Raw genomic sequence first — 57,671 nt, forward strand, 5'->3', positions numbered from 1 at the left:
GTCGGCTATCATTGCCTCCGGAGTTGGCATACCGGGCCGGGTGCCTACGGTATGGTCAGCCGATAGTGCCATGACCATTAAATTCGGCAACTGGTCACCGGGCATTTTTTCATAATCATCCAATTCATTAATAAAGGCCGATGCGCGCAGCTGCTCACTGATCCGGTGTTCATCAGAGGCCGGAAAGTTCTGCGACAGCAGCGGCCTTACCCGTGATATGGTACTGGTGTTTTTAAATTTCAGAGGCTTTCCGGCAAGATAATTATCATAAATGCCTGTCCAGGTTAAATTAGCGGCGATGTTGGGCTGGCTGGCTTCGCCGTAGATCCTTACGGTTTTGCCATGATCGGCCGCATTGTTCCAGATAAAGCCGTTGCCATCATATACCAGTGCATCTTCCTGCACGTGCGGATAGCTTCTGAACCACGACCTGACACTTTTTTCTACATAGTCGGTAACCATAGCCGCGTCTGTCCACTGGTGGCCCTCGGCCGAACATTTACCTGAAGCGTAATAATTATCCAGCAATAAAAAATTGCGGGCAAGGCTATGTTGATTTGGTGTGATTTTATCACCATAAATACAGATCGACGGCATTCCGTCCCCCCCGGTTAAATCACCCAAAACCTGGTCGTAAGTACGGTTCTCTTTAATAACATATAATACATGGGTAAATACAGATGGCTCGCCAATCCGTTCAGGCATAGGGCGCGGGACCACATTTTTTCGGGGCAGTAACTGTGCTATCTGTTGCCTGAAACTCAGATTAAGGGCCTTTACCTTGCCGGTATATTGTTGCAGAACTGCCGCATTGGGTAACGGAATAATAGATATCGTAGCTTTTGAGTGATGTGAATTGTAAACTGCAACAGCCGTGTTTTTAGCTTCGGCCTCTAAACTTCCTTTTTCAATTTCTTTATTGCTCACTCTTGAGCCTTCGCCTTCCAGGTTAGTTACAAAAAGGGTATGCGCATTAACCGCTAACCCACCGGGATAGGCCTCGGTAGGAATGAACCCTTTTACTTCACTTCTCCCAATTCCCGAGACGGCAGCATTTTTACCCAGTTTTACAACGGCTACTGCATTATCAAGGCCGTTAGCTACATATAGCGAAGTCCCCGCCTGGTCAATAGCCAGCGCATTAGGTGTATCGCCAATATAACTTTTCTTGCCGGGGTTCAATTTTACATCAATCGACTCAATATTTTGAAGCGATCCGACAGAAATAACCGAAACCATGTCACTATTACCGTTGGCAACATACACAAAATGTTCATCAACACTGCCAACAATAGCATTGGGATGCAGCCCGACGGCAATTTCTTTTACGATATTGCCTGTTGCCAAATCCAGCACCGTTACGGTACCCTGATTGGTGGCCCCGGTCCTGGGATCAATATAAGCTTTACCATAGGGGATACCCGCAGTTTCGCGTTTGATGGTATCAATAGCTTCAGGGCCTGCCCAGTTGGTAACGAATGCTTTGTTTTGGGCTATGACCAGCCCATAGGGTGCGACGCCGGTAGTGCGGGTCCAGATGATTTTATTGGTTTTAAGCCCGATTTTAACCAACTGGTTATTGCCGTTTAGCACCACATATAAATAATCCGTACCACCCTCTCTGTTGATGGCCAGGTCATTTGGCAGCGCCAAAGGAGATTCACCTTCGGCCTTAAAGCTGAAAACATTTTTTATCAGGATCTTCCCGTTGGTTAATACGGCCTGAAAGACATAAGATTTTGAATTCTTTCCCTTACCGGCTGCCGCACTCCAAAAAACATGATCTTCCTGATCAATCTTGACCACCTTTAAACCAGAATAGGTACTGGTAAGCCCGCTGTACTGCCCGCTTTGCTTATAGGTCCAACGGATAACCACTTTATCAGTAACGGTATCAATGACAGCTATACCATGGCGGTCCTCAACAACTATCCGCGGGCTTCCGGGAACAAGCCGCACGTCCATGCTATGGTTCTCTTCCTCCGGGTCACCAAAATAAATCACCTTACCTGCCGGATCAATGATCCGGTTATAGGGCATTAAAACCGGTAAAACTTTCCGGGTAAGCGTGCTGTCGTCATAAGCATCATGCATAATAGTCTGGCCGGTTCCACCCGATCTGGTATCCGACGGTAGCGGATGGCAGGCAGTAACTATAGCTGCCAAACAAAACAGGCAGGCGTATCTTAAGAATGTTTTTTTATTTAGGATGGGTATCATACAACAATAATATAACAATGGTAACAGCAACTATTTTTTGGTGTCGGATGCGGCGCGAGCCTTCTCTTTTATCACGATATAAATCGTAAAAGGGCAACATTACTCAAAAGTACAATTAAACACTTTACCCTTCATTACGTTATTGTTATATTTAAAAAATGTCGAAACACCTTAATCCATTCAACTGATGCACTGGTATATTATCAGCGCGCTGTATCTCTTATTAGTTCTTTTCGTTTGCGGAAAAGTTCTTTATGATATCCGCTCTACGAGTAAAACTTTTGCCTACCTGCTGGTCATCATCCTGATGCCGGGTATCGGCATTATTATTTATTTTGCCGTAGGGGCCAATTATCGCAAAAACAAACTTTATAGTAAAAAGATCATCAGTGATAAAAAATTGCTGGCCGAGGTGCGCGAAAAAATCGTCCGGGAATCTGAAAAAGCACTAAATACAGGCGAGGCGGAGGTCAAAAATCATAAAAAACTGGCGCGGTTACTGTTAAATGATCACAGCCCGCTCACCGGCAACAACGAGGTTAAACTACTGCTGAATGGTGAACAAAAATTCCCCGAGGTGATCAAAGCTTTAAAGGCCGCAAAGCATCATATCCATATTGAGTATTATATTTTCGAAAACGATAATATCGGCAATCAAATTAAAGATCTACTTATCCAGAAAGCAGGCGAAGGTGTCCACGTCCGGTTTATTTATGATGATTTCGGAAGCCGCTCTATACGTAAAGATTTTGTCCGGGATTTAAAAGAAGGTGGTGTAGAGGCCTATCCATTTTACCAGATATGGTTTATTGCGTTGTCTAACCGCACCAATTACCGCGATCACCGCAAAATCATAATCGTTGACAGTTGCACAGCTTTTGTAGGCGGTATTAACATAAGCGACCGCTATATCAATAACGACCCCAAACAACTGTACTGGCGCGATACCCATGTAATGATCAAGGGGCCCGGCGCCTATTACCTGCAGTATTTATTTATTTGCGACTGGAACTTTTGCGCCGGCAAAAAGCTTCCGGTAGTACCGGAATATTTTTGTTCTGAAAAGACCGGTGGCAAATCCATTGTTCAGATTGCCGCCAGCGGGCCGGATTCTGATACGCCAACCATCATGTATTCGCTGCTGGAAACCATCGGCATGGCGCAAACGGAGTTGCTCATTACTTCACCCTATTTTATTCCCGGCGAGCCGATCCTGGACGCGCTCTGCGTTGCCGCAATGAGTGGGGTCAAGGTTAAATTATTGGTACCATATAAGTCGGATTCATGGCTGGTTAACGCCGCCGCCCGCTCTTATTATGGCGTATTACTTGATGCCGGGGCTGAGATCTATTTATACCAGAAGGGCTTCATTCATTCCAAGACACTGGTGGCAGACGGCCAGCTTTCTGTTGTCGGAACGGCCAACATGGATCACCGCAGTTTTGAATTGAATTTCGAAGTGAACAGCATGATCTATGATCAGAAAATTGCCGGGGAACTGAGCGATGCGTTTAATGAAGATTTAAAAAGTTCAATAAAAATCAATCCGCAACGTTGGTCAAAACGCACCTTATTCAGGCAACTGCCTGAAAAGCTTTGCCGGCTATTGTCGCCATTACTATAAGTTTAATGAGTATTTTAATGTTAAACTGTTAATTTACTTAAATACAGCATTTACCTGATTATAAATAAAATAAGATTATAAACGTCGCGTTATTGCGAAATTTTAAAAGAATTTTAGGACTGTAAATCATTTCTGTATTTAATACAGAAATAAATTTTTGACTATACTTGCCGGCGTTATTACTGCTAATTTCTACATGTCTGTTACTTCATCCAATCTTGTGAATCTTGCCGCCAAATATATGATCCTTAAAGAAAGCCGCCGGAGTTTACGGGGGCAATGTCCTTTCCACGAAGATGCCGGAGAATCGCTGATGATCTCGCCGGATAAAAACATATTTAAGTGTTTTGGCTGCGGCAAAGAAGGCGGTCCGGCTGAATTTAAATTTGCTATCGAGCAGCTGAACAAAGCATGAATTATTTCAAAAATCTTTTAAGTTTATTAGCTGCCGAACGTTCTGCTGATGAGGCTGCTTTTATCAGCCTGACCGCCGGAACAGGCGCGGCGCAACGCAGATCTTTAGGCTTGTGCTGGTACCCCATTGCTATCCGGAACACCGAGCCGGTGCGCGGGGATTATCTAAGCATTGAAGTTGAACGGACCAGCCATAAAGACCTGTCCCACCAGTTGCGTTTCGGTAGTTCGGTAGCTTTGTTTTCTAATCATGACAATGCAGACCGGGTTAACGGGACCGTTACTTTTATTGGCGGCGACCGCCTGAAGGTAACATTGCTTACAGAGGAATTGCCCGACTGGGCCAGCGATGGTAAACTGGGGATAGACCTTTTATTTGACAGCTATAGTTATGACGAAATGCGGGCAGCGCTAAAACTGGCAGAAAAAACTGATTCTCATTTAATTAGGGTACTCACCGGAAGTGAAGGTTCAAATTTCATTACAGCTACCTATAGCAATCCCAACTTAAACGCAGGGCAGGAAACAGCCGTGCGCAATATCCTGGGCGCACAGGACCTGGCAATAGTACACGGGCCACCCGGCACCGGCAAAACAACCACACTGGTTGCCGCCATTAACGCGCTGATTGCACAGGGTGAACCGCAAATATTAGTAGTGGCCCCCAGCAACACCGCAGTTGACCTTCTTAGCGAAAAACTAGCTGAAACCGGGCTTAATGTATTGCGGATCGGCAACCCGGTGCGGGTAACCGAAAGGCTGCAAAAGCTGACGCTGGACAGCCGGATGGCAGAACATGGCCAGATGAAAGAGGTAAAAAAGCTTAAAAAAATGGCCTCCGGATTCAAGAATATGGCGCATAAATACAAGCGGAGTTTTGGCAAGGCCGAACGGGACCAGCGCAAAGCGCTGTTTGATGAGGCACACCGTATTATGCGCGACGCTGCTAAAATTGAGGAATTTGTGAGCGAAGATGTCATCAGCAAAGCACAGGTAATTACGGCCACGCTGGTTGGCGCCAATCATTATACCATCAAAAAACTGGCCTTTAACACCGTAGTTATGGACGAAGCCGGACAGGCGCTGGAGCCAGCCGCCTGGATACCTGTTTTAAAGGCACAGCGCATCGTTCTCGCCGGCGACCACCTCCAGCTCCCCCCGACCGTCAAGGCGCCGCAAAACGGACTGACCACTACCTTGCTGGAAAAATGCGTGGCACTGCATCCCGCGGCGGTAACCCTGCTGGAAGAACAATACCGGATGAATGCCCGGATCATGGGTTTTTCGTCCTTAAAGTTTTACCAAAGCCGTCTTATTGCACACCCGCTGGTAGCCAACCGCTTATTGAATCCCGAGGATAAACCTTTTACCTTTATAGACACTGCCGGAGCAGGCTATGAAGAACAAGCGGAAGGTACAAGTACAGCTAACCCGGAAGAAGCCGCATTTATTGTGCGCCACCTCGCTGCTATGAACTATACTAATGCTGTAAGTGTAGCGGTTATTGCCCCTTATAAAGAGCAGGTTAATCTATTAAAACAATTATTGGCCGGCACCAACGTTGAAGTTAATACGGTTGATGGTTTTCAGGGCCAGGAACGCGACGTTATTTACATCTCGCTTACCCGCAGCAACAGCGATGGCGCTATTGGCTTCCTGTCTGATTATCGCCGCATGAACGTGGCTTTGACCCGCGCCAAATTAAAACTGGTGTTGGTGGGCGACAGCGCAACGATAGCGCAAACACCATTTTATGCCGAACTCATTGCCTATGCCGAGAGTTTAGACGGCTATGAAAGCATTTGGGAATATCAATAGCCAAACAAAAAGCCTACCTTTAAGTTATTAAGTTTTGAATTACTCCATGATTAAATTATTTGTCGGTGGTTTCCCGCTGGATATAACCGAATTAGAGCTGGTACAGTTAGTAGCTATGCATGCCGATGTTCGCACGATTAAAATCGTCCGCGATAAAAAAACAAAAATTTGTAAGGGTTACGCTTTTCTTGAAATAGCGGACCGTGCAGGGGCCGAACAGGCCATTGCTGCATTGAACAGAACAACGCTGGCAGGGCGCAAATTGCGGCTAAGCATAGTTGAAGAAGAGGAATAATTAAGCCCGGTTTTCAGGCACAGCCTTTATTATCGAATTCAGGAACTCTGCCATGTATTGTAACCCAAATCTTTTAACTAAAGTTTAAGAGCTGGCCTAATTACGCGTAATAAGAATTGCCGACAAAAAATCAATCGTAGTCAATGCTTCGTATAATGGATGATTTTGTTCTGCTCATCCCCTACTTTTAAAATTCTTATCAGGGTAAATAAATACATCAATTAACTGGCTAACAATATCGTTTTGTGTAGCAAATCTTTCCTTGTCAATATTACCTGCTTTTTAACCATTTTACAGCCGCCTTTACACTCAAATCATTTTTGGGTGTTGTAAAGTCTTCGGGCGTATTGAGGAACTTGTCCGGTTGAATTGCAGAGATGTATAAGGTCCCTTTTCTATCCCGGCCATAACCGATTGAAAGATTCATAAACGCAATTTTATTTATTGCAAATCCACTATTAACGGTGACATACCCCGCTGTTTCGGAACCAAAAAAAACTGTATTTTTTCTGCCTTTAAACGCCATAGTCAAAAATTCTCCGGAACTCCCTGTACCAGAACCTATGAGAACCACTACAGGCAAAAATTGAGCATTAACGACGCATTTAGGTTTAATTGTTGCTAATAGCGAAGTGTCGATATACAGTGCATTTTCTTTTAATAGCCAATTTTCTGTTTTTTTAGTTTTAAAAGAACCAACAATTCCATCTCCTAAAAGTTGTTCAACGCCCAAAATCATTGGGTGCATGGCGCCGCCGCCGTTTATTCTTAAATCAATAATAACTCCTTTAACATCATGAGTAAGTAATGTGCAAAGACTGTCATTTAATGCTTGTGCTTTTTTATCAAAAGCTGCTCTGTTACCAGCTGGCATTGATGGTATTCTTAAATACCCAATAGATTTTTCTAAAATTTCAGTTTTAATACCTAATCGGTTATTCCAAGCCTTCTTTACGCTGTCTGGAATCGGATTGATTCTCCCATGCCATTGAAATGTGCTGTCCCGGTAAAAAAATGCTCCGTGAAAATCTCCTATTACTTGATAAAGCTGGCGCATAACATTCCCAATCTCATAGGGACTATTTATATCGGAGGCTCCTTTTAATGCGTTCTGTGTAACACCTGACCAGTTAACCTTGTCGGCATTTACCGCATTATTCTTCATAATGCTAATTGTTGTGTCAATAAGAAATTTTACCTCTTGACTTTTAACCTGCTGACCAAACGAAGTCGCGGCTATAACGAAAGTTAAGGGTAAAAAAAATATTATACGAAGACGCTGCATAACGAAATAAGGTTTATGGTGAGATAGTGAAATAAAAATAGCCGTTTCCTCTGATATATTTTATCATATTTAAAAATTGAATCAGGGTAATCTTTCCTAAGCGTGTTATAGTATCATAAGACACATTGGTAAACTACAAGTTGCAATCCGCTATATTTACTTACCTGAACAGTATTAATAATGGATAAAAAGCCGTTAAGGATGGATTTAATTAATGAAGCTGTCTTTGAAAAGTTATTTAAAACGCATTTTAAAGAGCTGCATGCTTATGCTTATTCTTTATTAAAAGATTGGGATGTTGCCGAGGAAATTATCCAGGGCGTATTTCTGAAATTGTGGGAAAAGAACAATTTGGTGGTTATTGATGCATCTATCAGATCATATCTGTACAAAAGCGTTTATCATGATAGCCTGAATCATCTGAGGCAGCAAAAGGTCCATCTGCGATATCAAACTTTAACTGTACATGCGATGAAAAATGAGACAGATGATACAGCCAGTAAAATTACCTTAAGTGAAATGCAGCAAAAACTGCATTATGCACTTAATAAACTGCCCGAAAAATGTCGTGCTGTTTTCCATCTGAGCAGATTTGAAGAGTTAAAGTATAAGGAAATAGCTGCCCACCTGGGTATTTCTATCAAAACAGTTGAAACACAAATGGTTAAGGCTTTAAAGATATTGCGCAGCGAGCTGAGCGAGTATTTGCCGGTTATAGCATTTTTATTATTTAAGTTATTTAGGTCATGAAACAGGACATCAATGAAGATCTGCTGATTAAATATATCCTCGGCGAAACAACTTCAAGTGAAGAACAAAAAGTTGATTTATGGATAAAAGCCAGCAGTGCCAATGCCAAGGTCTTTGAACAATTTAAATTTATCCTCGAATCAGGCAAACAACTTGCAGAAGACAGCCCGGCGGATGTAACCGAAGAATGGGAAAAGTTCAAAATAAAAAGAATGGCGCCTAAGGGCACGGCCAAAGTCAGGGCTCTTAACTGGTATTCGGGGTGGATACAGGTAGCCGCTGCTGTTTTAATTTTGATGACTGGGTTATGGACCGGCTATTACTTTTATAACCGCCAAACATATCCGGGTACAGCACTTGTAAGCCTTAAAACGCTGGATAAAGTACTTGTTGCTACTTTGCCGGATGGATCAGTAATCCATATGAATAAAAACTCTGCTATAAGCTATGCCCGAAATTTTACGGCGCAAAGGGACGTAAAACTAACCGGAGAAGCATTCTTTGAGGTAAAACATAATGAATCGGTACCTTTTACAGTATATGCAGGCAACGTCAAAATAAGTGATGTGGGCACAGCCTTTAATGTAAAAAGTAAAACAGGATGGGTAGAGGTTATTGTGGAAACAGGTATTGTGCAGGTTAGTAAAAATGCTTTATCTGTCCGGCTCAGATCGCGGGAAATGGTTAGAATAAAACCGGAAGACCAACAGCTGATCAAAGAAGCAAATACCGATCTGTTATATAACTATTACCGCAGCAATCAGCTTATATTAAACAATACGCCCTTATCGCATGTGGTTGAAATATTAAATGAAGCCTATGGCGCTCATATTAAAATTGAAGGTGAGGAGTTAAAGAACATACCAATAACCGTTACCTCACCAATAGCTATTGACGTTAAAAATGATTCGCCGGATAAAATTTTACAGGTATTACTGCTTACCTCTCCGGAAATCCATTTGTCCAGGTCAGGAAATAATATTGTACTTAAAAAATAATGTCCGTTACAAACTGCGAGGCTTTTATTAATAAAATTACCAGATATATTGAACCCCGTAAGTAATGCCCACGCTTAAAACATTCAACTTGTTATTATTGAATTGTTGATGAAGCACCCAGCCGGAATTGTTTAATTTATCATCGGCGTTAGAAGATGTTAAGTTTAAAGCCGGCCCGGCAAACAGCTTGAAATGATAATTTATCCGGTACGTAGCCAGTAATTTCATGGCATATACCTGGTAGGTGTTTTGCATATGGCCCAAACCACTTTGCGCAACATATTCAGCATCCCCAGCAAACTTTCTGCTTCTTAAAACATGTGCGCCTAGGCCCAGGTCCAGCGCTTTGTTTACAGGACCATTGCCGGGTTTATAGGCAATTCCAACTAATCCATAAAATATCCTGCCACCCGAACGAAAATCCAAATGGGTAAAAAAAGATTCATCTGAACCTAAGGCCAGGCTTTTTTTCCCGTTTTTAACCAGGTTAATCAACCCGATGGAATAGTCGCTGCTATCTGCCAGGTTAATTAGCCCAAATTGAAATCCCTTAACTTTATTTGCATGGTTTACCAGCGTTGCAATCTGAGACCCGGCAACGGTTTTGGATTGATTAAACAATCCCGCTAACTGAAACCCTTTGGATGAATCTGACATATTAGCCAGTCCGGCCATTTGCACTCCGCCTGAAAAATTATGGGTCTTATTTAATGCACCCGCCATCTGGATGCCGTTAGCATTATTTAAAACCTGGTTATAGACCCCGGCTAACTGTATACCTTTTAAATTTCCTCCCGTGATATTAAAGGCACCTGCGGCCTGCAGAAAACTAACATCATTCCGGTCAATATTAAAGACACCGGCAAGTTCGACACCCTGGACACCGGCGGTATAACCACCGATCAGATTTAACGAGAGGTTATCAATTACCTGGCTGTTATACATTCCACGCGAACTTAACCCGGGGGTAAGAGATACCTGGTAAGGGCTGTAAGCAAACAACCCGCCTAAATTAAGGTCCTGGATCTTTTGTTTGGAAGTGATAAAAAAACGGCTGAATCCACGTTCCAGTTTTTGACGGTTGTCTTTTTCGGCCGGGTCATATTTATACCGCTTTTTTTTGACTTTTAAATTAATAACTACCGTCTGAAGTAAATGAAGCGATGTATCCCGGTAATTGTCTTTTGAAGCCGTCAATACTACCGAGCCACTCCAGTTTTTTATTTTAACAGCAAAATTTCCCTGTTCATCAGTTAACGCAGATATCAACAGGTTCTTCTCATAAATACTTACCTGGTTAAGATCTTTCTTGGTATTTACATCGCTGACATGGCCTTTTATCATCAACTGATCTGATTGATCCTTTTCTATATAGGCCACAACAGACAGCCTGTTAAGGGCATGCCTGAGTATAATATAGCCCGGCACCTCCTTTAATTCATAATCCTCGCCCAGTAACTGAGATAAAAAATTATAAAGAGTGCCATTGTAACCGGCTACTGAAACCATGCTGTCTGCAGGTATTACGCGGTTATTATAGGCAAAATTAAAGTTGCCATTTTGAGCTATTTTTTCGAGTACCGTCCCCACGGGTATGCGGCCCATATTCCTGACAGACACCTGTTGGGCTAAATAGCTCTGTGCGTACAGGCCGGAGCAACAAAACTGGAGCAGGCATATCATCAGCCGGAAATAGCTCAGCCTATGGGTTGAATTCACTGATTGGTTAATTGATGACTTGATAAAGTTTATAAATGAGCCTTTTGATATTACCCGTCGTAAATTTTCAGGACAAATATATAAGTCTTTCAACTAACCACCGCTTATACTTTTTTCAAAAAAAAGTTAAAACCCGAATCAGGGTCAATTCAATTGAACGTGTAATACCTGTAAAAAATCAAAAATGACATTACTTGCTTTCAAATCGTTTCTGCAGCCAGGGCTGTACATGAATCCACTGGCACTTATCAACTGCATTATGGCCCAAGATATAATAAACGATTAGTATCCACATCATCACCTCAACCTATAAACACCATTTTCTATGCAAAAATTAAAACACCTCATCCTTTTCTTAATCATGATTTCACCGGGATTGGCACTGGCGCAATCAAAAAAGACTTTTACCATTTCAGGCACTATTAAAGACAACGCCTCGGGTGAAACACTGCCCGGTGCTACAGTAAGCTTTTTAGAATTACCCGGCAAAGGTGTAACCACAAACGCTTATGGATTTTACTCGATAGCTATTGCCGAAGGGGAATACACTATGCTAACCAGCTATACGGGTTATTTCACAGATACTTTAAAATTGCGGTTAACAAAAAACATCCTGACAAATGTTAGCCTTAAAACCAGTTCGGGGCAGCTGGGGGAAGTAAAAATCAGGAGCACTTCATCCCGGAGCAATAACATCCTGACGTCACCCGCAGGTGTGCAGATGCTTTCCATAAAAGATATTGCGAATGTGCCGGTGCTGCTGGGCGAAAAAGACATTTTGAAAACCATTCAGCTCCTGCCGGGAATCGTATCAGCCGGCGACGGAAATTCCGGCTTTTTTGTGCGGGGCGGAAGTGCAGATCAAAACCTGATCCTGCTGGATGAAGCCACGGTTTATAACCCCTCGCATGTGCTGGGGTTCTTCTCTGTTTTTAACTCAGATGCTATAAAAGATATCTCGATTTATAAAGGGGGAATGCCGGCCAACTATGGAGGGCGGCTATCTTCTGTAGAGGACATCCGGATGAACGATGGGAACAATCAGAAATTTGGAGCAAGCGGAGGAATCGGGCTGATCGCTTCCCGGTTTACCGCGCAAGGCCCGCTGTGGGACCACAGAGGGTCATTTATTGTAAGTGCAAGACGCAGTTATGCCGACCTGTTTACCGGCATGTCTTCTGATACGACTATAAAACACAGTAAAATTTATTTTTATGACGTCAACCTAAAAAGCAACTACCAGATAGACGATAATAACCGGCTCTTTTTGTCGGGCTATTTTGGAAAGGACGTCATGAATTTTAAGCACGACGAGGGCCTGGACTACGGAAATGCTACCGGAACGTTAAGATGGAACCATATTTTTAACGCTAAACTGTTTTCAAACACCTCGTTAATTTACAGCAATTACACTTACAACGTAAATTTTGACGACAATACAGATGTTATTAAAGTTTCTTCGGCGATCACCGACTATCATTTAAAACAAAATTTTAATTATTACCTGAATACAGCAAATAAATTAAATTTTGGTTTTGAATCAACCTATCATATAACCCAGCCAGGCGCAGCGGTATCAGCCGCTTCATCAAATTTTAACAATATCTCGTTACAAAAAAAGCATTCTTTAGAAAGTGCGCTTTACCTGTCAAACGAATGGAACGCGTCAGACCAGCTGAAAATAACGTATGGAGTGCGGTTAAGTGAGTTAGTTGTGCTTGGTCCGGGACACTTTTATACTTACGATAAAGATGGCAATAAAACAGACAGCACTGATTACGCTCGCGGTAAGATCGTTAAAAGTTATTTTACCCCCGAGCCACGTTTTGCGGCAAGTTACCAGTTAAATAATAACTCGTCCGTTAAGCTATCTTATGACAGGAATGTACAAAACATCCATTTATTAAGTAACTCCCCTTTTATTTCGGCCACGATTATTTATTTACCAAGCAGTAACAATATTAAACCGGAAATAGCTGACCAGGCGTCGTTAGGCTATTATCATACCTTTCGCGAAAATGGTTATGAGTTTTCCAGCGAAATCTATTACAAAAACCTGCAAAACCAAATCGACTACAGAAACGGCGCAAATCTGGCCGGGAACGAGTATGTAGAAGCGGATCTGCTGTATGGCTCGGGAAGGGCCTATGGTTGGGAAACTTATATTAAAAAGAAGTCAGGTAAATTTACCGGTTGGCTAAGCTATACCTTGTCACGCACGGAAAGAAAAATACCGGGCATAAATAACGGTCATTACTACCCGGCAACCCAGGACCAAACCAATCATTTATCCCTGGTGGGCATGTATCAGGCCGGGAAGAAATGGACATTTTCTGCCAACTTCGTTTACAACACAGGTAACGCCGTTACCTGGCCTTCAGAAAAATTTGCCGTGGATGGCGCCACCGTTTATTATTATGGCGGCCGAAACAGCAGCCGCCTGCCGGCATATAACCGCCTGGATATAGGAGCTACGCTTTTAGCTAAAAAAACAGCTAAATATGAAAGCAGCTGGGACTTCTCTATATATAACGTGTATGGCCAGTCTAATCCTTCTGATATCATTTTCCGAAACGACCCTAAAAATGCTAACAAAACACAGGCAGTTCAAACTACCTTTTTCAAAATGGTCCCATCTGTTACCTACAACTTTAAATTTTAATAAAATGAAAGCATTATCATTAATAATAATCTCAATTATTTGCATCCTACTTTGGTCTTCCTGTCAAAAGGTCATTACGCCACCTTTGGCCGGCTCATCGCCGCAACTGGTAATCATAGGTACTGTAAGTGATACAACGGGGCCATACCATGTCAAGATTTCAAATACAGTTAGTTTCTATGCCGATAATATCTATCCGAATGTTTCCGGGGCATCCGTCACCATCACCGATCAAACAACAGGTATCAGTGATGTTTTAACAGAAACCTCGGCAGGGACCTATACTACGCATACCCTAACGGGAAGACCCGGGGACACTTATCAGCTCCAGGTATTGTTGAACGGTAAAACCTACAGGTCATCATCTACTATGCCCTACCCTGTTCCGCTGGATTCTATTACGTTTGATTATGCTGTTAAAAACAAGATACAGCCGGTGGTTTATTTTCAGGACCCGACGGGCTTTACCAATTATTATAAACTAGCTATACAGGTTAACGGAACTAATCTTAAAAGATTCGAAGCTATTGACGACCGGTTATCAAACAGCAAGTATATTCATGCACATCTGGAGATAGATACCGGCATTATTAAGAGGAATGATCTTGTGAATGTGAGTTTAGTAGGCGTAGAAAAAAATGCTTACCAATTTTTACAGGAGGCAGAGAACGTTGCTTTTAATAATGACAATTTAGCGGCACCAGCTACCCCGACCTCGAATATTTCCGGCGGCTGCCTGGGCTATTTCAGCGCGCAAACGGTAAGCAGTAAAAAACGAATCGTAAAATAAGCCTAAAAATTATCGCCGATTTAACCACACGCGGTCATCAATACCTCATATACTGACTATAAATACTTTTTTAAGTAAGGGTAAATGCCGGTTTCGTTGTAATAACTAAAACATTAAAACAAATGAACTTAAGACCTAAAAACAACATCATCCGGGTACTGGCTCTAAATGGAGCCGTACTTGCTTTAACTTTAATTGCCTGTACAAATGTTAAAGCACAAAATCAAACTGATCAGGTGCATATCGGGATAATTGATCCGATTAGCAATCATGGTAACCGTGCATCTTCAGATACCAACAACTTTTCCCTTAATCTTTTGACGGGGGTATCGGCAAAAGAAACAGGATTAACCATTGCCGGTATGGCTAACATTATCCGCAATGATGCAGAAGGTGTACAAATAGCCGGCGTATCTAATTGTATTGGTAAAAATGCGACAGGCGCAATGTTTGCCGGATTTATAAATACCTATGGAAATAGTAAAGGGTTAGCCTTTGCCGGGTTTACAAATATTGCCAAAGAAAGCGGCGGCGTCCAGTTTGCCGGCTTTCTGAATAAGTCAGATGATGTATCATCACAATTTGCCGGATTTATCAATATGGCAAAAAAAGTTAAAGGCGTGCAAATGGCCGGATTTATCAACATTGCCGATAGCTCCGATTATGCTATCGGCATTATTAATTTGATTAAAAACGGTGAAAAAGGAATTAGCGCCAGTATTGACGAAACCTTAACCCCTATCATATCTTTCAGATCGGGTGGAAAAAGGCTGTATGGGATAATAGGAGTTGGCTATAACTTGGATAATAAAAAGGTTAAATATGCCTTTGAGGGTGGCCTGGGTGCGCATTTAGTCAGATCTACGGTGTTCATTTTAAATGCGGAAGTTGCTACAACCAATTTGGAGAGCTTTAACCACGCAGAATACTTCAAATCCTCTTTAAGATTACTTCCTGCTTTAAAGATCACGCCTAAATTTGAAATATTCGGAGGCCCATCCTTTAACTACGTAAATACCAGTTCAAACGAAGGGCGCGAACTGACAGACAAATATAGCTCCATTTGGAAAAATGTATCAGGAAATAAAATTCAGGACATCCATATTGGCTATAATGCCGGCATCCAATTTCTTTTTTAATCAATGCTGTATGCAAGATAAAAGTTATGCGCTCGAATTCTAAAGCGAGCTTTGGCTTTTTAGCACATACCCCAATAAAAAGCTGCCGAAACCACAATTACAATACTTCATTTTAATTTATTTAAAAATATTGATATAAAATGTGGTAAAACGGTTAATCATTATTATATTAGCCTCAAGGACCAATTATAGGAAAGTTTAAAGGCTTTCTTTTTCAAAACCGCTATGTCATTGTAAATCTGTTAACGGGCATTGTTATGCTTTGCCGGTTGATGGATTTATACTGATATGTTTTGTCCGAACCTAATATACCTTGATTAAGTTTATCATGATTAAAAAAAGAATATCGATAAAAGATATAGCCAAGCTTACTAACACTTCTATAACAACCGTTTCTTTTGTTCTTAACGGCAAGGGGCGTATAAGTAAGGAAATTTCTGAAAAGATATTAGAGGTAGCCAACGCAAACGGATACGAACCAAACAGGATGGCTGTGGGTTTACGCACGGGCTCGTCAAAAGTTATAGGTTTTATTGTTGAAGCTATTGGTGGTCCGTTTTTTGGTGCCATGGCCAAAGTTATTGAAGAAGAGGCCGAAAAGGCTGGCTATGGCGTTATATACTGCAGCACAAATAATAATATCCAAAAAGGTAAAGATGCCATAAGAATGCTTTCGCGGCAGCAGGTTGACGGCTACATTATTACGCCCTTAAAAGGTTTGGAAAAAGAGGTGCAGGACCTGGTGGCCCGTGATAAACCGGTGGTGCTAATAGACGGCTATTTTCCGGACCTTGATATTCCGCATGTATTGGTTGATAATTACAATAGCTCTTATGAGGCTGTGGAGTTTCTTATTAAATCGGGCTATCGTAACATCGGTTTGGTGACAGCTGATGCCGAACTTATTCAATTACAGGACAGGACAAGGGGCTATAGCGACGCCCTGAAAGCAAATGGACTAAAGAATGAGGAAAAGGTGATATTGAAAATACCTTTTGATGCCGACCGCGACAAAGCTGTAAAAGCAACCAAAGCTTTTATTAAAAAGCAAAAACAAATAGACGCTTTGTTCTTTTCTACCAATTATTTAGGCATTATGGGCCTGCAAAGTATCACTGAGTTAAACTTAAATATCCCCGGCAACCTTGCCATGGTTAGTTTCGATGATAACGAAATATTTGATTTTTATCCGCCGGGCATCACAACGGTAAAACAACCTGCTTATGAAATAGCAAAATCGGCAATTGACATAGTACTTTCACAAATGGGCGATAAAAAACCAAACATTTCAAAAATTAAACTACTTATTCCGGCAGAAATTATAAAAAGAGGTTCAACAATTACCTTAAATTAACTTTAACAACCTTATTTTTCCATATTTAGGCAATAAATGCTTTGAAAAATTTACTTATTTTGACGTTTCTTTTGTTTTAATCAAAATTTTAGCCCTAATTCTATTAATTATTTTAATAAATTTTTTAAAATATCGTTATATAATTATAAATACATTAAAAATAATCTATTCTTAACAAAAAAGTAATTTTGTTTTTGATAAAACATTTTACTAATCTATATTTGGAACATGCCGTGCTTGGGGTAGAGAAGTGCGCTGCTATAGATAAAACGTTTTATCTGTTTTTTTGATCAACATGACATATTTGTGCTTACAGTATGCATTTTGAATAAAACAGATAACAAATTCACCATCTATTCTTAAAAACATCTACCATTTTGGTACCCCCTGCTTTAAACGCTTTTGATAGATTTTAATTTATTATGTCTTGTCTGTTGATTGAATTTTTGCCCTCTATTGATAAAACGTTTTATCATAATAAATAAATTTTTCACATAAACAATACTACATGGATAAAACAATAACGTAAACTCCCCCCAGCAATAGCGCTGAAACTTTACCGATAGCTAATATTAACAATCATTAACTGCTCATTTAAATTCTAATTATGATTAAATTCTTATACAAAAAGAAAATCTTTTATTATGCATGCGTAATTCCAATCTTAATTGCTTTGGAAACTTTTGCTGTAAAAGCTCAAAACGAACCTGCTGTTGGTCCTCGGGTTGTCGTTTCGGGTGTTGTAAAGGATGCATCCGAGACGCTACCGGGTGTATCTGTAGTAATAACGGGTACTTCAATAGGTGTCAATACCGACGTTACGGGCGCATTTTCATTGAAAGTACCTGTGGGAAAATCCATTACCGTAAGTATGCTTGGTTATATTGCCCAAACAATAAACATAACCGAAGCAAAATCAAACCTGATCGTAGTTTTAAAAACCGACCAGAAAAATTTAAAGGATGTTGTGATCATTGGTTACCAAACGGTATCGCGCAAAACGCTAAGTGCGGCGGTAACGTCTGTTGACCCTAAAACTATTGCTGATATGCCTGCTCCAACCTTTGATGCTTTACTTCAGGGTCGCGTTGCTGGCTTAAACGTCCAGAATTTTTCAGGCGAACCCGGTGCCAGAAGTAACGTAGTATTAAGGGGTAACACAGCGGTTAGCCGTAATATTGATAACAACACAAGCTCAGCATCAGGCAAGGCCAGTTTGGCCAGGGCAATTTCGGGCCCGCTATACGTTATTGACGGCGTACCTCAGAGCACAGAAGATATCGCTGCCATTAACTACGGTTCAGGTACAGGCACCGACCTTTTAGCAGGTATCCCAATTGGCGACATCGAAAGTATCGACATATTAAAAGATGCGTCTGCAGCGGCAGTTTACGGTTCAAGGGGTTCTAACGGTGTTATTATCATCACCACCAAAAAAGGTGTTGCCGGTAAAACCCGTATCAATTTTTCAACCTACCATGGTATTACAGGGAAGCCTAATTTAGATAAAGTACTTACCGGTGCAGAAGAGACCAGAGCAAAACTTGATCTGATCAATCACTATGGCAACTACAACAATTTGAATAATATTCCGCAGATTTTAACAGATACGTTGAACCCTGCATTTAATAATAACAATGATTACAGAAAAGAGTTATACCAAACCGGTATAGTTGATAACTATGAGTTATCGGTAACCGGCGGTAATGACCTTGTAACTTACCGTTATGGCTTAAACTACTATAATGAGTCTGGTATCATCAAAAAAACAGGCTTACAACGCTACTCAATTAACAGTACGGTTGGTATTAACATTTCAAAACGTTTAAAAGTTAGTACCCAAATACGCTTTTACCGTGTTGACAGGCCTACATCACTTAGTGACGTCAGCGGTAACATAAATCCGTTTACCGGCGGTTATTATCCTACCAATGCACTACCTCCTTCTAACTTGTACTTAACACAAGCTAATAAAGATTATATATACGGCAGTACGCTAAATAATACTGACAACAACACAAACAACAGTGTAACTATCAGTCCTACTATTGACTGGAAGATCTCTGATCACTTCGCATTTAACAGTGTGCTTTCTTATGAAAGTGCCGGCAGCCGTAAAGATACCTTTACACCGGGTGCTGTAAGACAAAGCGGTTACGGCTATGCGTCAAGTTTTGTTGATAACTCTGCAAACTATTTAGTGAGCAGTAACATTCAGTATAATACAACATTAGGCAAAGACCATCACTTAAACGTATTGGCAGGTCAAAATATGGAATACCATAACTACAGGGCAACCAGTGCTACTGCTGATGGTATCCCGAATGATCAGATCTCTGTTGTAAAAGTATTGGACAAAAACGGGTCAACCGCATTTTCTGATTTATTGGAAAGCGGTATATCAACCGAGTTTGTACGTGTTAACTACGATTATAAACAAAAGTATTTATTATCAGCTGTAATGAATGCTGACGCTTCATCAAAATTTGGTCCGGGTAACAGAGTGGGTTTCTTCCCATCAGTTTCTGCCGGCTGGGTTATCAGCGATGAAGACTTCATGAAACCGGCAAGCAGCTGGCTTACTATATTAAAACTGCGTGGCAGTTATGGTATTACCGGACGCCAGCCGGATAGTGGCGACAACTACCTGTCGTTTAACTCATACAACATTGGCGCTGGCGGTTTTGCTGGTAGCAACAGCCCGCAAACAGGTGCAAACTTGTCTACAACCTATAACGGTGTAGCCGCTATATCACCTAACTTTGCTGGTAGCTTAAGTAATGCTGATCTTACCTGGGAGCACTCTAAACAAGCTAACTTAGGTTTAGACGCTACATTTTTAGATGGCCGTTTTAACCTGGTTTTAGATGCTTATGTTAGAAACACAAGTAAAGGTATATTTACTTTAGACTTACCGGTAACAACTGGTTATCAAACTATCATAACCAACTCTATTGGTACACAAAATAAAGGTTTAGAGGCTTCCTTTATTGCACACTACTTTAACCCGCGCAATGCTTTCCAATGGGAAACTGATTTTAACATCGCTTACAATACTGGTGAGATCACCGCATTGCCAAACGGCGGACGTGATATTTATATCGATAAGTTTGTGTTAAGACAAGGCCAGCCCATGAATGAGTACAACGTGTTCCTGCAAACAGGTGTTTACAAAACAGATAAAGATGTACCAATTAACCCGGTAACCGGTGGCGTGCTTAACTTTTACGGCTATCCGTTTAAAGGTGGTGACCCGATCTGGAAAGACTCAAACGGTGATGGTACGCTTGACGCGTCAGATTATGTTCCTGCCGGTAATCCTGCTCCTAAATTTACAGGTGGTTTCAATAACGTTTTTGGGTATAAAAACTGGACATTTTCAGTATTCTGTACTTTCACTTTAGATCGTTCTATCTTTAATGAATACTTAGTAGGTAAACTATCACACTTAGTGCCTACTGATGACGGTGACCCTAACCCATACCATGATCTTGCTAATAACGCGTTCCCTGACCTTTCAGGCATAAACTATTGGAAAAACCCTGGTGACAACGCTACTTACCCATCTTTAAGCTCGGTAAGTGGTACACGTTACAAATATGCTCAAGTTCAATCAGCCTGGATTGAAAATGGTAATTATATGCGTATAAAAACCGTATCGTTAGGTTATACATTTAAACCAAGTGTTGTAAAAAGCCTGCACATAAGCCGTTTAAGAGTTTATGGTATGGTTGATAACTTACATATCTTCCAAAAATCAAACGTGCCTGATGCTGAAGAAGTTGACGCATACGGTATTTACAACGGTAATGGTTATCCAATTCCTAAAAAGTTTACGCTGGGTCTTGATTTAAGCCTTTAATAATTATTCAGGTGGATTTAAAAAAAATGGAAATGAAAATTAAAACTTTAAAATACACAGCCGGCTTATTATTAATAACCGGGTTGATAAGTGTGAACACGTCATGTAAAAAAATACTTGACCTTGAGCCGCACAACTCTACATTTACCAACGCCTATTTTTCAAATGGCAATGATGCTAACACCGCTATTGCCGGTGCTTACGCGCTCTTGCGTTCGGTGTTGCTTAGCAATTCATCGTTTCACGTATATGGTGATGCTACGGCAAATGAGTTTGCTATAACCGACGCTTTTTATTCCCCTATACCCAGCGGGCAATTTACCGGGCTAAACGTTAGCTCAGCATTTTGGAACTGGTCAAACTATTATCAGTTAATACAACAAATAAACCTGATCATTACAAAGGTTCCAAACATCCCTATCGGTAAATTTACTAACCAGGATGATAAACAAAAAATCATTGGCGAAGCTTATTTCCTAAGAGCTTTCACTTACTTCTACATGAGTAGAGTTTGGGGTGACGTTCCGTTGAAACTTACACCGGATTTGGACATAAGCCAGGCTGTAAACATACCCCGTACGCCTGCTGCTACTGTATTAAAACAGTGTTTGGCTGACGTGAAGGTTGCCGAAGGTGATTTAGTATATGGTTATACTGATGCTAACCAAACTGCTGTTAGAGCCAACAAAGGAAGCGCTTATGCTTTAGAAGCTCACATTCAAGCCTGGATGCATAATTATGCTGCCTGCGAAGTAGCCGCCAATCAGGTTATTACTAATGGTGGTTACCAATTGGTAACTGATACTTCACAATTTAGCAAAGTATTTATCGGAAAATCTGTTGAAGGCATTTTCGAGATCAATATCAGCTACGGGCAAAGTGAAGGTTTATCTTATCAAAGCGGTGCCTATTTACCAACTCTTAAGTATCCTTTTATCTACACTAAAACTAATTTAGAGTGGCCATTAAATAGAGATTATGTAAATAAATTGTATAAAGATACCTCAGACGTAAGGTATGCTAAATACTTTTTCCAGGCACAAAATTCAGGTAATGGTCAAACCATCAAGTATGATAACATTGTTTATGCAGATGGTTCAGCCAGAAATGACGCAAGATTATCCAATAACCTAATAATTTTCCGCCTGGCAGATATAATGCTGTTACGTGCTGAAGCGTTAAACCAATTAGGACGGGATGGCGAAGCGTTGCCATTGCTTAACCAGGTGAGAAGCAGAGCGCATATAGCTGCTTACGCCGGAACAGGTGATAATTTGACGCGGACAATTTTGGAAGAGCGTTTACGTGAACTGTTTTATGAAGGACAATCGTTTTATGACCTGGTACGTACCAAGCATATTGGCAGCTTAACCAGCAGCTTTATATCAGATTACGCGAGCATTAATGACATAAGAGTCAATGCAGGCGGTAATTATTGGCCGATTGACCCTACCATGTTCAAGGACGATTTTACATTAACGCAAACTCCTTACTGGCAAGGTAAATTATAACCCTTTAAAAGATCATAAGATGAAAAATATAAAAATATTTGCATTCATACTATTTGCAGCAGCCGGACTGGCGTCTTGCAAAAAAGATTATGTGATTGGTGGCAGTTTGTTTAACGCTAACGTTAACATGACGACCTATGACTATCTTAAAACAAACCACGCGTTTGATACGCTGGTAATTATGATAGACAAAATGGATTTAAAGAATGACGTGAACACCAGTGGAACCTTCTTTGCGATGACTAATTACTCTTTCCACAATTTTTTATTAGCCAAGCAAACGCAGTTACAGATTCAAAAAAATGATGAAAACTTTAAATTGAAGTTTAGCGATCTTGATTTTGCATCGCTTAAGGACTCGTTAAGAGCTTATATGTTTAAGGATAAATATACACGCAGTAATTTAACAACCGTTGGTGTTTATGCAACAGCGCTTGATGGTGAAAAGCGTTTAATAAACATGCGCCCTACCACAGAGTATACCAGTAGCATTTTCACTACTGATCCGCAGTATATTTATCTCACCAAGGTTAGACCATTAACGCCTGGCGGCCCGGTACCGGTTGATATTGCTGGTGTAAGCCAGGTAGCTCCGTCGCAGTTGCTTACCACACTTTGCCAAACTACCGGTATAATCACTACCACAGGTATTTTGCATGTGCTCAGTAATTACCACACGTTTACCTATTTTAATGATGAGAACAATTAATAAATTTTAGAAGCTAAGGAAATGAAGACAAATTATAAGATCTATATTGCTGCTGCTGTTGCTGTGGCAAGCGTTGCGGCCTGCGTTAAGGCACCCCATGGTTTTCTAAGTACCCAAATCCGTTACCGCGATAGCCCGATACAGGTTCAGCGTGGTAATGTGGTACAAACATCAGCTGTTGATAATGACGGATCAAGCGCACCGGTTACTTACAAGTTATTGGATATACGCGATGCGGTTACGCATAAACACGCCGACTCATTATATGCAAACCGTCCAAGGTACGTATACATCAAACAGTTTGATCCAAACGTTGATACCACGGTAGCCTTACTTAATAGCACGCGTAAAATAGTAAGTTCGCCTACGTTTGAGTTTAATGAACATACAGGTGGTTTTACGTTTTACGGTACCACAGCTAGTGCGCCTGCCGGTAAATATGAGTTTGATATAAGTGCGACAAATGAAAACGGCACCAAAACCTACAAGAACATTGCCAATTTCAACTTGTTTGACGGCGATGTAGCGGAAATTGATGCCGGAGGTGGCGCCTGGTTTTTAGATGGTACTACCACAAACGGCGACATTGGCGAACCAAAAGTTACGGTTCAAAAATTATCCGCAAAAGGCACCCTGGCTATTTTAAAAATAGTTGACGAAAATGGAGTTCCGTTTAACCCTAAAAATAACGAATACATCAAACGTGGCGACAGAAGTGACTTTACAACTTTTGCCAAGTTCCACCCGGTTATTGTTTCTGACACGTCGTTAACCTGTAATTTTGAAGTAATTCCTTTCCCGTTCCAGGGAGCCGCGCAAGGTTTTACCATTTATTACCGAATACCAAGTCAGTTTGTGAGGTTTGATCCGGGATGGACGCCTACTACCCAAAGAATATACAGTGCTAACCCAAGGTTTACAGTACGAATTTTCCAGGAAGGCACCTACCTGATCACTGTTAAATTGCAACACGTTATACGTGACCCTATATAAAGATCATCAACGTTACCCTTCTAAAAAAAAACCGGCGCATCGCAGATACGCCGGTTTTTTTTTAGAAGATGTGATTAAGTAAGCCCTCTATCTCAAATAGCATCCAGGCTACTTCACTTTCCGAAATCAGCCCGGCAATCTTCGCAACTGCCATTTTTGGGCCTGGTTGTATTATTATCAGCACCAGTGGCGCAGAACCGCTCAAGGCGGCATATTGTTTTTTTGTTAAGGTAGCTGCCTGTTTAGTGGTTGTTCCCGTACATGCAAAACAGGTTTCAGGGCCGGATAAATTGAAAATCCAGACGATTGTCAAAATCAGTATCATAAAGCAGAAAATAAAGATCCTGTACAGCAAGAAATCAGGAAAAAACGAAATCAATTAAAAGACCGCCTGAATTCCAGTGGTGATAACCTGGTTTTTGTTTTGAATAGCTTGCTGAAAGATTGCGGGTGCTCAAAGCCGAGTTTATAAGCCACTTCACTGACCGATAAACTGGTGGCTGAAAGTTTTTCTTTGGCTTTTTCGATGAGCTTATGGTGGATATGCTGTTGCGCATTTTGGCCGGTCAGGGAGCGCAGCATATCACTTAAATAGCTGGGCGACAGGTGCAGTTTTTCGGCAAGATAGCTGACGGTCGGGATGCCGTGGCTGGTGGATATTTCGTTAGTAAAATATTCGTCCAGTATTTCTTCCAGCTTTTGTAGCAGGTCGCTGCTGATGGCCTTTCGGGTAATAAACTGGCGCTTGTAGAAGCGGTTGGCATAGTTTAGCAACAGTTCAATCTGAGAGATGATAACCTCCTGGCTAAAATCATCGATCCGGCTGTTCAGCTCGGCCTCCATGAACTTAAAAATGGAGATGATGGTCTCCTTTTCGGGATCAGACAGGTGCAGGGCTTCATTGGCGGAATAAGCGAAAAAGCCATAGGTTTTGATCTTTTTGGCCAGGGGATGGTTCCACAAAAAGTCCGGGTGGATCAGCAGGGTATACTCAGAGCAATCTCCTGAATCGTCCGGGCTGCCTACCACCTGGTTTGGCGCAGCAAATAATAAGCCGCCTTCATCAAAATCATAATAATCCTGGCCGTATTTTAATTTCCCGCCGAGCCGGGGCTTATACGCTATTTTATAAAATTGGAGCACGTGGGCACCCGGCGGCCGGCTCACTTCAAGCCCGTCCCTGGCACCATTGATCAGGCTGATTAGCGGGTGCTGGGGCTGGGGTAAACCGAAGGCCCGGTGAGCCTCCGATAAAGACGCAAATTGACGCCGGGCGTTTTCTTCCTTTTTCATCTTGAAAGTATATTACAATAATAACCGATAATCATTACAATTACCGGTCATCATTAATTCTTTTACCCCCGGATTACTTTGATCCGCCCTGGGCGGCGTTGGATACCGGCTCCCAGGCTTCCCAGGTCGCCAGCCGTTCGGCATAAGCGGTACGTACCCAGGGCAAATTATGGCTGCCGAGAAAGAACCGCAGCGGCGGATTTTCCGTGTCGACGATCTGGAAGAGGGCCTCCGGTGTTGCATTGGGGTCTCCCCTTTCCAGGCTCCTCAGTCCGTCGAAAAATTCGGCTTTAAAATCGGCATAAATATCGAGGCCGGCTGCAAATTTCAACGATTCGGGACTCCCGAATTCGGTCGCGTAGGCGCCCGGTTCGATAATGGTCACCCTGATCCCGAAAGCTTTCACCTCTGCCGCCAGGCTTTCATGGATCGCCTCGAACGCCCATTTTGACGAGCAGTAGTAGCCGATTACCGGCAAGGTCACGTGGCCCAGGTTGCTGGATGTACCGAGGATATGGCCACCGCCCTGTGCACACAGTAAAGGCAGGGCCGCCTGGATCACAGCGAGCGCACCAAAAATATTGGTCTCATACATCGCCCGGACATCATCCGCACTTGCTTCCTCTATCGTACCGACCAGGGAATAACCCGCATTGTTGAGCACGATATCCAGCCTGCCAAAATGTTCATGAGCCTGCGTTACGGCAGTCTTTACCTGTTCCGGCCTGGTCACATCGAGTTCGAGCGTTAAAACATTATCGCCGTATTTTTCCTTCAGACCGGCGATACTTTCCAGCTTGCGGGCGGTAGCTGCCACTTTATCGCCACGCTTCAGGGCGGCATCGGCCCAAACCCGCCCGAAACCGCGGGAGGCCCCTGTAATGAACCATACTTTATGGTGCTTTTGATTTTCCATGTTTTATTTTTTAATAAATGATAAACAAAGATCAACAGCAATCCTTACCTGCCTGTAGCCTAACTGCGGTTTTTTGTAGCCAAATGGAGACCCATAACTATTAATTGTCGCTCCAAAGAGAAATAATTATATATAATTATTGAAAGCAGATCTGTCACCGTCTTAACCTAAGCAATTTTCATGAAGTTTTAATTGTATGGTAAATTGTATTAAATTAGCCCAACCATAATGGTACTTGCATAAAACCGGTATGGCTTATTTATCCTTAACCTGCACCTACTGTGAAGTATAGTATCAATCTCAATTTCGAACAGATCAAATTACCGCCATTTCAAGACATTTTAATACTGGCTAAAAACTCTCCCCAAGGCAAGATAGGACTCAGCAGATCATTTGAGTTGTTACTGCCAAATGGATTTGAGATGATAGAATTAGAAGATGAATTAATTGAGGCTGTTTTTGTTCAGCGAAATATATTACATAAAATTCCGGCCGACAAGGTAATGAAGCTTTTACGCGAGCATGTTTTTCCGACTGTATGTGAAGGAGAGATCATTAGGGTTGATTTTAAAATAAACATATCTGTTGATAACATAAAACTGGAGTACTAGTTATGCTGATCGGGCCGCTTATAAAAACTGAGTTTTCAACCGTTAACGCCTTGAGCGGCGCAAACCAGATTAAAAAATTAATTGAAACTACCGGCGATCTTGTTGTAGAGGAAAACATGAAGGTAATTGGGGTCATCAGCGCTTTCGACTTAGCTACCCGGAAGTATAATCTGGTAATTGACTGCATCAGCGATAAACCCGTTTTATCTAAAACACAGCTTATCCCGGAAGTATTAACCCTGATGAATAAAGTCCATTCGGATCTTTTGTTAGTTTATGAGGGACAGGAGATGATCGGGGTTGTTCACAGGCACGATATCATAGACTATCTCTGTCAATCGATGGAGCAGCATAAAAACCTGGTACAAGGCATTGCACATGATCTGAAGAACCCTTTAGCCAATGTTTTAAACATCACTTATTTATTGGGAAAAGAAAGTGATCCGGTCGAGAACAGGGAATTGATAGGTTACGCCCAGCACGCCTGTCAGTATGCCAATGACATCGTCGATGATTTACTGTTCAGCGAGGACCAGCGCGCAGAAACTTTAAAAAAGGAGGCACTTGACCTAAATGAAATTTTAAAGATGAGTGTAGACGCTTTCAAAATTTTGTCGCTGGAGAAACAGATTGAGCTTGAATTATTCTCTTATCCCGGCACTGCAGAAATCCACGCAGATGCGGTTAAGCTCAAGAGAGCAGTTTCAAACCTGGTTTCCAACGCTATTAAATTTACTGAACCGAATGGAAAAATCACTGTTCATCTGGAAAAAAGATCTTTCGATTTTCTCATAACGGTAAAAGATAGCGGCATTGGTATCCCGGTGGATTTGCAGCCTTACATCTTCACAAAATTCACCCATGCTAAACGGCAGGGCACAAATGGCGAGCGCTCCACCGGCCTGGGCATGTACATTACCCGGCAAATTATAGAATTACATGGAGGCACCATTTCGTTAGAAAGCACCCCCGGCCTGGGAACAACATTTTATATCAAACTGTATCACTAATAAGCTCCCGACAGGGGTTATCTGCCAGATTAAAGAGGCTTACTGAGTTTTGATCTGACGGTTGTCTATATTCCTGATGCCAAACCGTTGCTGTAAGACTGCGGCTCGCTCCAGCCATTCTGCAGGCGGCGGCCCGGCAGGTGCCGGCGGAAAGTCGAGCCCGGCTGCCGGCTGGCTAAGTTCAAAGAACATGGCTTCCAACCCGGCCGGAACCAAATGGATCAGTACTTTTGCTGTAGGGCTTATCACCTTGAAGGTATGCTGAACGCCTTTGGGCAGGTGCAAAAATTCGCCGGGGCGCAGGTGGTATTGCTTATTGTCCGCGGTAAAAACCAGCTCGCCCTCCAGCAGCTGAAAAGATTCGTCTTCAAGCGTATGCGTATGTGCCGGCGGTTCCATTCCCTGGCGCAGGTTGGCTTCGATGAGGCTGAATTGTCCCCCGGTATCGTCGGCCATTGCCAAAAAGGTCCAGTATCCGCCCATGTAATAGCGGGTACGTTCTAATTTGTTTTTTAACTGATAAATAGCTGAGGTCTGTTCCATACCATAAAGCTAGCAGACACTTTTTTTAAAAACGTTGATCCGGATCAACAAATTAACTTCGCACGAGCCTGGTTTTAATCCGGCTGATCGTTTCCGTCCTCACCCCCAGGTAATTGGCAATATAATGCTGCGGAATGCGAAGCAGCAATGAGGGCCTGGTTTCCATCAGCTCCCGGTAAAGCACCTCGGGCGGCTCCGTCTTCAGCCGGTTGGCCTGTTCCAGCAGCCGGGCATGATCGGTGGGGTACTTTTTTAAAAAATAACGCTGGTACCATGGAAAACGTTCCATGCCAAGGTCAACGTGCTCAATGGTGATGCCCAGTATCTGGCAGGGCTCAAGCGCCTGCAGGTACACATTGGTAGGAAGCCTGCTGCGCATACTGCCTATCTGCCCCGCCCAGTTTCCTTCTTCATTGAATAAGATGATCTGTTCGCGACCCGATTCGTCCAGGATGTATTGCCGCAAACAGCCCTGCAGGATAAAAGGACTGTAACGGGGTATCTCCCCTGCCCTATAAAAATGATCGCCTTTTTTCAGCGTAAGCGGCACCAGCAACTTCAGGAATTCGCCGAAGTCCGCGTCGGGGACGTCCACATACGAACGGAGGTGCCGAAGAAAAATATTGGTATCCATAAAGACAACAAGTAACCGGAATAAATTTAGCAAGCAAATGGCTATAATGCAAAAGAGATCTTGCAACCGGAAATTAATTTTGTCATCACCCGACGGAAGGGCCTGCGCATAAAATTAAACAAGCGATCCAACACCGGTATTGGCGTCAACTATGGTAACTCGCTGCTATTAAATCCTGGGGAAGGGGTTTGATCAGGCGGCCAGTTGCCGGGCAACCCGGGTCAGCAAATAGTCGATATCATAAGGTTTGGCAATATAATCATTGGGCGCACCGGGCATATTAAGCGATTTCGCAAGGTCGTGCGTTCCAGAGATCAGGATAACCGGCAGAGACCTGGTCGCTTCGTTTTCTTTAATTTCCCGACAAATCGCCCGGCCGTCCAGGCCTGCCAGCATTACATCCATTAGGATCAGGTCGGGCTGGTAGGCTTTAATATCCTCAAAAACCGTATCACCGCATATCCGGGTCTGCACCTCGTAACCGAACTCGGTTAATATAAAGGACAGGATCTCCAGGTTATCCTTGTCGTCGTCCAGTACCAGTATTCTCTTCATGATCGCTAATTTAAAAAGGGAGTAACAGCCAATTGTTCGGCTTCGATCTTTAAATAGATCCGGAAAGTAGTGCCCACGCCCGGTTCACTTTCCACGACGATATTGCCGCCCGCCGCGTTGACGATTTTTTTAGCCAGGTATAACCCAATACCGTGTCCTTCGATATCCTGGTTCAACCGGCCGTACATGTCAAATATTTTGGATATCGCAGCTTGCGGTATCCCTTTGCCGTTGTCTTTTACGGATAAAACGATATGATCGCCTTCTTTTTTTGTGGTGATTTGGATGACCGGGCTTTGGTCGCGCCTGAATTTTATGGCGTTGGATACCAGGTTATAGATAATGCTCCGCAGGTTCTTTTTAGAGAAAAGCACCTGTTTCACTTCCAGTTCCCTGGTAATGACCGCTCCGGCTTCCTTGATCTTACCTTCCAGGCTCCATTCAATATTCTGGATCGTTTCTTCGAGGTTCACCATTTCCAGCGCGATCATATCGCCCTCTACTTTGGCGATAGCGGCAATGTCGACGATCAGTTCGCGGAACTTTTTCACCGAGGTATTGATCATACCTAAAAAATCATGCAGCTTTTCATCGCTTAACGCTATCCGGTTCATGATGTTGATGCTGGTTTCGATATTGCCCAGGGGCGCTAACAGGTCGTGAGAGGCCGCATGGATAAAATGGTCCAGGTCGGCATTGATCCGCAGCAGGCTTTTATTTCGCTGATCGAGTTCGCTTTGCGCCCGCTTTAATTCGGTGATGTCATTAAACGTAATGATCGCGCCATTATTCTTGTTGTCAGCCTGCACATAAGGCATCGTCATGATCTGGTACCATTTGCCGTTATTGGTTTCGATCTCCTTAGTAACAATAATCCCCTCGGCCAGTACCCGTTTGATATCTTCGATAATGGTTTCCAGCTTGATATTGGTAGAAATATTGCTGAGCGGACGGCCGATATCAGTTTCAAGCAGGTTGATCTGTTTAACGGCGCCCGGCGAGAACCGCATCAGCAGCAGTTCGTTATTGATAAACAGCTGCCCGTTGATATTACTCCGGAAATAATTATTCAGGTCGTCATTGATCTCCAACAGTTCTTTATTTTTAAGCTGGTAATCCGCGTTAATGGTATGCAGTTCTTCATTAACGGATTGCATTTCCTCATTGGTACTCTGCATTTCCTCGTTGGCCGAGATCAGCTCTTCGTTAAAGGACTGCATATTTTCGTTGGACGCATCCAACCGCTCGTAGGAGATATTCAGCTTTTCTTTTAGTTCCCGGACCTCTGCTTCCAGGTTCTTGGTATACTGGTCAAGGTATAATTTCTCGTCGAATACCTGGTCCTGCGGAACCGCTGCGCCGGTATGGTCCTCGCTGAAGGTTACCCGAAACAACTTTTGTTCATCTCTTACTTCGAGGGGGCTTATAGCCAAGCTGACCTTAAAGACAGTTTTGCCCTGCTTAATGGTGATGCCGCTGGCCCGGGCCAGTGCATTTGTTTTGACCGCCTGCGTGCTCAGCGTGTTAAAAGCTACCGCCAGCGGCTTAGCCAACAGGGCGGTCAGGTCGGAAGTGAAATGCTTTTGGAGCAGATATTTGGCGGTATTTCCATAAGATGAAATCACCTGGTTATGCTCGTTAATACAAACACTCAGGCAATCCAGGTCTTCGGCCAGTCCCTGGTTCATGGCTTCGGCCAACGCGGGGCTTATATTTTTTTGTTCTTCGTGCGATGACGCGCGTAACGGTGTACGTTTAATATCCAGCAGATCGGGCAGCGAAAAAGCGTCAAAGCTGATACCGCGCTTGGTTTCCAGGTTGCGGTAGATCTTCCACTTTTTATGGACCACTTCCAGGTTTTTCAGGATAGGCATCGGGTTCTCGCTCGATCCCAGGAATAAGTAGCCGTCCTTTTTGAGCCCGAAGAGCAGCATGGTAAAGATCTTTTTTTGCAGCACCGGGGTCATATAGATCAACAGGTTACGGCAGCTTATCAGGTGCATATTGCAGTAGGGCGGGTTTTTAACCAGGTCATGCTGTGCAAATATCACCATCCGGCGGATATCCGGTTTAACCCGGTAAGCTTTACCCTCCCTGGTAAAGTGCCTTTCGAGCCGTTCGGGCGTGACATCTTTTTCGATACTTTCGTTATAAACACCTTTCCCGGCATGCGCCAGCGCGGCGCTGTCGATATCGGTCGCGAAGATCTTGACCACTGCCGACGAATGCTCACCCTGTAACTGCTCACAGATCAGCATTGCCAGGGTATACACCTCCTCACCAGTGGCGCAGCCCGCTACCCAGATCTTTAGCTCCTCACCGGCGAGCAGCTTCTCCAGAATAGCCGGAAGTACGGTGGCTTCTATAAATTCAAACGCAGCCGGGTCCCTGAAAAAGGAGGTGACGCTGATCAGGAAATCCTTAGATAACGCTTCCAACTCTTCGGGCGAATGCTGCAGGAATTCAAGATAAGCGCCCAGGGTAGTAAAATTACCATAGGAGGCCCGCCGCTTGGTCCGTCTCAAGATCGTACTTTGTTTATAGTCTGAGAAATCAAGCGGCGACTTTTCCCTGATCAGTTCAATAATAGCTTTAAGGTTTTTTTCATCGTCTTCCGTGTCCGTCAGTAATTCACCCATATTTTTAACATAATCTTCAATGGCGGCGGGCATTAGCGCAGGTTCGAGCACAAAATCTACCATGCCGGTAGCAATAGCGCTTGAAGGCATACTTCCGAAAGGTGAAGTGGCCGGGTTACGGGCGATCACCATGCCCCCGGCCTTTTTGATGGCCCGGATCCCTTCGGTCCCATCGGACCCTAAACCTGAGAGCACCACCGCAATTGCCTTTTCACCAAAATCTGCAGCCAGCGAATTAAAAAAGGTATTGATGGTTAAATGCGGCCCCTTGGCATCCTTGGCCGTTAAATATAGGTTATCCTCGCGGATCGTCATAAACTTATCATTCGGGATCAGGTAAACCTCATTACAAAGCACCGGCATGCCGTTTTCTGCTTCCTTGACCACCAGTTTACTATGCCTGCCCAGCAGCTCCAGCATCCGGCTTTTAAAATCGGACGACAAATGTTGGACAATGATATAGGAGACACCGTCTAAAGGCGTATGGTCAAAAAATGAATTGATCTCTTCCATCCCTCCCGCAGAAGCACCAATGGCAATGATATAATGTGGTTTAACGGCAGGCATATTAAAGGGTAAGTTTATCACTGGAGCTAACCAGTTCCCGGCAGGAAGGCAAAACAACGTCTATCAAACTTACAATTAATTTTTCAAAGTAAGCGACTTATTAATATAAAGCAAAAGCCGTCATTTTGTGTTGCTTTATCTATGCGCTTCATCACGAAAACAGCTGACAAGCAATACTTATAGCAAGCCGTCCGTTTATCGGCCGGGTAATTATATACCACTTTAAGTTAATAGATTTCATCCCGGCTCCCCCGCAGCCGTATTTTGCATTTACCTATAACCTGAACCGGGAGTTTGATGTTGATGTCTATACAAGATTTCGTCATACGACGACAGAACGTCCTGTGAACAGGTTGGCTGGTCATCATATAAGGCGATTATTCAACACGCGAAGGCGACTAATAAGTTTGGACGGCTATTTGCAGGGATGCGTGAAATAAGCAACTATGGCAAAAAGGGTTTTGGTGATCGATGATGATGAGGATATCCTGGAGATATTAAATGTGATATTCCAGGAAAACGGGTACGAGATTGTGTTATCGAACACCGGCGAGGCTGCTGACCATATCAATGTTATACAGCCGGACATTGTATTGCTTGACGTACGGATTGTGGGTTCTGCAAAAAATGGCCCTGAGATTTGCCGGGAAATAAAATCACAGGTAACAACCCGGCAACTGCCGGTGGTGCTTGTTTCGGGTGAATCGGACCTTGCTGTTATTGCCCGGGAATGCGGCGCCGATGCGTATATCGCCAAACCCTTCGATATTTTTGATTTAGTTGCACAGGTAGAAGAATACCTAGTTTAGGCAGTTACAGCTTCGACAATCCCCGGAAACTCCGGGTGGCGCGAAAACGCCAATGGCCGGGATAGAGATACCCTGCACATCGCCTGTAATTTAATTTTAAATTACTTATCTTTACCCAAAAATTCGGGGATTGAATAAGAGAGTATTGATTATCGAAAACGACCAGGATATCCGTCATATCGTGGAGTTTATTTTACAGCAACAAGGTTTCGAAACGCTCAGCATCCCGGAACCCGATGACCTGGCGGAAATTATTCCTTTCAGACCGGACCTGATCCTGCTTGATGAATTCATTAACAGTAAACCAGGGCACCGCTTATGCAAGAAGATCAAACAGTTGCCCGCTTTGGCTGCAACACCCGTGATCATCCTTTCAACGGCCAATGATATCGAACTGATCGCTACTGATTGTGAAGCGAATGATTATATCGGCAAACCATTTGAGGTTGAAGATCTGGTAGCTAAAGTGGCCCGTTTTTTTAACCATCAGCCCCATACCTTTTAGTCAATATCAGCCGCGCCTAACCTGCGTGTACTTCCAGGAAGCCGATGAGGTTATCTTCAAGCAGATTGGTATTATAGTCGGAATTGGTAGCCATAAGCGTAACGGTTAATTCTTCATCTGTCACCGTAATGTTTAGTGCCGCGCCTTCTATCACTTCAGGGAACGATATATTGATCTCGTCGTACACATGCGCGTATTCGATCGAGAGGTTTGAACCCAGTTTTTCGTTGATATAATCCGCAAATTCGTTTTTTAACAGGTCAAACAGCTTTTCAGCGCTGAGTGGTTTAACATTCTTGATTATTGCCATAGGTCTACATAAGCGTTGGCAGGCGATTAAGTTTTACCCCGGAGCAACTATATTTATTTCCCGGCGACATCCGGAGCTGAATGAGCGCGTATGGTCGCGAAAAATTGACACCCATTATACCATGTCAGGTATTTAAAAACATGCCTGAGTGCCGCCAATCATGTCGGCGCGTGACTACCGTCATGGCTCTCCTTCCATATAACGCCTTACTTTTATTTTATAGAACAGGCAAATAAGGAATTATGAACAATCCACTAAACCTATTTAAACAGGAAGCCCCCGAAGTAGCCAAAGCCTTCGATCAGCTGATCAGTTCACTGCAAAGCACTACCGGCCTCGACGCCAAAACAAAACAACTTATTTACATTGGGATCAAGTCGGCGCTGGGCGATCAGCAGGCTATTTACTACCATGTAATCACCGCCAAAGAATTGGGCGCAACCCGTGCCGAAATAGTGGATACGATCCTGATCACCCTGACGGTATGCGGGTTAAACGGCGTAGCCAACTGCCTCCCGGTTGCCTTATCTGCTTACGATCAAAACCCAAACGAGGGAAATCAACAATCTTAGCAGCTACGGTATTTATATTACCTGAAAGGATTCCGAAACTCCGGCGGCCAATGACGCGGGGTGATCCACTTTTACTGATCCACCCCTTAAAAAATGGCGAAAAATAGTCTATTAGCATTGGCTTGATTATCAGGAAGTAAACGTAAATTTATGTTTATAAACCCTGACGAATAAGGCTGATCCAAAGTGATCCGCTTTTAAACTTAACAGGTTGAAAATTAAGTTTTTAGCAATTTAAGGTGATCCGGGTGATCCACATTTTAAAGTGGATCACCGTAATCGGTATCGCCCACCGTTAAGAGACGAAGGCGACCCGGGTAAACGGAATTGACTAAAGGATGGAACGACGGTAAGCTTAGCATGAATGCACAAAATCAACTACTTACATGACCTGCGGCATTTTCTGAATATAGGAACGCCGGTATTTTTGACAGTAATCAATAAACTATTAAGGCGCAGATCGTTCTGATGATAATAAATAACAAGAAGACAATTATGAAAAATATATCAAAAAAGAGAGCAGAACTAGCCGGCGTTAAAGGCGTCGGTTTCTCCCTGAACGGGCTAACCCTACTGGGGTCGCTGGCTTTAGGTTCAGCAGCCGCGGGGGCATTAGCTATCGGAGCCCTGGCCATTTGCCGGCTGGCTGTTAAAAAAGCGGTTATCAAAGAACTTCACATTGGCGAGCTCGTTGTTGACAACCTGGTCATCAGAAATCAGCGAATGGGAGAAACGCCTGAAGCTAGCGGACAGGGCGAATCCTAATGCTTAATACTAACACACAGCATAATTGAACGCCAGCTAATAAATAGCGACGCTTGACGGGATATTTGCATTCGGGCTGGGCTATCTGCGCCTTGTAATTATTTGCTGTTTTCCACACACGCTACTGCTTATTCTGTTACCCGGCTTACTTAAATTAACTACGCGACAAGAAAAGAGGGCCGCTGTACGTTAACATAGCGCTTGTGTTATCCGTATTAGCGTTAGAATAATACAAAACATTTAAAATGAATCACACTTTAATTAAAGTACATGGTTAAATAAACACGCGTACTTATTTTATTGTTATTATACTTACTTTACTATATCGCCTACCATTGATGCTAATTGCTTTGAAAATTAAGAACCGGCTGGTTTCGTTAAAGACTTTTGCCTTGCTATGCCTGTCGCCGATATCGCAATTAGTTATTGCGCAACAAAACACTCCTCCAACCGACACACTAATAACCGTAGTTACCGGAAGTGTTTCGGAGTCGACTTCCGGCCGACCGTTAGCTTATGTTAATGTAAGTTTTCCAAACTCGGGGCACGGTACGGTCACCGATAAGCAGGGTCATTTTTCCTTAAGTGCAGCCGGGGCATTCAGTGAAGTTTCCTTTTCTACGATGGGATATCAACAAGTACTAAAAGCTATTAAACCCGGTAAGGTGAATAAAATCACCCTGAAGTTGAAACCAAGCGACATGCAGCTCAATGAAGTAAACATCACCTCGGTTAAACGAACCAAATACCGGAATAAGGGTAATCCCGCAGTAGAACTCATCCAGCAGGTGATTGACCATAAAGCACAGAACCGGATGGAAGATGCCGGTTATCTTCAGTATGACGAATATGAGCGTATCGGTTTATCCCTGTTTAACATCCCTCAAAAATTACTTAACAGCCGCTTTTTCAGCAAATACCGGTTCATGCTGGACAGTACGACCCTGATCAACGGGCAAAAACAGACTACCCTGCCCGGCTACTTCAGCGAAAAACTATCACAATACTATTACCGCAAAAAGCCGGAGAAAACCATACAGATTCTGCAGGCGGAAAAGGGTATTAATATTATCAAGTTTGTGGATACTGCGGGAGTGGACATTTATCTGAACCGGCTCTATGGTAACCACATTGATATTTATGACAACAATATTTTTGTAATTGTTAACCAGTTCTTGAGCCCCATTGCCGACCATTCTCCCAATTATTACAAATTTTTTATTACCGATACAGTACAGACTGCCCATGGTAAACTGGTTGCCTTAAGCTTTACCCCACGTACCAAGGGCGACCTGCTGTTTGAGGGTAAATTATTAGTAACGCTGGACGGGCGTTACGCCGTTCAATCATGCGAGTTGAATGTCAATAAGCAGATCAATATCAATTTTATCCGCAGCCTGAAGATCAAACTGGATTTCGAACCTCACGCCGATGGTCGTTATTATCTGACCAAAAGTGATGTCTCGGCCGATTTCGGATTGCTTAGAAATAAAGGGATAGCCGTTTTTGGCCAACGCACGGTAAGCTATTCCAACTATGTGCTGGATACCCCGCAGCCGGATATTTTTTACCAGGGTAAAAGCGTGCAAACAGCCGTTAATTCCGGCCATAATGATACAACGTATTGGGCTGCGCACCGTCTCGATACGCTCACTGCTCAGCAAGCGGGTGCCTATTCCCGAATTAACCGTCTGCAAAATATGCGTTCGTTTAAAACAGCCACCTGGATTGCGGCTACGATAACCGGTGATTTTGCAGACTTTGGGCCTGTTCAGGAAGGGCCGATCGGTTCTTTATTTTCCTATAACACACAGGAAGGTGGCCGTTTTCAGGTGGGCGGACGGACTACGCCGCAGTTTAACAAAACATTGTACTTTGATGGTTTCCTGGGCTATGGCACCCGGGACAACGCTTTAAAATATGAATTAAACACCTATATTTCACTGAATAAAACCCCCTATTACCGTTATCCTAATCATTATATCAAGGCAGGTTATCTTTATGACGTAGATATCCCCGGGCAAAGCTTTGCGGCAAACAGCACCCAGGCCGCATTGGGCTCATTTCAAAGCGGCTCAACCAACTATTGGCTGTATGACCGGATCTATTCGTTTAATTATGTACAGGAGTTTGAAAATCATTTTTCTTATAACCTGGGTTTCCGTAACTGGAAACAACAGCCGGCCGGTGCTTTATTATTTCAAAGGAATGACGGGGCTAACTCCCTCGTACCTAACCTGACCACCAGCGAAATTACCCTGGGCTTACGCTTCGTAGCACATGAACAGATCATTCAGGGCACCCGCGACCGGCATACGATCCACAGTAAGTATCCCATTTATAATTTGCAAATCACCCAGGGACTTAACGGCGTGCTTAATAGCGGCTATCAATACACCCGGTTTGACGCCAATATTTACAAGCGATTTTATATGTCGCAACTGGGCTATGCTGATATAACTTTAATGGGCAGCCTGATCACCGGAAAGGTTCCTTTCCCTTTATTGAATATCAGCCCGGCCAATCAATCTATCGCCTACGATCCGGATGCCTATAATAAAATGTATTATCTGGAATTTGTAAGCGACCATTATGTAGGTTTAAACCTCACCCAAAGCTTTAACGGATTTTTCCTGAACAAGATCCCCTTGATTCAACACCTTAAATGGCGGGAATACCTTTCCTTTAAGGCCTTATATGGCGGATTGCGCGATGAGAATAACCCTTTAAAAACAGCTGGCCTGTATCGTTTTCCTGCTGCATCAAACGGCACATACGGTACCTATGGATTAGGCAGCACACCCTATATTGAAGCCGGGGCGGGCATTGGCAACATCTTTAAAATCGTGCGGATTGATTTAATCAAAAGATTTAACTACCTCGACCATCCCGGCATATCAACATATAGCGTTAAATTGAGCTTTAGCCCGGATTTTTGATTTTCGGGGAACGAGTGGGCGATAACCGGTTGTTACCGATTAATGGTTTGCCATCAGGGAAATGAGCGGGCAAATTACGCTCCTGACCAAAGTCATGCCGGCTAATGATAGCCATCATTTCCCTGAGTTTTCTTTTACAGTTTCTTTGAAAGAAAATGACTATGGCAACGGAAAATGCAGACTTATTGAAAGCAGCGCGGGAATCCCTGAAAGATAAATGGGGATTGGCGATCGGTACATTTCTTGTATATACTTTGATTATGTGCTCTTTCGGCGCTATGCAAAAGGTTGGTTTAGCTTCATTATTAGTGGCCGGCCCTATGGCACTGGGGGCAGCTATATTTTCTTTAACCTTATCCCGCGGTCAGGACGCAAGACTGGAACAGCTATTTGATGGTTTCAAGTTCTTCACCAACGCGCTGATCACATACTTGCTCACGGTGCTGTATGTCATACTTTGGACACTGTTGCTCATCGTCCCCGGAATTATAGCCGCATTATCGTATTCCATGGTATTCTATATTCTTGCAGATAACCCAACGCTAAAGCCCCAGGAGATACTTGACCAGAGTAAGAAAATGACAGACGGCTATAAATGGAAACTTTTTTACCTGTGCTTACACTTCTTTCTGCTTGCGTTACTATGTGTACTCACGCTGGGAATCGGGTTTCTCTGGCTCATACCGTATGTCCACATAACAATGGCAAAATTTTATGATGACCTAAAAAACAATCAAATACCTCAAAGAGAATCTCGCGGCTGAACACGTACAACAGAAGAGATTCCTGAATTCGCTGAACCGCTGATCAGTTGAACGAATGCCGAAACTCCAGTGGGGATAAGTTAGTCTTAGTCTTGAAAAGTTTGCTGAAAGACTGCAGGTGCTCAAAACCAAGTTCGTAGGCGATTTGGCTGACCGAAAGATTCGTTGTCGAAAGCTTTTCTTTGGCCAGTTCTATAAGCTTGTCATGGAGATGTTGTTGGGTGCTCTGCCCGGTAAGTGATTTAAGTAGGCCGCTAAGGTAGCCCGGCGATATATTTAAGGTTTCGGCGATATAGGTAACGCTGGGCAGGCCTTCTTTAGCCAGCGCTCCGCTGCTGAAGTAACCCGACAGGAGATCTTCCAGGCGCGTCAATATTTCATGACTGGCAATCTTCCGCGTTATGAACTGACGCTGGTAAAAGCGCTCGGCATAGGTAAGCAGCAATTCCAACTGGGCGACGATTACATTCTGGCTGAACCGGTCGATATTGGCATGGTATTCCTGCTCAATATGGTTAGCAATGCTATTGAGCATCATTTCTTCTTTATCCGATAGATAAAGCGCTTCGTTAACCGAGTAGCTAAAAAATTCGTATTGCTTAATGGTCTTCGCCAATGTGGTATTCCATAAAAAATCCGGGTGGATCAGGATCATCCAGCCCTCAGGCCGGTGCCTGGTCTCTTTGCTGAGTTCGATACCAAAAACTTGTCCGGGAGCCATAAAGAACAACACGCCTTCATCAAAGTCACTGGCTTGCTGGCCGTACTTGAATTTGCCGTTATAAACCCTTTTGAGAGAAATAGAGTAAAAGTCAAAGATGAGGTTGATGGAGCCTTCCGTGATGGGTGGGGTAACCATATCCATGCGCACAAGGCTGATCAGCGGATGCTCTGGCTTGGGCAGGCCCGCCGCCCGGTGATACTCGGTGATCGTCTTGAATCGTAAAGGCCGGTGACTGTTCATAAAACAAGATACTTATTTTTGTTTATAAACTGCAGCAAATTCTTTCGCAAAATCCGCCAGTTTGACTTTACCCATTTTGGGCTGGCTGCGGTGGAAATTTTCCAGCGCCTTGCCGCTATGCATCACGGCCTGCATTTCTACCAGTGTCTCCGCCAGTTTCTCCGGCAACTTGGCCATTTTCAGGCCTTGCAGCATTTGTTTGTCTGAGAGCAATACCCATTTCAGCCATGGTTTACCCACGGCGGCGCCGATGATCATGGCGGCTTCGTTACAGGTCATTTCCTCGCTGCCCACATAACGAATCGTCCTTTGTTCCGGACATAGCAACAACTCCTCTCCTACGGCATCCGCGATATCCAGCGGCGAAACAAAAACCGTGCGGTCATCCCCGCCATAATTCCCCATCAACAGCCCTGTCTTTCCGGTCAGCAGGGCCCAAAGACCGGAATAACGCAAGGTCAGGAATTTGCCGATCAGCCCTTTACCTTTGATCAGGTCTATGGATTGATAGAAATTGGTATAAAACGAGGCCGGCCGCATAATGGTGATCGAAGCATCAAGGTTATCAAACAGATGTTCGACGCTTTCGCCCTTTACCAGGTCTGCCGCCCAGCCGCTCATGACCACCACCCGCCTGGTTTCGGCTTTTTTTAGCGCCGCAACGTAATTTCTCGCCATCCGGCGCATATAATCGCCCAGGTCAGGTTCGGTATAACTTAGCGGGATCATCGCGTAAACGGCATCAGCACCTGTGAAGGTTTTAGTCAGAAATTCGATGTCGGCAATAGAACCAATTGCTGCCGTCGCTCCGAAAGTTTCAATAGCGGCTTGCTTTTTTGGGTCACTGCTGACCACGGTCACCGTATGGCCCTGCCCGACCAGTAGTTGTGTTAATGGCTTACTGATGTTCCCTAAGGAACCGGTTACGACAATTTTCATAGTTCTTATTGGGTATAAATGCCGTTTTCAATATCGGCAAGCAGAGTGGAGTGAGTTGGGTGCCAGTCCAAATGTTCCTGCGTCCACCTACTCGAGGCCGGGCAGTCAATTGCTGCCATATGCGCGAACCAGCCAAAATGTTCAGCGGCTGCTTCAGGCGCTATCGATACTACCGGAATATTTAGTTGTTTACCAATGGCTTCAGCTATGGTTTTAACCGTAATAGCTTCTTCGGCGGAACCATGAAAACGGGCGCCCGGCGTGGCGTTTTCTAAAGCCAGGCGATAGAGCTTAGCGGCATCCTGCCGGTGTACCGCATTCCAGCGGTTCTGTCCATCCCCGATATAAGCCGAGACGGCTTTTTCTTTTGCGATATTAACCAGTATTGGAATAAAACCGTGCTTATCGCCATCACCATGCACCGACGGGGATAAGCGTATTGCTGCAGCGCGGACACCCAGCGCCGCTACCGCATCTGCCGCTTGCTCTGAGGCCCGCGGCCAGGCGGGATTAAACGGCGGGACGATATCTTCTGTAGCTAACCTGCCCGGGCTGACCAACGCGGTACCGGAGGTGACGATTAAAGGGCGATCAGAACCAGCCAATACTTCGCCGATGGTTTCGATAGCACGCTTATCTATTTCGCAAACTTCCGGGAACCGGGTAAAGTCGTGGATAAAACCGGCGTGGATAACGCCATCTGCGGCAGCAGCGGCGCTTCGCAGGCTGTGCAGGTTTTCCAGATCACCCCGATAAACTTCAGCACCTGCTGCGACCAGTTTACCGGCCGAAGCATCTGAGCGGGCCAGGCCCGTTACCTGATGACCTGCGTTAATTAATTCCTGCACGATAGCCGTGCCGATGAAGCCAGTGGCTCCGGTAACAAATACTTTCATAGTCTTGATCTTTGATACTACAAATGTCGTCTTCGGGAACGGGTCAGATTTAGCCAAATCTGCTTTTGATTTAGTCAAAAAAAACAGACATCTTCCGAAGAAAAAACTTAAAAGATAACGGAGCGATGTGCCTGCTATCATCCCGACGACACCTTGAAAACTACAAATTATAGCCGCTATATTCAGACAGAAATAAGTTGACGGCGCCTAATTGGCTGTTGTTTTCAAGATACGCTGTAGTTGCCTGGCGCTCTTAAAGCCGCATTGGGCGGCGATATATTCAATGGTATATTCGGGATTGTTCAGCATGGTACTGGCGTATTCCCGACGCAGGCGGGTATGGTAATCCAATATGGTTGCCCCCGTCTTTTCTTTGAAAACGCGGCTCAGGTTTCTGGGGCTCATATTAACCAGGGCTGCCAGCGTTTCAATACTATTCTCTTTGGAGAGGTTATCAATCAGGTAATCCTGGACCTCGTGCACCTGCGGGTTAATGTGATTACGGTAATCCAGGTAAATGCTTTGCTGCCTATGCATGCCGCTGCGGCGGTGGTAAACCACCAGGCCACGGGCAATCTTATGAGTGAACAAAGGCCCTTTGATGTCTTCCATTATAGCGAGCGCCAGGTCGATGCCGGCGCTGATGCCGGCACTGGTATAGATGTTATTGCTTTTGATATATAAAATATCGCCCACCACCCTTGCTTCAGGGAAGCGCTGTTGCAGGTCCTTTACCCGGCGCCAATGGGTCGTACACTCGGTGTTCTTTAACAAGCCTGCCATACCCAAAGCAAAAGCACCGTTACAGATCGAACCAACCGTGACCCTTGCGTCTGACATATTTTTTAACCAGTTAAAGAAAGGACGCTGTGTGCCAAAGGCGATACTGGTCACGTAATCGTAATCCATACCGGGGACAAAAACGAAGTCGCCTTCCTGTAGCCTGGCTTCGCTAAAATGCCTGACCGGGCCAAAACCCAGGCCGGAAGTGGAAACAGGAGCTTCGGAAAACGCGTAAAACTCCATATCCGCTTCAAAACCATAGAATTTAGCTTCCGTAAAAACCTGTACCGGGCCGGCCAGGTCCAGCAGCTCGACCGACGGCGGGATAATAAACGCTATCTTTTTCATTCAGTCTAAAGGTAGGATATCCGCCCGTAATTCAGAATCAGTAAATAAAAGCCTATCGCAAAATCAACGGCCAGGCAGAACAGGTTGTAATGCGGCGGCAACAATTTGGAGAAGGCCCATAAACCAAATACCAGGTCCCAGGCGCCATGCAGGAAATACCCAGCAGCCAACAGCAGTAAACTATGTTTGGTGCCGAAATAAGCGATCAGCAAAAAGATCAGGGCCTGAACGGCGCTGGCCACTGCAGTAATGCTATCTGTCCAGGTAAAGCCGACATAAAGAAAACCGATAGCGCACAGGACCAGACCATAAATCAAATGTTCGTCTAAAAACCGAAGCAGCCGCACCAGCACAATGGTCGCCAGGCCAGTTAACAGGCCGATAATCAGTCCGCTCATGACCTGATGCGTTTAAAGTACTCGGTTCGGCCAAACAGCGAAATCCCGATATATCCGCGTACTTTGAGCACTTCGCCGTTCAGGTTCATTTTACAATCATAGGTCTTGCCGTCTTCCGGGTCATACACCTTACCCGAAGTATAAGTGCCGTCTTTATAGATAAAGCCGCTAAAAAGATCGATACCCAAAACCTCCCTTTTTTTTAATGCCTCATTTGGGTTTTTGATGTCTTTGCGCGGGTTGGCGACCCAAACGGACCTGCCGAAATATTGGCCGCCTTTTTTATAGATCTCAATTTTCGCGTCTTTCTTTGGCGACCAATACAGGCCCGTGATCTGGTCGCCCTGGGCGAATGTGCGCAGTGATACCAGCAGGCACAGTACAAATACTATTTTTTTCATTGGAGTTTAGCTATATAAAACAATTTCCTAAAGGCGAAATGAAAGATCTCGGTATCGCCATTCCGTACCGGGTAGGTATGGATAAATGACCAACCTTCGCGTCCCATAAAATTCATAGCATCAATAATGGTATTGAATTTTTTGACTGCACCTTCCCTATCCCTTAACCGGGAATCATTCCAGAATTTCTTTTCCTGGCCAAAATCGATATCGATGGTGACTTTGTTGCTTAATATGCGCGGCACGGCTATAAGCTGGCAAAATTGTTCAATTTTAACCGAATCAGTCTGTGCATAAGCCTGCAACATCCCCGGTGTTAAGATTATCAGAAAGAATAGCTTTTTCATGATGTTTAATTATTTTGAATATGTTAAGGTTTAGTTGTAATCCAGCATCAGCTTGACCACCGTCTGGAAATTCTGCCCATATTGCTGTTTGATCCTGGCCAGGCAGGCATCGATAGTATACTGTTCGTCAGTATATCGGATAACAGGGGTATTCGGGTAATTAGAGCTGATAAAAGCCTCAATGCCGGGTAGCAACACGTGCAGTTCATCCAGCTTTCCGGCTGTTTTGCCACCGGTACAGATTACGCTGACGCCGTATCGGGTGTGGATAATGGTGTCCGCCGGGGTGACACACTGAAACGACTTGGGAAACGAGCGGCCATACGTATCCAGCACGCTCACCATGTCCAGCTCGCTGACGCCGTCTTGTAAAACCAGGCCCAGCCGGCGACTTTTCCGGCCGATGACTTTACCGGCAATGGTGAGCATATTGCCGAATTTAATGGCTTTGCTTTGGTGCGTATTTGTTAATACCGCATGTGGATAGCGGATACCGGCGGCTACCGATTGCATGGCTTGGCTGCCCAATAAATCATTGATGACCATCAGACTGCCTTCGACCGCATTGGATACGCCAGCGGTGCTATACAGATTGCCGCTATGGGCAACATTGACATCTTTTATCCAAATTGGCTTGCTGAAATGAGTTTTAAGTGCTCCCAGGTCGGACGCGTGACAGGTGATCGGCTTGCCGTCAAAAAGCCCGGTAGCAGCGGCTGTAGCAGCGCCATCGCAAACCGCCATTAATTTGGTCTCAGGGGAAAAATGATTTTTAATAAAGGAAATGACAACGGGGTCCTGTTTTTCGTCACGGATGGACAGGGCCGGGATAACGATGACATCGGCAGTTAATTTCAGGGAATCTGCTTCCCTGAAGGTCAGTTGTGGCAAAATGAACAGGTTTCTTTTGATAGTTACCGGCGCTTTTTCTTTGGCAACGATATATACATTTAATCGGCCGGTTTTTTGAAACAGGTAATAAGGGGCCAGCATGTCGAACATTTCGGTCACCTTGTTATCAGCAATGATAAATACAGTTTTCTTGGCTGCATCATAAACCGGCTGCTTCCATTCAATGCGGTTATCACCGGCATAGGGTGGCAATTGTCCGAACGCAAAGAGTGGTTGCAGCAGCAGGGCGAGCGCGCCACCGGCCACGATAACGATAGAAAGGGAAATCAATAATACTTTCTTAAACTTTTTCATCTTTTGTTGAGAATTAATAGTACAAAGATGCCGTGAACCGGCTATCCCGTTTAGACAAGAAGGTGTCAGATACGGACAGAAGAAGTCTGATTTAAATCGACGCCCGAATGAACGATGGCGCTCTTGCAATATTTCAGATTAACAAGAAGTATGTGGGAAAAAAATCGGGTTTATTTTCGAATTATTTTAGAATGTATTTACGTCAACCGCTGCTGAGTGTTCCATCAAAACGGCCAATACATACGAAAAGGCGACATCGTAGCTCTTCAGCAGATATGCCCGGATAAAAACAGAGTGATTGGATCATATTTCCCCGCTCCGGTAATTTCTCTTTCAATTACTTACTTAGGCATTAATTAATATTTGTTAAAGTGATAGGAATTAATTTGTTTCTAAGGTAACATACGCACTCTTCCTTTTTTAACAGGTCGGAAATACTATTTTATCAATTAGCCTTGACAATTTTATCCTATTTTCAACTCCTCCACTTCGCCCATGTCTTTCAAATAACTGAATACTTTTATAGCCTCTTCTTCATCCACTTTGCCGATAGCAACGCCTACATGCACCAATACATAATCGCCAATTTGTGCGTCGGGCACCATGCATAAGTTTATTTCCTTTTGGATACCACCAAACGACACTTTGGCTGTACGGAAAACATCATCAAGTTGGGCGGTTATTTCAATAATTTTACCGGGGATAGCGAGACACATATTGTTATAATTAAAATAGTCAAAAATTAATCAGGTCGTTTCGGGCAACAATACCTTTGATTTGAGCCAGTTGTACCAAACTTGCAATCCTTCACCTGTGGTACAGCTAACCTCTATTATCTCTAGATGATGGTTTATCTTTTTAGCGTTTGCTTTTACTTTTTCAATATCAAACGGAACATAGGGTAACAGATCGGTTTTGTTAATAATACAGAGGGTCGAAGAATGAAACATGTCGGGATACTTCAGGGGTTTGTCATCACCCTCGGTAACGCTAATAATAACAATACGTTCTTTTTCGCCCAGGTCGAACATAGCCGGGCAAACTAAATTGCCAACATTCTCGATCAACAATACTGAGTTTTCTTTGGGTTTAAGGCCTTGCAGCGCGTGGAGAATCATATGCGCGTCCAAATGACACCCTTTGCCGGTATTTATTTGTGTAACATCTGTACCGGTTGCCTGTATACGATCGGCATCATTCGTCGTTTGCTGATCGCCTTCTATCACGGCAAAATCCAGCTGGCCTTTCAGATCAGTCAGCGTTCTTTCCAATAAGGAGGTTTTGCCTGAGCCGGGCGAGCTTACGAGGTTCAACGCCAATATATTCTTTGCATCAAAATAGCCCCGATTGCGTTGCGCCAATAAATTGTTTTGTAATAACACATCCTGCTCTACCTCTATAATTGTTTTTGAGTGGTTATGAACATGGTCATGGCTGTCAAAGTGGCTATGCGCATGATCGTGGCCCGCAGCAAAAACATGTTTATGATCATGCTCCGCCTGTTGATCTTTGTCCAATAAACGAAATGTAGTTTTGCCGCCTGAATCGCAGCCGCATGTTGCACACATAATTATGATTTTTAATGTTTAATTTTTTTACGAAACCAATAAACTTTTTACTCTAAGTTCTTTTCCCTGTATAATATCCAATAAATGCTCGCCGCAAATGGGGCAGGCATCCTCATATTTTTCAATAGCAAATTCCGCATCACAATCAAGGCACCTCGCTTTGCCAGCTATCTGGTTTATTTTTTTAACTGCATATTCCAGCATTGTTTGCCGGACGCCCTGTTTCCAGGCAAACTCCAACGCCTCTGTTTCAATTCCGCTTAAAGTGCCAATGTCCAGTTCTACCTCATCAATTATAGTTGCATCAGCGGCCTTCGCCTGGCGCTCGGCAATTTCAATAATGCCCATCACAATAGAAAGCTCATGCATGGTATATCATCTTTTCGGTTTTGGAATATTTATCTCCAAAATTATCCTGATTAATACGATAAGTATGTGACAACTATCACATTATAAAATGATGTAAATTAAGCTTGCATCGCATCCATCTAAATAAATTTGGGTATAAATAGCCATTAACAAAAAAATAGCCATGATGAATAATGATATTATGTTACCGGAACAGCCTACTTATTATCAGGAGGTGCAAAGGAAAGGGTACTCGCGCCGCGACTTTGTAAAGTTTGTAAGTATCATGACCGCCTTTATCGGTTTGGAGCAATCTGCCATTGGACAGGTTACAAAAGCATTGGAAACCAAGCCACGTATGCCGGTTATTTGGTTGCACTTCCAGGAATGTACGTGCTGCAGCGAAAGCTTCATCAGGTCGTCGCACCCTATCGTAGCGGATATACTGCTGGATAAGATTTCTTTAGACTATAGCGAAACGCTGATGGCAGCCTCAGGCACACAAGCCGAAGCCGCATTGCGTAACACCATGACCAAATATAAAGGGCAGTATATTCTTTGTGTTGAAGGTAGCGTACCTATGGGTGCCGATGGTGTTTATTGTATGATAGGCGGCAAAACATCGTTACAAATATTAAATGAAGTGTCAGAAGGTGCCGCTGCTATTATTGCATGGGGCAGTTGTGCAAGTAATGGCTGTGTGCAGGCGGCCAGGCCAAACCCGACACAAGCTACGCCAATACATAAATTAATAACCAATAAGCCTATTATAAAAGTACCGGGCTGCCCACCCATCGGCGAAGTTATGGCCGGGGTTATAGTACATTATTTAACCTACGGCAAAATACCAGAACTGGATAAGCTGGGCAGGCCAAAGGCATTTTACAATAAACGCGTACACGATACCTGTTACCGTCGTCCGTTTTATGACGCGGGTTTATTTGTTGAGTCATTTGATGATGAAAATGCAAAAAAAGGATATTGTTTATATAAAATGGGTTGCAAAGGACCATCAACTTATAACGCCTGTGGGGTTACCAAATGGAACGGGGGTACCAGCTTCCCTATCCAGTCAGGCCACCCATGCATAGGTTGCAGTGAGGCTAATTTCTGGGATAACGGAGGATTTTATGAAAGGGCATCAGCCTTTCCAGGCTTCGGGATTGAGGCCAATGCCGACGATTTGGGTAAAGTGGCACTGGGCGTTACCGGCGCCGCTTTGACTATCCACGCAATAGCCACCAATATCGGCAAATCAAACCTCATCCATGAACACCAGGTCGAAGGGATAGAAAGCGAGCACGAACTAAAATCTTAACTAAACTCACCGCGTAAATTTATAACCATGAGTAAAAGAATTGTTGTTGACCCCATAACCAGGATTGAAGGTCACTTACGTATAGAAGCAGACATAGAGAACGGAAAAATAAAAAATGCTTATAGCAGTGGTACAATGGTGCGCTTGCTTGAAGAAATATTACAAGGTCGAAATCCAAACGATGCCTGGGCATTTGTAGGGCGTGTCTGCGGAGTTTGTACTTCTATTCATTCGCTCACGTCGGTAAGGTGTGTAGAGGACGCGCTGGATATTACGATACCCCAAAATGCCGAAATGGTACGCAATATTATGTTTTGCACCCAATATATGCATGACCACGTAGTGCATTTTTACCATTTGCACGCCATGGATTGGGTGGATGTAGTAAACGCACTGAAGGCTGACCCGAAGAAAACGTCAGAACTGGCACAAAGTATTTCTAAGTGGCCCAAAAGCTCGCCGGGTTATTTCAGCGATATTCAAAAACGGATAAAGAAATTTGTAGATAGCGGGCAGCTGGGTATTTTTTCGAACGGTTATTGGGGACACAAGGCCTATAAACTCCCCGCCGAAGTAAATTTAATTGGCCTTGCGCATTACCTCGAAGCTCTTGAATGGCAAAAGGAAATTGTAAAGGTTCATACTATTTTTGGCGGTAAAAATCCCCACCCAAACTATTTGGTAGGCGGTATGGCCTGTGCCATTAACCTGGACGACGTAAGCGGTATTAACGCTGAGCGTCTCGCTTACGTGGGCCAGTTGTTAAAAGATGGAAAAGAATTTATTGAACAGGTTTATGTCCCCGACCTGATGGCTATCGCCTCTTTTTATAAAGATTGGGGCGCCATAGGCGGAGGCTTGGGTAATTATATGGTTTATGGCGATCTGCCAACCAATGGATATCGCGATACAAGTGCATATAAGTTTCCCGGGGGCGCTATACTTAATAAAGACATAACCAAAATATATGATGTCGATCTGAAGAAGGATGATGAAGTACAGGAATTTATTACCCATTCATGGTATGAATATGCCGGTGGCAACAACGAAGGATTGCACCCGTGGAAGGGCGAAAGCAAAATAAAATATAGCGGCCCCAAACCGCCGTTTGACCACCTGGATACTGATCAAAAATACAGTTACCTTAAAACTCCACGATGGAAAGGACATGCCATGGAAGTTGGCCCGCTGGCGCGGGTACTGGTAGGTTATGCCCGGGGACGTGAAGACTTTAAAGAAGTAGTTAACAAAGCACTTAAGGACCTTGATGTACCCGTTAGCGCGCTATTCTCAACATTAGGACGTACCGCGGCGCGCGGGCTGGAAAGCCTTTTGGTGGCACAATGGAGCCTTGAGTTTTATGATAAACTGATCGACAACATTAAAAGCGGCGATACCCGGATGGCTGAGATGAGTAAGTTTGATCCGGCTACCTGGCCAAAATCGGCTTTTGGTGTAGGGCATACCGAAGCCCCGCGTGGTGCACTGGCACACTGGATAAACATACAGGATAAGAAAATTGCCAATTATCAACTGGTAGTACCTACAACCTGGAACGCATCACCGCGTGATAGTAAAGGACAAATGTCCGCCTATGAAGCCGCACTGGTAGGCACACCTGTCGCTGACGAAACACAACCATTGGAAATTTTAAGAACAGTACACAGTTTTGACCCCTGTATGGCCTGCGCCGTGCATTTGTATGACGAAGAAGGAAAAACTATTAGCCGGATAAGCGTATTGGGCGATTGATTTAAACACATAATAATATGACACACAAATATTTGCATATCCCCCGTTTAATGCGGGTGTATGTTTGGGAATTGCCGGTAAGGCTTTATCACTGGCTAAATGCGGCAGCTATTATTGCGCTCATTATAACAGGGTTTTACATAGCTAACCCGCTTGCTTTAATGAGCAATAAAGATGCCTCTCATCAATACATCATGGGGTGGGTTCGGTATATCCATTTTGCTGCAGCGTATATCTTCTTTTTTAATTTCTTGTTCCGCCTGTACTGGGGGTTTGTTGGTAACAAATATGCTAACTGGCGCCAGTTCATCCCTACCTCCAAAAGGTTTGTTAAAGAATTATGGGCGGTGTTCAAAATAGATATCCTGATGATGAAAAAAAATGGAAAACAACAGGAACACCTCAGCATAGGCCATAATGCCATGGCAGGCTTTATCTATTTTTTAACCTTCCTTGCTTTTTTGGTGCAGTGCCTTACAGGTTTCGGTTTGTATGCTTCTATGTCTTCCTGGTGGCTCCCTAAGTTATTTAGCTGGGTACCCGCAATATTGGGTGGCGATATTGTGACCCGCCAGATACATCATTGGGCGATGTGGTTTTTTATATTATTTGCTGTGATACATGTTTACCTGGTTTTTTATCATGATTATGTTGAGGGCCGGGGTGAAACCAGCAGCATGGTAGGTGGCTTCAAGTTTATTGAGCAGGAAGTATTTGAAAAGAACATGCCGCAAACCCCTAACCCGGAAAAAAAGAAATGAAACATACTAAAAAAACACTGATACTGGGTATCGGCAATTATTTAATGGGTGATGAGGGTATTGGTGTCCACCTGGCCAATCGCATTCAAAAAGACATACTGTCGCCCGGGGTTGATGTGCTGGACGGCGGAACCGGCGGATTTTACCTGCTTGAGTATTTTGAAATTTATGACCGTGTTATTTTGGTTGATGCCACGCTGGACGGCAACGTTCCGGGCGACATTCGTTTAATAAAACCACGGTTCTCAACAGATTTCCCACCGGCAATGAGCACTCATGACATCGGGTTGAAGGACCTGATCAATGCCTTACAGGTGCTGGGTAAAATGCCCGAAATCGACTTATTCGTAGTGAGTATCGCTTCCATACAGCAACAAGGTATTGAACTTAGCCCCGAAATAGAAAACGTTATCCCCATATTGATCGGACAGATTAATTGCCTGCTTGGGATAGCGATATAGCAATCAGCGAACCTGTAACCGAAAGCATTTTTTAAATAATCATATGCCAGAAACATACCATATCCATTTTAACGGAATTGTGCAGGGCGTTGGATTCAGGCCCCTGGTTTACCAATTGGCAACAGCAATGGGATTAAATGGCTATGTAAAAAATGACAACAATGGGGTAAATATCCTATTCAATGCTGATGAAGAAAAAGCAAAGTTGTTTTTCAAAAAAATAAAATCCACTTTACCACCAAAGGCAAACGTTACAGTTGCCGAACTAAAAAAAAATAAAGAGCTCGCCTTTAAAGATTTTTCTATCAAGATTGACAGTGATACAACCGAAACAAAGGTTATGATAACTCCTGATATGGCCATTTGCGAAAGTTGCAGATCTGAACTGAATGACGAAAATAACCGGAGGTATCGTTATCCGTTTATCACCTGTACCCAATGCGGCCCGCGTTATTCGATCATCAGCGAACTGCCTTACGAAAGGCATTCAACTACCATGAACGATTTTACGATGTGCAAGGCCTGCAGCGATGAATATGAAGACATTGCCTGCGAAAGATTTTTTTCGCAAACCAATTCATGCGGTGATTGCGGTATTAAGCTTACTTTACATGGAAATAGAACAACGGTTTTATCAACCGATACCGAAAAGGTTTTATTTCTTATTAAAAATTATCTGCAACAGGGTAAGATCATTGCCGTAAAAGGTATTGGCGGCCACCTGTTACTATGCGATGCCAATAACGAATGGGTAATACAGTTATTACGCAACCGCAAACAACGACCTTCCAAACCTCTGGCGATACTATGCCCTGATGTTGAAACCGCTTGTCAAAATTTCGAGCTGAATAACCACGAAAAATCATTGCTGGAGAGCACCGCTGCACCTATAGTATTATTATATCCCAAACGAAAAGCAGCAGATATCCTTGCGTTACACCATATTGCGCCAAACCTGAGACGCATAGGTGTTATGCTTCCTTATAGTCCTTTACTCGAATTGATTGCGCAGGATTTTAAGAAACCATTAATAGCCACCAGTGGCAATATCTCAGGGTCGCCAATTATTTACCGGGACGAAGACGCGTTGGAACATCTGTTTGGGATTGCCGATTTCGTGGTAAGTTATAACCGGGAGATTGTTGTTCCGCAGGACGATAGCGTAGTACAGGTTTCAAGATATACTAACCAGCAAATTATTTTACGCCGGTCAAGGGGATATGCACCTTCGTTTCTTAATTACACATCTAAAACAAAGCGAACCCTACTATCAACAGGTGCGTTTTTAAAAAGTAGTTTTACGCTGGGTGTTAACGGCAATGTATTTGTAAGTCAATTTTTAGGCAGCGGGGAGAGTTACGAATCGCAACTGATGTACAAGCATACCTTGAACCATTGGCTAAAAATGTATGCTACCCAGCCGGCGGTAATTATTGCCGACACTCACCCCGACTATTTTTCGCTGCAATATGCTGTTGAACTGGCTGAAAGATACAGGGCCGAATTAAGATTTGTGCAGCACCACAGAGCTCATTTTGCAGCCGCATTGGCTGAGCATGATTTGCTGCATGCAAATGAGCCTGTTTTAGGAATAATATGGGACGGAACAGGCTTTGGTGATGATGGAAATATATGGGGCGGTGAATTTTTCAAATATGAAAATAACCAAATGCAACGCAGCTGCCATTTTGATTACTTCCCGACCATTGCAGGAGATAAAATGGCAATTGAGCCGCGGGTTGCCGCATTATGTATCGCCAATGGTGGATGGCCGCATTTGGGCCGTTTGAAAGAAAAATTTACGGATACAGAATGGAATAACTATCAAATGTTAATTAATAATACAAGTCTTTTCAGTTCATCGGTGGGGCGCTTGTTTGACGCGGTTGCATCGCTGCTGGGTATATGCGATAAACAAAGCTATGAGGGCGAAGCTGCCATGTACGTGCAGTCGTCGGCTGAAGAGTACATTAACATTAACGGGTTCGTAACAGACGAACCTTATTTGAAACTTGACTTGGCCGGTGAAAACATACCAACTACCTCGCTAATACAAGGCGTAATAATGGACATTGAAAAAAATCGGTCGGTTGATTATATAGCGGCCAGGTTTCATTATTCGCTGGTTTGTTTGGTTGATATTATGGCCCAAAACCTGGGTGTTAAAAAAATCTGTTTTAGCGGCGGCGTGTTTCAGAATATTTTGCTGGTTGATTGGATCCAACATGAATATAACCATAAGTATGACTTGTATTTTCATAAAAACCTCTCGCCAAACGACGAAAACATTTCATTTGGCCAACTGGTATTTGAGGAAAACAGGATTGAAACTATGTCTGAAAACATAGGTATAGATAAATTATACAATTATACACTATGAAATATGTATCAGAATTTCGTTCGCCGGAAATAGTGGACGCACTTTTAAAAGAGATCAAACATACCGTAAAAGGGAACTGGAACATTATGGAAGTGTGCGGTGGCCAAACTCACTCGCTGGTAAAAAATGGCTTATTGAATATGCTGCCACCCAATATACAAATGATACACGGCCCGGGTTGTCCGGTTTGCGTAACGCCGGTAAACCTGATTGACAAGGCTGTAAATTTAGCTACCGAGCATAACGTCATTCTCTGTTCATATGGAGATATGATAAGGGTTCCCGGCAGCGGAATAAGCCTGCTCGAAGCTAAGGCAAAGGGCGCCGATGTACGTATTTTATATTCGCCGCTTGAAGCTGTTAAAATTGCCAAAGAAAACCCGGACAGGCAGGTGGTATTTTTTGCTGTCGGGTTTGAAACCACCGCGCCGGCAAATGCGCTTTCAGTTATCCATGCGCAACATGAAGATGTGAAAAACTACTCAATCCTCACTTCGCATGTGCTTGTTCCACCTGCTATGGAAGCAATTATGGCTGATACCGACTGCCGCGTGGACGCCTTTTTGGGCGCAGGCCACGTTTGTGCTATTATGGGGATGAGCGAGTATTACCCGGTAGTTGAAAAATATAAAATGCCCATTGTTATTACCGGTTTTGAACCTGTTGATTTGTTGGAGGGTATTTTAATGGCTGTTAAACAATTAGAAAATGGCGAGTATAAATTAGAAAATCAATATACCCGCGTGGTTGAGACCGGTGGTAACAAAAATGCCATGAGCGCCATTGAACAAATATTTGAAGTAACCAATCGCGAATGGCGGGGCATTGGCGAAATACCGCTTAGCGGATACGGGGTGAAAGAGCAATACAGCGCTTACGACGCTACAAAGAAATTTAAAATTGATATTGCAGAATCGCACGAGGATCCAACCTGCTTATCAGGCGATATAATGAAGGGCAAGATCAAACCAAACCAATGCCCCAACTTTGGTACCAGGTGCAGGCCTGCGCAGCCATTAGGCGCTCCAATGGTAAGCAGTGAAGGAGCCTGTGCCGCATACTACCACTTTAATTTAGCAACTGAACTAGTAGAAGAATAAAATCAAATTAATACATTAACATTAACTTATGCTACTTAGCTGCCCTATTCCAAAACTTGATTTTGACACCATTAACCTGGGACATGGCAGTGGTGGCACCTTAACCAGCCAGCTTTTGGATGCAGGTGTGTTTAGCCTGCTTGGCAATGAACTGCTTGATAAAAAACACGACGGTGCTATTTTTAACCTTACCGGCAAGATAGCCATGAGCACCGATACCTACGTGGTATCGCCCCTATTTTTTGAGGGCGGAAATATTGGTGATCTGGCCATTAACGGCACGGTGAACGACCTGGCCATGTGCGGCGCAGCAGCCAAATACCTGACGCTTGGCTTTGTACTGGAGGAAGGATTAAAGATGACTGAATTTTGGGAGATACTTAACAGCATCAAGGCAGCATGCGATGTCGCAGGCGTGAGCATTGTTACCGGGGATACCAAAGTGGTGGAGAAAGGGAAAGGCGATAAGATATTTATTAATACCACTGGTATTGGTACCGTTCATCCAAAGGCAAATATTGATATGGTTAATATCAAATCCGGCGATAAAATAATATTAAGCGGGCCGTTGGCAAGACATGGAATCACAATTATGAGCCATAGGCAGGGTCTGCAATTTGAAACGACTATCAGCAGCGATAGCCGCCCGCTTAACCAAATAGTTTTAAAACTTTTAGATCAATTTGGCGATAACATCCATTTGCTGCGTGACCCGACACGGGGCGGGCTGGCTACGGTATTGAATGAAATTGCCGCTGATGCAAAATTAGGAATAGCTATTGCACAAAAAGACATCCCGGTAGAGGAAGATGTATACGGTGCCTGCGAAATGCTGGGGCTCGACCCTTTGTATGTAGCCAACGAAGGCCTTTTTGTGGCCATTGTTGATGCATCAGCAGCTGACGATATTTTGGCAGTACTGAAACAATGGAATTACGGGCAAATGGCAAGCATAATAGGCGAAGTTAAAGCCGACCATCCCCGCCAGGTGATCATGAAGAGTAATATCGGTGGCCACCGGGTAGTGAACATGCTTGCCGGCGAACAGTTGCCACGTATATGCTAATAAACAGGATAATTAATCATAAATCATACTTTTTATACTGAATTAAGATGTTCACCTTTCCTCTTTTACTCACTATTTATGCCGGGTTTACACATGCATTTGAAGCAGATCATTTGCTGGCGGTAAGTAATATTGTATCGCGTCGAGACCACATCTGGTTGTCGATGAAAGATGGTGCCTTTTGGGGGCTTGGGCACTCATCCACCATTTTTTTAATCGGTGTATTAATGATACCCTTTAAGGTAGGCATTTCCGGGCATAGCTTTCATTATTTTGAAGCCATGGTCGGCGTAATGCTGATAGCCCTTGCTATATATCGCATCCTAAAATTTATCCGCGGCAAAAAACTGGTCATTCATAAACATAGCCATGTTCATATTCCTGGCAAACAAAAATTCGGACAACTGCAGTTGGCAAAAGAGCATCAACACCTGCATGTGCATTTTGCACCAAAAAGCACTTTTCAGCACACGCATGTACACAGTCATTCACACAATCATTCACATAAGCTTGCTTACGGTGTTGGCCTGGTTCATGGTCTTGCCGGCAGCGGCGCTTTGGTAGTGTTGGTAATGACGCAAATAAAAAATACTTTTGACGGGTTGGTTTATCTTTTAATATTTAGCGGGGGTTGCGTGGTTGGTATGTTAGTCGCCGCAGGCCTGTTCAGCGTGCCGTTTTCAAAAAAATTAATCCAGGCCCCGTTTTTGCAAAATGTTTTAATTATAGCTACATCCATACTTTGTTTATTGTATGGTGGCAAGGTAATTTACGATAATTTAATATTATTATGATGCACCGGCAAAACAATATCGAAAGTGAACCTCCAAGGCTGATAATTAGAAATATAGACCGTCGTGCATAAGGCTTGGAATCAATCAGCAGTGTGGCCTTTTAAAGCTGCTGCAAACAACTCGTAAGAGCGCAGTTTGGCCCGGTGATCGTAAATATGCGATGTTGCCATTACCTCGTCGATCTGAGTTTCGCTGATAAATGCCTGCATTTCCTGCCTGATGGTCTCCGGCCCGCCGACAAAAGCGTAGGCTAGCATCTGGTTGAC

At 43.7% G+C, this 57,671-nt stretch carries 53 protein-coding genes (2 of these 53 running past the window's edge); 30 read left to right on the forward strand and 23 right to left on the reverse strand.

The window, feature by feature from the left end; all coding sequences use genetic code 11:
• Positions 1–2,220 carry the 5' portion of a bifunctional YncE family protein/alkaline phosphatase family protein gene (locus LJ658_RS00820; RefSeq protein WP_230544549.1) on the reverse strand. The gene continues 525 nt to the left of window position 1, outside the view, so the window shows 2,220 of its 2,745 coding nt (coding positions 1–2,220); the start codon lies at positions 2,218–2,220; its stop codon lies beyond the left edge, outside the window.
• 187 nt (positions 2,221–2,407) lie between these two features.
• Here LJ658_RS00820 and cls point away from each other — a divergent pair, with 187 nt between their 5' ends.
• From cls to LJ658_RS00840, 4 genes are all read left to right on the forward strand, one after another.
• Positions 2,408–3,844 (forward strand): cardiolipin synthase, encoded by a 1,437-nt coding sequence (gene cls / locus LJ658_RS00825; RefSeq protein WP_230544550.1) that lies wholly within the window; start codon positions 2,408–2,410, stop codon positions 3,842–3,844.
• A gap of 157 nt (positions 3,845–4,001) precedes the next feature.
• Complete coding sequence (locus LJ658_RS00830; protein ID WP_230544551.1) at positions 4,002–4,259, forward strand: CHC2 zinc finger domain-containing protein; 258 nt, start codon at positions 4,002–4,004, stop codon at positions 4,257–4,259.
• Positions 4,256–6,076 (forward strand): AAA domain-containing protein, encoded by a 1,821-nt coding sequence (locus LJ658_RS00835; protein ID WP_230544552.1) that lies wholly within the window; start codon positions 4,256–4,258, stop codon positions 6,074–6,076. The genes LJ658_RS00830 and LJ658_RS00835 overlap by 4 nt, the downstream gene beginning before the upstream one ends.
• 46 nt (positions 6,077–6,122) lie before the next feature.
• Entirely contained in the window at positions 6,123–6,371 is a 249-nt protein-coding gene (locus tag LJ658_RS00840; RefSeq protein WP_230544553.1) for an RNA-binding protein, read from the forward strand.
• A gap of 271 nt (positions 6,372–6,642) precedes the next feature.
• Here LJ658_RS00840 and LJ658_RS00845 read toward each other — a convergent pair whose 3' ends face one another.
• Positions 6,643–7,536, reverse strand: a complete 894-nt coding sequence (locus LJ658_RS00845; protein WP_230544554.1) for a S41 family peptidase — start codon at positions 7,534–7,536, stop codon at positions 6,643–6,645.
• A gap of 321 nt (positions 7,537–7,857) precedes the next feature.
• Between LJ658_RS00845 and LJ658_RS00850 the strand changes: the two genes are divergently transcribed.
• Positions 7,858–8,406, forward strand: a complete 549-nt coding sequence (locus tag LJ658_RS00850; RefSeq protein WP_230544555.1) for an RNA polymerase sigma-70 factor — start codon at positions 7,858–7,860, stop codon at positions 8,404–8,406.
• The gene (locus LJ658_RS00855) at positions 8,403–9,404 is read left to right on the forward strand and encodes a FecR family protein (RefSeq protein WP_230544556.1); all 1,002 of its coding nucleotides are present in this window, start codon (positions 8,403–8,405) and stop codon (positions 9,402–9,404) included. The genes LJ658_RS00850 and LJ658_RS00855 overlap by 4 nt, the downstream gene beginning before the upstream one ends.
• A 36-nt stretch (positions 9,405–9,440) precedes the next feature.
• Here the strand turns inward: LJ658_RS00855 and LJ658_RS00860 are convergent, their stop codons facing one another.
• On the reverse strand, positions 9,441–11,123 hold the full coding sequence (locus LJ658_RS00860) for a carboxypeptidase-like regulatory domain-containing protein (RefSeq protein ID WP_230544557.1): 1,683 nt from the start codon (positions 11,121–11,123) through the stop codon (positions 9,441–9,443).
• A 325-nt stretch (positions 11,124–11,448) separates the two neighbouring features.
• Here LJ658_RS00860 and LJ658_RS00865 point away from each other — a divergent pair, with 325 nt between their 5' ends.
• The 8 genes from LJ658_RS00865 to LJ658_RS00900 all read left to right on the forward strand — a co-directional run bounded on the left by LJ658_RS00865 (position 11,449) and on the right by LJ658_RS00900 (position 24,143).
• A complete protein-coding gene (locus tag LJ658_RS00865) occupies positions 11,449–13,785 on the forward strand; it encodes a TonB-dependent receptor (protein WP_230544558.1) in 2,337 nt (778 codons plus the stop codon).
• Between the two features lie 4 nt (positions 13,786–13,789).
• Positions 13,790–14,575 carry a DUF4249 domain-containing protein gene (locus LJ658_RS00870; protein ID WP_230544559.1) on the forward strand — a complete coding sequence of 262 codons (786 nt, stop codon included), beginning with the start codon at positions 13,790–13,792 and terminating at the stop codon, positions 14,573–14,575.
• 122 nt (positions 14,576–14,697) lie between these two features.
• Entirely contained in the window at positions 14,698–15,714 is a 1,017-nt protein-coding gene (locus tag LJ658_RS00875) for a hypothetical protein (RefSeq protein ID WP_230544560.1), read from the forward strand.
• A gap of 328 nt (positions 15,715–16,042) precedes the next feature.
• On the forward strand, positions 16,043–17,068 hold the full coding sequence (locus LJ658_RS00880) for a LacI family DNA-binding transcriptional regulator (protein ID WP_230544561.1): 1,026 nt from the start codon (positions 16,043–16,045) through the stop codon (positions 17,066–17,068).
• Positions 17,069–17,741: 673 nt separating this feature from the next.
• Positions 17,742–20,930: a SusC/RagA family TonB-linked outer membrane protein gene (locus LJ658_RS00885; RefSeq protein ID WP_230544562.1), complete on the forward strand. Its 3,189-nt coding sequence runs from the start codon at positions 17,742–17,744 to the stop codon at positions 20,928–20,930.
• Positions 20,931–20,962: 32 nt separating this feature from the next.
• Positions 20,963–22,441 (forward strand): RagB/SusD family nutrient uptake outer membrane protein, encoded by a 1,479-nt coding sequence (locus tag LJ658_RS00890; RefSeq protein WP_230544563.1) that lies wholly within the window; start codon positions 20,963–20,965, stop codon positions 22,439–22,441.
• A 19-nt stretch (positions 22,442–22,460) separates the two neighbouring features.
• Positions 22,461–23,150, forward strand: a complete 690-nt coding sequence (locus LJ658_RS00895) for a hypothetical protein (RefSeq protein ID WP_230544564.1) — start codon at positions 22,461–22,463, stop codon at positions 23,148–23,150.
• Between the two features lie 21 nt (positions 23,151–23,171).
• Entirely contained in the window at positions 23,172–24,143 is a 972-nt protein-coding gene (locus LJ658_RS00900; protein WP_230544565.1) for a DUF5007 domain-containing protein, read from the forward strand.
• A gap of 61 nt (positions 24,144–24,204) precedes the next feature.
• On the opposite strand, the gene LJ658_RS00905 is transcribed toward LJ658_RS00900, so the two are convergent.
• The 3 genes from LJ658_RS00905 to LJ658_RS00915 form a co-directional block, all read right to left on the reverse strand.
• On the reverse strand, positions 24,205–24,468 hold the full coding sequence (locus LJ658_RS00905; protein ID WP_230544566.1) for a hypothetical protein: 264 nt from the start codon (positions 24,466–24,468) through the stop codon (positions 24,205–24,207).
• A gap of 50 nt (positions 24,469–24,518) precedes the next feature.
• On the reverse strand, positions 24,519–25,436 hold the full coding sequence (locus LJ658_RS00910) for an AraC family transcriptional regulator (protein WP_230544567.1): 918 nt from the start codon (positions 25,434–25,436) through the stop codon (positions 24,519–24,521).
• A gap of 73 nt (positions 25,437–25,509) precedes the next feature.
• Positions 25,510–26,352 (reverse strand): SDR family NAD(P)-dependent oxidoreductase, encoded by an 843-nt coding sequence (locus tag LJ658_RS00915; RefSeq protein ID WP_230544568.1) that lies wholly within the window; start codon positions 26,350–26,352, stop codon positions 25,510–25,512.
• Positions 26,353–26,633: 281 nt separating this feature from the next.
• On the opposite strand from LJ658_RS00915, the gene LJ658_RS00920 reads away from it, so the two are divergent.
• Positions 26,634–26,963, forward strand: coding sequence for a hypothetical protein (locus LJ658_RS00920; RefSeq protein ID WP_230544569.1), 330 nt, complete (start codon positions 26,634–26,636; stop codon positions 26,961–26,963).
• A 2-nt stretch (positions 26,964–26,965) separates the two neighbouring features.
• Positions 26,966–27,973, forward strand: coding sequence for an ATP-binding protein (locus LJ658_RS00925; RefSeq protein WP_230544570.1), 1,008 nt, complete (start codon positions 26,966–26,968; stop codon positions 27,971–27,973).
• 39 nt (positions 27,974–28,012) lie between these two features.
• Here LJ658_RS00925 and LJ658_RS00930 read toward each other — a convergent pair whose 3' ends face one another.
• From LJ658_RS00930 to LJ658_RS00945, 4 genes are all read right to left on the reverse strand, one after another.
• Positions 28,013–28,516, reverse strand: coding sequence for a cupin domain-containing protein (locus LJ658_RS00930; RefSeq protein ID WP_230544571.1), 504 nt, complete (start codon positions 28,514–28,516; stop codon positions 28,013–28,015).
• Between the two features lie 52 nt (positions 28,517–28,568).
• Positions 28,569–29,150 carry a Crp/Fnr family transcriptional regulator gene (locus LJ658_RS00935; protein WP_230544572.1) on the reverse strand — a complete coding sequence of 194 codons (582 nt, stop codon included), beginning with the start codon at positions 29,148–29,150 and terminating at the stop codon, positions 28,569–28,571.
• 192 nt (positions 29,151–29,342) lie between these two features.
• Positions 29,343–29,705, reverse strand: coding sequence for a PleD family two-component system response regulator (locus tag LJ658_RS00940; protein WP_230544573.1), 363 nt, complete (start codon positions 29,703–29,705; stop codon positions 29,343–29,345).
• A 5-nt stretch (positions 29,706–29,710) separates the two neighbouring features.
• Positions 29,711–32,911: a chemotaxis protein CheB gene (locus tag LJ658_RS00945; protein ID WP_230544574.1), complete on the reverse strand. Its 3,201-nt coding sequence runs from the start codon at positions 32,909–32,911 to the stop codon at positions 29,711–29,713.
• A gap of 446 nt (positions 32,912–33,357) precedes the next feature.
• On the opposite strand from LJ658_RS00945, the gene LJ658_RS00950 reads away from it, so the two are divergent.
• On the forward strand, positions 33,358–33,720 hold the full coding sequence (locus LJ658_RS00950; RefSeq protein WP_230544575.1) for a PleD family two-component system response regulator: 363 nt from the start codon (positions 33,358–33,360) through the stop codon (positions 33,718–33,720).
• Positions 33,721–33,850: 130 nt separating this feature from the next.
• Positions 33,851–34,225, forward strand: a complete 375-nt coding sequence (locus LJ658_RS00955; protein ID WP_230544576.1) for a PleD family two-component system response regulator — start codon at positions 33,851–33,853, stop codon at positions 34,223–34,225.
• Positions 34,226–34,241: 16 nt separating this feature from the next.
• On the opposite strand, the gene LJ658_RS00960 is transcribed toward LJ658_RS00955, so the two are convergent.
• Positions 34,242–34,535 carry a hypothetical protein gene (locus LJ658_RS00960; RefSeq protein ID WP_230544577.1) on the reverse strand — a complete coding sequence of 98 codons (294 nt, stop codon included), beginning with the start codon at positions 34,533–34,535 and terminating at the stop codon, positions 34,242–34,244.
• 242 nt (positions 34,536–34,777) lie between these two features.
• Between LJ658_RS00960 and LJ658_RS00965 the strand changes: the two genes are divergently transcribed.
• The 4 genes from LJ658_RS00965 to LJ658_RS00980 all read left to right on the forward strand — a co-directional run bounded on the left by LJ658_RS00965 (position 34,778) and on the right by LJ658_RS00980 (position 39,575).
• Positions 34,778–35,107, forward strand: a complete 330-nt coding sequence (locus tag LJ658_RS00965) for a carboxymuconolactone decarboxylase family protein (protein ID WP_230544578.1) — start codon at positions 34,778–34,780, stop codon at positions 35,105–35,107.
• A 495-nt stretch (positions 35,108–35,602) separates the two neighbouring features.
• On the forward strand, positions 35,603–35,872 hold the full coding sequence (locus tag LJ658_RS00970) for a hypothetical protein (protein WP_230544579.1): 270 nt from the start codon (positions 35,603–35,605) through the stop codon (positions 35,870–35,872).
• 350 nt (positions 35,873–36,222) lie between these two features.
• Positions 36,223–38,811 carry a DUF5686 and carboxypeptidase-like regulatory domain-containing protein gene (locus tag LJ658_RS00975; protein ID WP_230544580.1) on the forward strand — a complete coding sequence of 863 codons (2,589 nt, stop codon included), beginning with the start codon at positions 36,223–36,225 and terminating at the stop codon, positions 38,809–38,811.
• Positions 38,812–38,972: 161 nt separating this feature from the next.
• Positions 38,973–39,575, forward strand: coding sequence for a DUF975 family protein (locus tag LJ658_RS00980; RefSeq protein WP_230544581.1), 603 nt, complete (start codon positions 38,973–38,975; stop codon positions 39,573–39,575).
• A 43-nt stretch (positions 39,576–39,618) separates the two neighbouring features.
• Here LJ658_RS00980 and LJ658_RS00985 read toward each other — a convergent pair whose 3' ends face one another.
• From LJ658_RS00985 to hypA, 11 genes are all read right to left on the reverse strand, one after another.
• A complete protein-coding gene (locus LJ658_RS00985; protein WP_230544582.1) occupies positions 39,619–40,539 on the reverse strand; it encodes an AraC family transcriptional regulator in 921 nt (306 codons plus the stop codon).
• A gap of 12 nt (positions 40,540–40,551) precedes the next feature.
• On the reverse strand, positions 40,552–41,478 hold the full coding sequence (locus tag LJ658_RS00990) for an NAD(P)H-binding protein (protein ID WP_230544583.1): 927 nt from the start codon (positions 41,476–41,478) through the stop codon (positions 40,552–40,554).
• Between the two features lie 5 nt (positions 41,479–41,483).
• Positions 41,484–42,374 (reverse strand): SDR family oxidoreductase, encoded by an 891-nt coding sequence (locus LJ658_RS00995; protein WP_230544584.1) that lies wholly within the window; start codon positions 42,372–42,374, stop codon positions 41,484–41,486.
• A 207-nt stretch (positions 42,375–42,581) separates the two neighbouring features.
• Entirely contained in the window at positions 42,582–43,505 is a 924-nt protein-coding gene (locus tag LJ658_RS01000) for a GlxA family transcriptional regulator (protein ID WP_230544585.1), read from the reverse strand.
• A gap of 5 nt (positions 43,506–43,510) precedes the next feature.
• Positions 43,511–43,903 (reverse strand): DUF6010 family protein, encoded by a 393-nt coding sequence (locus LJ658_RS01005; RefSeq protein WP_230544586.1) that lies wholly within the window; start codon positions 43,901–43,903, stop codon positions 43,511–43,513.
• Positions 43,900–44,304 carry a DUF2147 domain-containing protein gene (locus tag LJ658_RS01010; RefSeq protein WP_230544587.1) on the reverse strand — a complete coding sequence of 135 codons (405 nt, stop codon included), beginning with the start codon at positions 44,302–44,304 and terminating at the stop codon, positions 43,900–43,902. Before LJ658_RS01010 ends, LJ658_RS01005 begins: the two co-directional genes overlap by 4 nt.
• Entirely contained in the window at positions 44,301–44,651 is a 351-nt protein-coding gene (locus LJ658_RS01015; RefSeq protein WP_230544588.1) for a hypothetical protein, read from the reverse strand. The genes LJ658_RS01010 and LJ658_RS01015 overlap by 4 nt, the downstream gene beginning before the upstream one ends.
• Before the next feature lie 30 nt (positions 44,652–44,681).
• Positions 44,682–45,857, reverse strand: a complete 1,176-nt coding sequence (locus tag LJ658_RS01020; protein ID WP_230544589.1) for a DJ-1/PfpI family protein — start codon at positions 45,855–45,857, stop codon at positions 44,682–44,684.
• A 464-nt stretch (positions 45,858–46,321) separates the two neighbouring features.
• Positions 46,322–46,573 (reverse strand): HypC/HybG/HupF family hydrogenase formation chaperone, encoded by a 252-nt coding sequence (locus LJ658_RS01025; protein WP_230544590.1) that lies wholly within the window; start codon positions 46,571–46,573, stop codon positions 46,322–46,324.
• 30 nt (positions 46,574–46,603) lie between these two features.
• Positions 46,604–47,425, reverse strand: a complete 822-nt coding sequence (hypB, locus tag LJ658_RS01030; RefSeq protein ID WP_230544591.1) for a hydrogenase nickel incorporation protein HypB — start codon at positions 47,423–47,425, stop codon at positions 46,604–46,606.
• 27 nt (positions 47,426–47,452) lie between these two features.
• Positions 47,453–47,794, reverse strand: a complete 342-nt coding sequence (gene hypA, locus LJ658_RS01035; protein ID WP_230544592.1) for a hydrogenase maturation nickel metallochaperone HypA — start codon at positions 47,792–47,794, stop codon at positions 47,453–47,455.
• 163 nt (positions 47,795–47,957) lie between these two features.
• On the opposite strand from hypA, the gene LJ658_RS01040 reads away from it, so the two are divergent.
• From LJ658_RS01040 to LJ658_RS01075, 8 genes are read left to right on the forward strand one after another with little or no spacing between them, the layout of a single operon-like run.
• A complete protein-coding gene (locus LJ658_RS01040) occupies positions 47,958–49,091 on the forward strand; it encodes a hydrogenase small subunit (protein ID WP_230544593.1) in 1,134 nt (377 codons plus the stop codon).
• A 27-nt stretch (positions 49,092–49,118) separates the two neighbouring features.
• The gene (locus tag LJ658_RS01045) at positions 49,119–50,843 is read left to right on the forward strand and encodes a nickel-dependent hydrogenase large subunit (protein WP_230544594.1); all 1,725 of its coding nucleotides are present in this window, start codon (positions 49,119–49,121) and stop codon (positions 50,841–50,843) included.
• 17 nt (positions 50,844–50,860) lie between these two features.
• Positions 50,861–51,604 (forward strand): Ni/Fe-hydrogenase, b-type cytochrome subunit, encoded by a 744-nt coding sequence (cybH, locus tag LJ658_RS01050; protein WP_230544595.1) that lies wholly within the window; start codon positions 50,861–50,863, stop codon positions 51,602–51,604.
• Entirely contained in the window at positions 51,601–52,065 is a 465-nt protein-coding gene (locus LJ658_RS01055) for a hydrogenase maturation protease (protein WP_230544596.1), read from the forward strand. Before cybH ends, LJ658_RS01055 begins: the two co-directional genes overlap by 4 nt.
• 43 nt (positions 52,066–52,108) lie before the next feature.
• Positions 52,109–54,445, forward strand: coding sequence for a carbamoyltransferase HypF (hypF, locus tag LJ658_RS01060; RefSeq protein ID WP_230544597.1), 2,337 nt, complete (start codon positions 52,109–52,111; stop codon positions 54,443–54,445).
• The gene (hypD, locus tag LJ658_RS01065) at positions 54,442–55,545 is read left to right on the forward strand and encodes a hydrogenase formation protein HypD (protein WP_230544598.1); all 1,104 of its coding nucleotides are present in this window, start codon (positions 54,442–54,444) and stop codon (positions 55,543–55,545) included. Before hypF ends, hypD begins: the two co-directional genes overlap by 4 nt.
• Positions 55,546–55,573: 28 nt before the next feature.
• Complete coding sequence (hypE, locus tag LJ658_RS01070) at positions 55,574–56,611, forward strand: hydrogenase expression/formation protein HypE (RefSeq protein WP_230544599.1); 1,038 nt, start codon at positions 55,574–55,576, stop codon at positions 56,609–56,611.
• A 47-nt stretch (positions 56,612–56,658) separates the two neighbouring features.
• Positions 56,659–57,405: an urease accessory protein gene (locus LJ658_RS01075; RefSeq protein ID WP_230544600.1), complete on the forward strand. Its 747-nt coding sequence runs from the start codon at positions 56,659–56,661 to the stop codon at positions 57,403–57,405.
• An 80-nt stretch (positions 57,406–57,485) separates the two neighbouring features.
• Here LJ658_RS01075 and LJ658_RS01080 read toward each other — a convergent pair whose 3' ends face one another.
• Positions 57,486–57,671, reverse strand: partial view of an LLM class flavin-dependent oxidoreductase gene (locus tag LJ658_RS01080; protein WP_230544601.1) — the final stretch only. It continues 831 nt past the right edge of the window; only the last 186 of its 1,017 coding nucleotides appear in the window; its start codon lies beyond the right edge, outside the window; it ends in the stop codon at positions 57,486–57,488.

Origin of the sequence: Mucilaginibacter sp. UR6-11, assembly GCF_020880695.1 — a bacterium.
In the GTDB taxonomy this organism is placed as follows: Bacteria; Bacteroidota; Bacteroidia; order Sphingobacteriales; family Sphingobacteriaceae; genus Mucilaginibacter.

Coding starts and splice junctions, on each gene's coding strand:
- hypD (WP_230544598.1), top strand. CDS start 54,442: ATGAAATATGTATCAGAATTTCGTTCGCCGGAAATAGTGGACGCACTT.
- LJ658_RS00960 (WP_230544577.1), bottom strand. CDS start 34,535: ATGGCAATAATCAAGAATGTTAAACCACTCAGCGCTGAAAAGCTGTTT.
- cls (WP_230544550.1), top strand. CDS start 2,408: ATGCACTGGTATATTATCAGCGCGCTGTATCTCTTATTAGTTCTTTTC.
- LJ658_RS00910 (WP_230544567.1), bottom strand. CDS start 25,436: ATGAAAAAGGAAGAAAACGCCCGGCGTCAATTTGCGTCTTTATCGGAG.
- LJ658_RS00990 (WP_230544583.1), bottom strand. CDS start 41,478: ATGAAAATTGTCGTAACCGGTTCCTTAGGGAACATCAGTAAGCCATTA.
- LJ658_RS01025 (WP_230544590.1), bottom strand. CDS start 46,573: ATGTGTCTCGCTATCCCCGGTAAAATTATTGAAATAACCGCCCAACTT.
- hypE (WP_230544599.1), top strand. CDS start 55,574: ATGCTACTTAGCTGCCCTATTCCAAAACTTGATTTTGACACCATTAAC.
- LJ658_RS00845 (WP_230544554.1), bottom strand. CDS start 7,536: ATGAAGAATAATGCGGTAAATGCCGACAAGGTTAACTGGTCAGGTGTT.
- LJ658_RS00985 (WP_230544582.1), bottom strand. CDS start 40,539: ATGAACAGTCACCGGCCTTTACGATTCAAGACGATCACCGAGTATCAC.
- LJ658_RS00895 (WP_230544564.1), top strand. CDS start 22,461: ATGAAAAATATAAAAATATTTGCATTCATACTATTTGCAGCAGCCGGA.
- LJ658_RS01055 (WP_230544596.1), top strand. CDS start 51,601: ATGAAACATACTAAAAAAACACTGATACTGGGTATCGGCAATTATTTA.
- LJ658_RS00925 (WP_230544570.1), top strand. CDS start 26,966: ATGCTGATCGGGCCGCTTATAAAAACTGAGTTTTCAACCGTTAACGCC.
- hypA (WP_230544592.1), bottom strand. CDS start 47,794: ATGCATGAGCTTTCTATTGTGATGGGCATTATTGAAATTGCCGAGCGC.
- cybH (WP_230544595.1), top strand. CDS start 50,861: ATGACACACAAATATTTGCATATCCCCCGTTTAATGCGGGTGTATGTT.
- LJ658_RS00940 (WP_230544573.1), bottom strand. CDS start 29,705: ATGAAGAGAATACTGGTACTGGACGACGACAAGGATAACCTGGAGATC.
- LJ658_RS00900 (WP_230544565.1), top strand. CDS start 23,172: ATGAAGACAAATTATAAGATCTATATTGCTGCTGCTGTTGCTGTGGCA.
- LJ658_RS00905 (WP_230544566.1), bottom strand. CDS start 24,468: ATGATACTGATTTTGACAATCGTCTGGATTTTCAATTTATCCGGCCCT.
- LJ658_RS00835 (WP_230544552.1), top strand. CDS start 4,256: ATGAATTATTTCAAAAATCTTTTAAGTTTATTAGCTGCCGAACGTTCT.
- LJ658_RS00935 (WP_230544572.1), bottom strand. CDS start 29,150: ATGGATACCAATATTTTTCTTCGGCACCTCCGTTCGTATGTGGACGTC.
- LJ658_RS01005 (WP_230544586.1), bottom strand. CDS start 43,903: ATGAGCGGACTGATTATCGGCCTGTTAACTGGCCTGGCGACCATTGTG.
- LJ658_RS00850 (WP_230544555.1), top strand. CDS start 7,858: ATGGATTTAATTAATGAAGCTGTCTTTGAAAAGTTATTTAAAACGCAT.
- LJ658_RS00915 (WP_230544568.1), bottom strand. CDS start 26,352: ATGGAAAATCAAAAGCACCATAAAGTATGGTTCATTACAGGGGCCTCC.
- LJ658_RS01010 (WP_230544587.1), bottom strand. CDS start 44,304: ATGAAAAAAATAGTATTTGTACTGTGCCTGCTGGTATCACTGCGCACA.
- LJ658_RS00965 (WP_230544578.1), top strand. CDS start 34,778: ATGAACAATCCACTAAACCTATTTAAACAGGAAGCCCCCGAAGTAGCC.
- LJ658_RS01020 (WP_230544589.1), bottom strand. CDS start 45,857: ATGAAAAAGTTTAAGAAAGTATTATTGATTTCCCTTTCTATCGTTATC.
- hypF (WP_230544597.1), top strand. CDS start 52,109: ATGCCAGAAACATACCATATCCATTTTAACGGAATTGTGCAGGGCGTT.
- LJ658_RS01075 (WP_230544600.1), top strand. CDS start 56,659: ATGTTCACCTTTCCTCTTTTACTCACTATTTATGCCGGGTTTACACAT.
- LJ658_RS00855 (WP_230544556.1), top strand. CDS start 8,403: ATGAAACAGGACATCAATGAAGATCTGCTGATTAAATATATCCTCGGC.
- LJ658_RS00950 (WP_230544575.1), top strand. CDS start 33,358: ATGGCAAAAAGGGTTTTGGTGATCGATGATGATGAGGATATCCTGGAG.
- LJ658_RS01000 (WP_230544585.1), bottom strand. CDS start 43,505: ATGAAAAAGATAGCGTTTATTATCCCGCCGTCGGTCGAGCTGCTGGAC.
- LJ658_RS00865 (WP_230544558.1), top strand. CDS start 11,449: ATGCAAAAATTAAAACACCTCATCCTTTTCTTAATCATGATTTCACCG.
- LJ658_RS00995 (WP_230544584.1), bottom strand. CDS start 42,374: ATGAAAGTATTTGTTACCGGAGCCACTGGCTTCATCGGCACGGCTATC.
- LJ658_RS00890 (WP_230544563.1), top strand. CDS start 20,963: ATGAAAATTAAAACTTTAAAATACACAGCCGGCTTATTATTAATAACC.
- LJ658_RS01015 (WP_230544588.1), bottom strand. CDS start 44,651: ATGAAAAAGCTATTCTTTCTGATAATCTTAACACCGGGGATGTTGCAG.
- LJ658_RS00970 (WP_230544579.1), top strand. CDS start 35,603: ATGAAAAATATATCAAAAAAGAGAGCAGAACTAGCCGGCGTTAAAGGC.
- LJ658_RS00930 (WP_230544571.1), bottom strand. CDS start 28,516: ATGGAACAGACCTCAGCTATTTATCAGTTAAAAAACAAATTAGAACGT.
- LJ658_RS00870 (WP_230544559.1), top strand. CDS start 13,790: ATGAAAGCATTATCATTAATAATAATCTCAATTATTTGCATCCTACTT.
- hypB (WP_230544591.1), bottom strand. CDS start 47,425: ATGTGTGCAACATGCGGCTGCGATTCAGGCGGCAAAACTACATTTCGT.
- LJ658_RS00880 (WP_230544561.1), top strand. CDS start 16,043: ATGATTAAAAAAAGAATATCGATAAAAGATATAGCCAAGCTTACTAAC.
- LJ658_RS00875 (WP_230544560.1), top strand. CDS start 14,698: ATGAACTTAAGACCTAAAAACAACATCATCCGGGTACTGGCTCTAAAT.
- LJ658_RS00980 (WP_230544581.1), top strand. CDS start 38,973: ATGGCAACGGAAAATGCAGACTTATTGAAAGCAGCGCGGGAATCCCTG.
- LJ658_RS00945 (WP_230544574.1), bottom strand. CDS start 32,911: ATGCCTGCCGTTAAACCACATTATATCATTGCCATTGGTGCTTCTGCG.
- LJ658_RS01040 (WP_230544593.1), top strand. CDS start 47,958: ATGATGAATAATGATATTATGTTACCGGAACAGCCTACTTATTATCAG.
- LJ658_RS01045 (WP_230544594.1), top strand. CDS start 49,119: ATGAGTAAAAGAATTGTTGTTGACCCCATAACCAGGATTGAAGGTCAC.
- LJ658_RS00840 (WP_230544553.1), top strand. CDS start 6,123: ATGATTAAATTATTTGTCGGTGGTTTCCCGCTGGATATAACCGAATTA.